This window comes from Cyanobacteriota bacterium (assembly GCA_027618255.1).
GTDB lineage: Bacteria > Cyanobacteriota > Vampirovibrionia > LMEP-6097 > LMEP-6097 > JABHOV01.
In genome coordinates this window covers 1-54,119 of sequence record JAQCFG010000006.1, presented here as the reverse complement: position 1 = coordinate 54,119, position 54,119 = coordinate 1, and the positions used below count along the sequence as shown (strand labels likewise).

At 38.4% G+C, this 54,119-nt stretch carries 48 protein-coding genes; 12 read left to right on the top strand and 36 right to left on the bottom strand.

Translation table 11 applies throughout. From position 1 onward, the window contains the following. The first annotated feature begins 69 nt into the window (after positions 1 to 69). Positions 70 to 1,098, top strand: a complete 1,029-nt coding sequence (locus O3C63_01710) for a methionyl-tRNA formyltransferase (GenBank protein ID MDA0771638.1) — start codon at positions 70 to 72, stop codon at positions 1,096 to 1,098. Here O3C63_01710 and O3C63_01705 read toward each other — a convergent pair. From O3C63_01705 to O3C63_01690, 4 genes are all read right to left on the bottom strand, one after another. After that, positions 1,087 to 1,239: a hypothetical protein gene (locus O3C63_01705; GenBank protein ID MDA0771637.1), complete on the bottom strand. Its 153-nt coding sequence runs from the start codon at positions 1,237 to 1,239 to the stop codon at positions 1,087 to 1,089. The two genes, O3C63_01710 and O3C63_01705, sit on opposite strands and share 12 nt — an antisense overlap. A gap of 162 nt (positions 1,240 to 1,401) precedes the next feature. Further along, entirely contained in the window at positions 1,402 to 1,629 is a 228-nt protein-coding gene (locus O3C63_01700) for a hypothetical protein (GenBank protein ID MDA0771636.1), read from the bottom strand. Between the two features lie 337 nt (positions 1,630 to 1,966). Continuing rightward, positions 1,967 to 3,310, bottom strand: coding sequence for a protoporphyrinogen oxidase (hemG, locus tag O3C63_01695; protein ID MDA0771635.1), 1,344 nt, complete (start codon positions 3,308 to 3,310; stop codon positions 1,967 to 1,969). A 139-nt stretch (positions 3,311 to 3,449) separates the two neighbouring features. Next, positions 3,450 to 5,390: a S8 family peptidase gene (locus O3C63_01690; GenBank protein MDA0771634.1), complete on the bottom strand. Its 1,941-nt coding sequence runs from the start codon at positions 5,388 to 5,390 to the stop codon at positions 3,450 to 3,452. A gap of 312 nt (positions 5,391 to 5,702) precedes the next feature. Here O3C63_01690 and O3C63_01685 point away from each other — a divergent pair, with 312 nt between their 5' ends. Further along, on the top strand, positions 5,703 to 6,023 hold the full coding sequence (locus O3C63_01685) for a co-chaperone GroES (protein MDA0771633.1): 321 nt from the start codon (positions 5,703 to 5,705) through the stop codon (positions 6,021 to 6,023). A gap of 23 nt (positions 6,024 to 6,046) precedes the next feature. Beyond that, a complete protein-coding gene (gene groL, locus O3C63_01680; GenBank protein ID MDA0771632.1) occupies positions 6,047 to 7,681 on the top strand; it encodes a chaperonin GroEL in 1,635 nt (544 codons plus the stop codon). Between the two features lie 130 nt (positions 7,682 to 7,811). Here the strand turns inward: groL and O3C63_01675 are convergent, their stop codons facing one another. The 12 genes from O3C63_01675 to fumC form a co-directional block, all read right to left on the bottom strand. After that, positions 7,812 to 8,672, bottom strand: a complete 861-nt coding sequence (locus O3C63_01675; GenBank protein MDA0771631.1) for a response regulator — start codon at positions 8,670 to 8,672, stop codon at positions 7,812 to 7,814. A gap of 10 nt (positions 8,673 to 8,682) precedes the next feature. Continuing rightward, on the bottom strand, positions 8,683 to 9,036 hold the full coding sequence (locus tag O3C63_01670) for a hypothetical protein (protein ID MDA0771630.1): 354 nt from the start codon (positions 9,034 to 9,036) through the stop codon (positions 8,683 to 8,685). A 190-nt stretch (positions 9,037 to 9,226) separates the two neighbouring features. Then, positions 9,227 to 10,984 carry a hypothetical protein gene (locus O3C63_01665; protein MDA0771629.1) on the bottom strand — a complete coding sequence of 586 codons (1,758 nt, stop codon included), beginning with the start codon at positions 10,982 to 10,984 and terminating at the stop codon, positions 9,227 to 9,229. A gap of 9 nt (positions 10,985 to 10,993) precedes the next feature. After that, on the bottom strand, positions 10,994 to 11,875 hold the full coding sequence (locus O3C63_01660) for a hypothetical protein (protein MDA0771628.1): 882 nt from the start codon (positions 11,873 to 11,875) through the stop codon (positions 10,994 to 10,996). Continuing rightward, the gene (locus O3C63_01655; protein ID MDA0771627.1) at positions 11,860 to 12,771 is read right to left on the bottom strand and encodes a hypothetical protein; all 912 of its coding nucleotides are present in this window, start codon (positions 12,769 to 12,771) and stop codon (positions 11,860 to 11,862) included. The genes O3C63_01660 and O3C63_01655 overlap by 16 nt, the downstream gene beginning before the upstream one ends. Then, positions 12,771 to 14,255, bottom strand: coding sequence for an ATPase, T2SS/T4P/T4SS family (locus O3C63_01650; protein ID MDA0771626.1), 1,485 nt, complete (start codon positions 14,253 to 14,255; stop codon positions 12,771 to 12,773). The genes O3C63_01655 and O3C63_01650 overlap by 1 nt, the downstream gene beginning before the upstream one ends. Further along, a complete protein-coding gene (locus tag O3C63_01645; protein MDA0771625.1) occupies positions 14,248 to 15,570 on the bottom strand; it encodes a hypothetical protein in 1,323 nt (440 codons plus the stop codon). The genes O3C63_01650 and O3C63_01645 overlap by 8 nt, the downstream gene beginning before the upstream one ends. Continuing rightward, complete coding sequence (locus tag O3C63_01640; GenBank protein ID MDA0771624.1) at positions 15,567 to 16,454, bottom strand: hypothetical protein; 888 nt, start codon at positions 16,452 to 16,454, stop codon at positions 15,567 to 15,569. The genes O3C63_01645 and O3C63_01640 overlap by 4 nt, the downstream gene beginning before the upstream one ends. A 60-nt stretch (positions 16,455 to 16,514) precedes the next feature. Next, positions 16,515 to 16,670 carry a hypothetical protein gene (locus O3C63_01635; protein ID MDA0771623.1) on the bottom strand — a complete coding sequence of 52 codons (156 nt, stop codon included), beginning with the start codon at positions 16,668 to 16,670 and terminating at the stop codon, positions 16,515 to 16,517. Continuing rightward, positions 16,667 to 17,497, bottom strand: a complete 831-nt coding sequence (locus tag O3C63_01630) for a hypothetical protein (protein ID MDA0771622.1) — start codon at positions 17,495 to 17,497, stop codon at positions 16,667 to 16,669. Before O3C63_01630 ends, O3C63_01635 begins: the two co-directional genes overlap by 4 nt. 85 nt (positions 17,498 to 17,582) lie before the next feature. Then, positions 17,583 to 18,965: a hypothetical protein gene (locus tag O3C63_01625; protein ID MDA0771621.1), complete on the bottom strand. Its 1,383-nt coding sequence runs from the start codon at positions 18,963 to 18,965 to the stop codon at positions 17,583 to 17,585. A 193-nt stretch (positions 18,966 to 19,158) separates the two neighbouring features. Then, complete coding sequence (gene fumC / locus O3C63_01620) at positions 19,159 to 20,556, bottom strand: class II fumarate hydratase (protein MDA0771620.1); 1,398 nt, start codon at positions 20,554 to 20,556, stop codon at positions 19,159 to 19,161. Positions 20,557 to 20,709: 153 nt separating this feature from the next. Between fumC and O3C63_01615 the strand changes: the two genes are divergently transcribed. Then, positions 20,710 to 21,744, top strand: coding sequence for a hypothetical protein (locus O3C63_01615; protein ID MDA0771619.1), 1,035 nt, complete (start codon positions 20,710 to 20,712; stop codon positions 21,742 to 21,744). Here the strand turns inward: O3C63_01615 and O3C63_01610 are convergent. The 5 genes from O3C63_01610 to O3C63_01590 form a co-directional block, all read right to left on the bottom strand. After that, positions 21,735 to 22,907, bottom strand: a complete 1,173-nt coding sequence (locus tag O3C63_01610) for a Fic family protein (GenBank protein MDA0771618.1) — start codon at positions 22,905 to 22,907, stop codon at positions 21,735 to 21,737. The genes O3C63_01615 and O3C63_01610 overlap by 10 nt on opposite strands. A 68-nt stretch (positions 22,908 to 22,975) precedes the next feature. Continuing rightward, entirely contained in the window at positions 22,976 to 24,562 is a 1,587-nt protein-coding gene (trmFO, locus tag O3C63_01605) for a methylenetetrahydrofolate--tRNA-(uracil(54)-C(5))-methyltransferase (FADH(2)-oxidizing) TrmFO (protein ID MDA0771617.1), read from the bottom strand. Then, positions 24,559 to 25,629 carry a hypothetical protein gene (locus tag O3C63_01600; GenBank protein ID MDA0771616.1) on the bottom strand — a complete coding sequence of 357 codons (1,071 nt, stop codon included), beginning with the start codon at positions 25,627 to 25,629 and terminating at the stop codon, positions 24,559 to 24,561. Before O3C63_01600 ends, trmFO begins: the two co-directional genes overlap by 4 nt. Before the next feature lie 91 nt (positions 25,630 to 25,720). Then, a complete protein-coding gene (locus tag O3C63_01595) occupies positions 25,721 to 29,404 on the bottom strand; it encodes a hydantoinase B/oxoprolinase family protein (protein ID MDA0771615.1) in 3,684 nt (1,227 codons plus the stop codon). A gap of 79 nt (positions 29,405 to 29,483) precedes the next feature. Beyond that, a complete protein-coding gene (locus O3C63_01590; GenBank protein MDA0771614.1) occupies positions 29,484 to 30,677 on the bottom strand; it encodes a glycine C-acetyltransferase in 1,194 nt (397 codons plus the stop codon). A gap of 37 nt (positions 30,678 to 30,714) precedes the next feature. Here O3C63_01590 and tdh point away from each other — a divergent pair, with 37 nt between their 5' ends. Beyond that, on the top strand, positions 30,715 to 31,737 hold the full coding sequence (gene tdh / locus O3C63_01585) for an L-threonine 3-dehydrogenase (GenBank protein ID MDA0771613.1): 1,023 nt from the start codon (positions 30,715 to 30,717) through the stop codon (positions 31,735 to 31,737). On the opposite strand, the gene O3C63_01580 is transcribed toward tdh, so the two are convergent. The 7 genes from O3C63_01580 to fliS all read right to left on the bottom strand — a co-directional run bounded on the left by O3C63_01580 (position 31,738) and on the right by fliS (position 38,364). Next, a complete protein-coding gene (locus O3C63_01580) occupies positions 31,738 to 32,778 on the bottom strand; it encodes a hypothetical protein (GenBank protein ID MDA0771612.1) in 1,041 nt (346 codons plus the stop codon). It lies immediately after the preceding gene. Continuing rightward, the gene (locus O3C63_01575; protein MDA0771611.1) at positions 32,775 to 33,794 is read right to left on the bottom strand and encodes a hypothetical protein; all 1,020 of its coding nucleotides are present in this window, start codon (positions 33,792 to 33,794) and stop codon (positions 32,775 to 32,777) included. The genes O3C63_01580 and O3C63_01575 overlap by 4 nt, the downstream gene beginning before the upstream one ends. A gap of 123 nt (positions 33,795 to 33,917) precedes the next feature. Next, the gene (locus O3C63_01570; GenBank protein ID MDA0771610.1) at positions 33,918 to 34,835 is read right to left on the bottom strand and encodes a hypothetical protein; all 918 of its coding nucleotides are present in this window, start codon (positions 34,833 to 34,835) and stop codon (positions 33,918 to 33,920) included. 151 nt (positions 34,836 to 34,986) lie between these two features. After that, positions 34,987 to 35,982 (bottom strand): tyrosine-type recombinase/integrase, encoded by a 996-nt coding sequence (locus O3C63_01565; GenBank protein MDA0771609.1) that lies wholly within the window; start codon positions 35,980 to 35,982, stop codon positions 34,987 to 34,989. Positions 35,983 to 36,097: 115 nt separating this feature from the next. After that, positions 36,098 to 36,901, bottom strand: coding sequence for a LamB/YcsF family protein (locus O3C63_01560; protein MDA0771608.1), 804 nt, complete (start codon positions 36,899 to 36,901; stop codon positions 36,098 to 36,100). A gap of 77 nt (positions 36,902 to 36,978) precedes the next feature. After that, on the bottom strand, positions 36,979 to 37,968 hold the full coding sequence (locus O3C63_01555) for an ABC transporter ATP-binding protein (GenBank protein ID MDA0771607.1): 990 nt from the start codon (positions 37,966 to 37,968) through the stop codon (positions 36,979 to 36,981). 21 nt (positions 37,969 to 37,989) lie between these two features. Continuing rightward, a complete protein-coding gene (fliS, locus tag O3C63_01550; GenBank protein MDA0771606.1) occupies positions 37,990 to 38,364 on the bottom strand; it encodes a flagellar export chaperone FliS in 375 nt (124 codons plus the stop codon). 324 nt (positions 38,365 to 38,688) lie between these two features. Between fliS and O3C63_01545 the strand changes: the two genes are divergently transcribed. The 3 genes from O3C63_01545 to O3C63_01535 are packed head-to-tail and all read left to right on the top strand — an operon-like array spanning position 38,689 to position 43,415. Further along, positions 38,689 to 39,804: an OmpA family protein gene (locus tag O3C63_01545; GenBank protein MDA0771605.1), complete on the top strand. Its 1,116-nt coding sequence runs from the start codon at positions 38,689 to 38,691 to the stop codon at positions 39,802 to 39,804. Positions 39,805 to 39,808: 4 nt separating this feature from the next. After that, complete coding sequence (locus O3C63_01540) at positions 39,809 to 41,563, top strand: hypothetical protein (GenBank protein ID MDA0771604.1); 1,755 nt, start codon at positions 39,809 to 39,811, stop codon at positions 41,561 to 41,563. Beyond that, on the top strand, positions 41,556 to 43,415 hold the full coding sequence (locus tag O3C63_01535; GenBank protein MDA0771603.1) for a hypothetical protein: 1,860 nt from the start codon (positions 41,556 to 41,558) through the stop codon (positions 43,413 to 43,415). The genes O3C63_01540 and O3C63_01535 overlap by 8 nt, the downstream gene beginning before the upstream one ends. A gap of 36 nt (positions 43,416 to 43,451) precedes the next feature. Here the strand turns inward: O3C63_01535 and O3C63_01530 are convergent, their stop codons facing one another. The 4 genes from O3C63_01530 to O3C63_01515 all read right to left on the bottom strand — a co-directional run bounded on the left by O3C63_01530 (position 43,452) and on the right by O3C63_01515 (position 46,076). Next, positions 43,452 to 44,369 carry a MaoC family dehydratase N-terminal domain-containing protein gene (locus O3C63_01530; GenBank protein MDA0771602.1) on the bottom strand — a complete coding sequence of 306 codons (918 nt, stop codon included), beginning with the start codon at positions 44,367 to 44,369 and terminating at the stop codon, positions 43,452 to 43,454. Positions 44,370 to 44,554: 185 nt separating this feature from the next. Next, the gene (locus O3C63_01525) at positions 44,555 to 45,061 is read right to left on the bottom strand and encodes a CDP-alcohol phosphatidyltransferase family protein (GenBank protein MDA0771601.1); all 507 of its coding nucleotides are present in this window, start codon (positions 45,059 to 45,061) and stop codon (positions 44,555 to 44,557) included. Between the two features lie 14 nt (positions 45,062 to 45,075). Then, positions 45,076 to 45,453 carry a chorismate mutase gene (aroH, locus tag O3C63_01520; protein ID MDA0771600.1) on the bottom strand — a complete coding sequence of 126 codons (378 nt, stop codon included), beginning with the start codon at positions 45,451 to 45,453 and terminating at the stop codon, positions 45,076 to 45,078. Between the two features lie 59 nt (positions 45,454 to 45,512). Beyond that, positions 45,513 to 46,076, bottom strand: a complete 564-nt coding sequence (locus O3C63_01515; protein MDA0771599.1) for a hypothetical protein — start codon at positions 46,074 to 46,076, stop codon at positions 45,513 to 45,515. Positions 46,077 to 46,229: 153 nt separating this feature from the next. Between O3C63_01515 and hemH the strand changes: the two genes are divergently transcribed. The 4 genes from hemH (at position 46,230) to O3C63_01495 (ending at position 50,070) form a co-directional block, all read left to right on the top strand. After that, positions 46,230 to 47,297, top strand: a complete 1,068-nt coding sequence (hemH, locus tag O3C63_01510) for a ferrochelatase (protein MDA0771598.1) — start codon at positions 46,230 to 46,232, stop codon at positions 47,295 to 47,297. Continuing rightward, a complete protein-coding gene (locus tag O3C63_01505; protein MDA0771597.1) occupies positions 47,248 to 48,261 on the top strand; it encodes an alcohol dehydrogenase catalytic domain-containing protein in 1,014 nt (337 codons plus the stop codon). Before hemH ends, O3C63_01505 begins: the two co-directional genes overlap by 50 nt. Before the next feature lie 52 nt (positions 48,262 to 48,313). After that, on the top strand, positions 48,314 to 49,423 hold the full coding sequence (locus O3C63_01500; GenBank protein ID MDA0771596.1) for an alanine--glyoxylate aminotransferase family protein: 1,110 nt from the start codon (positions 48,314 to 48,316) through the stop codon (positions 49,421 to 49,423). 143 nt (positions 49,424 to 49,566) lie between these two features. Then, on the top strand, positions 49,567 to 50,070 hold the full coding sequence (locus O3C63_01495) for a hypothetical protein (protein ID MDA0771595.1): 504 nt from the start codon (positions 49,567 to 49,569) through the stop codon (positions 50,068 to 50,070). Here the strand turns inward: O3C63_01495 and hemC are convergent. From hemC to O3C63_01475, 4 genes are all read right to left on the bottom strand, one after another. After that, positions 50,067 to 51,014, bottom strand: coding sequence for a hydroxymethylbilane synthase (gene hemC / locus O3C63_01490; protein ID MDA0771594.1), 948 nt, complete (start codon positions 51,012 to 51,014; stop codon positions 50,067 to 50,069). The two genes, O3C63_01495 and hemC, sit on opposite strands and share 4 nt — an antisense overlap. Positions 51,015 to 51,037: 23 nt before the next feature. Continuing rightward, positions 51,038 to 51,754, bottom strand: a complete 717-nt coding sequence (gene pyrH, locus O3C63_01485; protein MDA0771593.1) for a UMP kinase — start codon at positions 51,752 to 51,754, stop codon at positions 51,038 to 51,040. A 125-nt stretch (positions 51,755 to 51,879) separates the two neighbouring features. After that, on the bottom strand, positions 51,880 to 52,833 hold the full coding sequence (locus O3C63_01480) for a sigma-70 family RNA polymerase sigma factor (GenBank protein MDA0771592.1): 954 nt from the start codon (positions 52,831 to 52,833) through the stop codon (positions 51,880 to 51,882). Between the two features lie 478 nt (positions 52,834 to 53,311). Next, on the bottom strand, positions 53,312 to 54,119 hold an 808-nt coding region (locus O3C63_01475; GenBank protein ID MDA0771591.1), incomplete at its 5' end, for an adenosylhomocysteinase.

Here is a 54,119-nt window from a genome sequence, read left to right as displayed (position 1 = left end):
TAACAAAGTAACGTTCGTTACTTTGTTACGACCCGGCGTTGATGGAAACAGGTGATAAACTTCCTATTAGTGTCAAGCAAGCGAGCAAAAAAAATAATCTTTATGGGGACGCCAGATTTTGCGGTTCCGAGCCTCAAAGCACTCATCGAAACTGATGATATTGAAGTGCTTGCCCTCATTACTCAACCTGATAAAGCTGTCGGACGTAAACAGATAATGACCCCACCACCAACTAAACTAGTAGCCGGAGCTGCTGGCATTCAAGTCTGGCAACCAGCCAAGATTTCAGAAGATAAAGATTTAATTCAGAAACTCAAATCATTAAAACCAGATTTCCTAATAACTGTCGCATACGGGCAAATCCTCAAAGACAATATCCTTGAAATTGCGCCAGTAATCAATGTCCACGCTAGCTTGCTACCAGAATTTCGTGGTCCTGCGCCGATAAACTGGATGCTCTTGCATGGAGATAGCAAAGTAGGTATCACAACTATGTTGACAGACAAAGGGGTAGACACTGGTGCAATGCTATTGAAAGACGAGATTCGCATTGATGAAACAATCAACGCCTCCCAACTCACCGCAAGCCTAAGTCAACGAGGAGCTGCTTTATTAATCAAAACAATAAATGAATTTGCAAATATAAAACCGATAGCGCAAGACAAACTAACTTCCGCAAAACAACTTGCACCTTTCATGGATAAAAACCTTGGACAAATTGATTTCAACGCAAAAGAGCTCGTGCTCAAGTCAGCCAACCCTAAACAAGGCGAGTTTGAATTTAGACAAAAAAATAATGCAACAGCGATTCATAATCTAGTACGAGGCACTTATCCTTGGCCTGGAGCTTGGTTTAAAATGAAAGAACAAAAAGTCATAGCGCTTGAAACCAGAGTAAACAAAATGGAGACAAATGAATTAGGTGTTGCTCCAAGCACTATCACTAAAGTCGATAAGGAGATTGGGTCATTTACAGTTGCTTGTCTTGAATCTGAGCTCGAAATTATTAAAGTTAAAGCTCAGGGGAAATCTGAAATGAGAGCTCTTGATTGGCTCAATGGACAAAGGCTTAAGCCTGGGGATAAGTTAACTAGCTAATAATTTAGAGGCGACTCTGCGATTATCCTCGAATCTTGTTCTTCTACTTTCTTGCAATTGCATTGCTGGGCTAAAGTGAGCTGACGCTGCATGTTCTTGAATTCTAACTCTTTGAACTGGATTATGAAAACCTTTTGACATACTTGTGATGGCTAATCTAGTATTCTCAGTATTACGAGCAACTTGATGGGCTCCCTCAGTATGCTCTGAAAAGCTTGGATGCGCAGCAGACTTGAATCCTTTTTCAAGGACTCTGGCTGCTACTAATGATAGTGATGCTACTACGATTTTAATCTCCTTAAATTAAATAGCTAAATTTGGTGTTACTGGATGAGCCATGCTCGTTGCCACGCTTCTTGATTTTTCAGCAAAAGTATTTTCAGCAAAAGTATTTTTATGAAAAAAATTACGACTAATATCTCTTGCTTCCTGCGCAGTCTTTGATGGGTCAACAAATCTCACAGCTGCCGCAACAACTCCGTCAGTGAGAAGGTGTTTTACTGTTGTGCGAATTGATCCTGTTATGCTCATTTGCGTCTCTTGCCTCAATAATTAAAAGTTAATTAAAGCTAAACACAATCTTAACAAATGTATCTCGTCTTTGCAATATGTATTTACGTTAATATCTACGTTTTTTGTAAATATTTTGACTAAAGCTCATAAAATTGTGAAGAAATAGTATAAATTAAGTGAATTCGAGAATTAGAACCAACTTGGATCAGATATATTTACATCTCATCTGGTCTTAATTCATCACCAGGGTCGTCCATTCCAGGCATTATTTTTGAAAATACAGTGAAGAACAATATCCCAATTAGGGTCAGCATACTGAATCCAAAAACTACCCCTTTCCACATGCCTTCAAAGATCATAAGGCCATTCTAGCACTAGAGCTTTTAGCTTGGCCCGCAAGTTCAAAACTTCTTTGAATCGTATCTTTGAATGCCACTCCACCAATATAATTACCCAAGAGCTTGAGGCTAGCAGGAAGTTCATTATTAATCTGGCTGATAATACTCAGGTAACCGATATTGTACTGAGGAATAGCCTGCTTGCATAATTGCTGATCAATTAGTTTGAAATCATCAACTTTAAGTTTGGTATTTATGTATGGCTGAAGTATTCTTGTTAACTCATTTGCAGGAGACTGTGACCTCGCAAAGCGCGAGAAACTAGTAAACAATAACTCATTTGCTAGTCGCCTCTCAGGGAAAAGCTCTGAAGAAAAAATAGTGCCCATCAGACTTGAATCCGCATTCGCGTTAATAAAACCAAAAGCATCAAAAGTCTTGAGTAAGTTTGGATTAAATAAATTGCGACTAAGACTAAAAGCATTTAGCTCAATATCTGCGTAATAGATTCTGTTCAATAGCTCACTGAGCTTGGGATAAACAACTGACAAGAATTCAGCTGCTTGATAAGCCTTGGTCGCAAGTACTAAATGATCACAAGTGATTTGTTGAGAATTAATTTCAAGCAAGTAACGCTCGCCATCATAACTAATTAAACGAGCATCGGCTCCTCGTAGTATTGCCTCTTCACCAATATAGGCGCCAAGAGCCTCACAGAAACTTGACATCCCTTTTATAAAAGAACAAGTTTGTAAAGTCTTGCTATGTTGTTTACTAGACTTGGGTTTTTGTATAAATCCAGCCAAGATTGATCCATAATTTGATTCCAAATCCTTCAATAACGGCAATGCAGCCTGAGCAGAAAGCATCTTAGCGTCACCAGCCCAAATACCCTTGAGCGCGTGACCTAATAAATCAGCCAGCTCTGCATTAAAACGTCTTGAGATGAAGTCATGAATTGACTCATCATCACTCTGTGATTTATTAGATAAAAAAGGCTCACGCAAAACCGAGAGCTTCGCTGGCAAACTCAGCAAATCAGAAAATATCAACGAACCAGGACTCGCCAACTTGAGTTGATCATTCTGACAGAGATAGCGCTTGGATTTTTTAAAATCATGGCTAATCACTTGATCACGAAAACCAATTGTATCAATCATCGCTTCAAGTCCTTCAGAACGGTTCATGAAAGAATTAGGACCAAATTCATAAATGGAATTCTTGTAGTTGCGACTTTGCCAAGAACCGCCAAGCTGAGAAGATTTTTCGATTAATAAAAAATCGCTTGTAGATTTATAGGCGTAGCTAAGACCGGCAATCCCGGCACCAATAATAATTTCTGAGTAGTGTTGTTTGAGCACTACTATATTATAGACTTTTATCTAACTTAAGCATTCACTAAAAATTGCAATGTCTCAACCCTTATCTGGCACGTGCTTTGCACGGACAGAACCTTTCATCATGGACCCGACTAGAAAAACTTCGTTTTACAGCGTGTCCTTAAGAGCCGACGCTAATAACTTTTTGTTTGGCTTCAGACCAATTACCTGCTCTGTCTTGGATTAATAAAGATACTTTGTGAAACCCATTAGTTAGATTATTCAAATTCAGTCCTCGCCTACTACCTACTGTACCATCTACATTAGAGATCCATTTATAAGCCTGAACTTCCCTACGTCTCTCTCTACCACCGAGTCCCGCATACAATGTTCGCTTGCGCTGATTAATCTTAAAACTAAAGGTATCGAAAACGGCTGGACTAATTATACGAGTGTTCGTCACATTTAAGATTCTAAACACTGGTTCAGACCATTCACCTTGGATATTTCTCACTCTGACCGAAATAGCATGAGAGCCTTCTGTTAAATTATTTACAACTATATCTTCTTGATCACCAATGAAATCATCGATATCTGAATTCCATTCATAAGCAACAATATTAGGATCACTCACTTGCGCATGAATGCTAACAGCATCTCCAACAACGGCATTAGCTTGCATTACAATATCATCAACCTCTAATGGGAATTGAATCTCAGCACTAAGTCCACCTATGGTCTCACCTGTCTCGCGGTAACGTCTAAATAAAGTCTCAACACTTGAAGCCAAGATGCGAGCTTTAATTGTTTGACCATCTAGGTCTTGCAATTTGCTTTTGGCTTTGATTAAAGCAGCAACTCCAGCAACCAAAGGAGCTGACATTGAAGTGCCAGATTTGTAATCATATGAATTACCAGGGATAGTACTAAATATCCATGAACCAGGCGCAACTATATCCACCCAATCACCATAATTAGAAAAACTCAATTTACTTGTGTTATTAGCAATTGCACCAACTGAAATCACTTCAGGGAAAGCTGCCGGGTACATTAATTGAGAAGTAGAATTATTACCTGCTGCTGCCACCAGTACAATACCAAGGCTATCAGCGAGTTTGAGCACATCGTGCAAAGCGGATAGTTCACCACCAGCGAAGCTCATATTAATCACATCAGCGTTGTTGTTAATTGCATAAGAAATTGCATCTATAATATCTGATGTTTTCAAGAAGGCAGAACTGCCAGTCGAGTAACCAGCTCTAAGAGGCATGATCTTAACTTCTGGTGCAATTCCACTGATGCCGATTGTATTATTCTGCACAGCACCAATAATTCCTGCAACATGAGTTCCATGACCATTCTTATCACTTGGATCGTTATCGCTTCTACCGCAGTCCTCTCCAAAAGCACAATTGCTTCCACCACTGACTACAAAATCCCAACCTCTAACATCATCAATAAAACCATTATTGTCATCATCAATTCTATTTCCTGGAATCTCATCAGTGTTATTCCAAATATTGGCAGCTAGGTCTTCATGCGTATAATCTACACCTGTATCAATTACTGCGACCGTGATACCATCACCCTTGGTGATTGACCAAAGCTGTTCTGGTTTAATAAAATCATGTGACCATTGATTATGAGACAAAGGATCATTAGAAACTGTTGTTGTTGCTTCATATAAATAGTTTGGGTAAACCGCTTCAATTTCATAATCGGTGTCTGCAAAATGAGATAGATTCAATTTGCGAACTAATTTTCTGAGATCTGATTTTGAAGTGACCTTGTCTAGTTTTAACAAAGCTAATTGAGACCTGAGCTTAAGTTTGTTAAGTTTGCGAAGCTTACGGAATTTGGCATGCTTTTTCTTTTTGAATTGTGCAAATAAACCTTGGGACAAATCATCTTGTAAATTAAACTTGCTAGCAAACTGATCAATAAACTCCGCTTCTGACTCTTTGACAACTTCTTTTTTAAATTTGTATTTAATAATAAGCTCTTTAGTTTCGAATTCCTCTGTCTCTAGCTCTGCTTGAACAGGGTTGATCAAAAAACCAAAGTTAATAAGTAATACAAATACTAAGGATAATCGTTTGAGAATAGTTATCAAGAAGGGCATTCTTAGACAATTGACCCTTAAGGAGGCAAGCAAAAGACCGCATATCTAGGCTATTTATTATTTCTTACATACACCGGTCACTGTAGACAGCGGAACCTTTTGAAGCAATATGCTAGTACTAAAAGTTGATTTATAATTTATTTATTCTAGACCAGCAAAATGATCAATCTCAGCATCATTGTCACAGACGGGATTAAGCAACGATAAGCAGCAAATTGTTATGGATATATAATCATTGACAGGAACATAGCGTGATACATGATAAAATTCATCATTGAACGCGGGGATACAAATATCATATAGGAGTACATTATGGCAACAGCAGAAGCAAAAACATCTAATAGAAAACTCAAGCCCATCAACGATAAAATCGTTGTGCAAAAAGCGGAACCTGAGACAAAAACAGATGGCGGGATATATTTACCGAGCAGTTCACAAGAGAAACCACTAGAGGGAATTGTTATTGCAGTTGGACCTGGTCCTCGCAATGACAAAGGTGAAAGACAAGAATTGCAAATCAAAGAAGGTGAGAGAGTTCTTTATTCTAAGTACTCTGGAACTGAATTTAAACAAAACGGCAAAGAACTTCTGATCATTTCAGAGAAAGATATTCTTGCAATCATCGAAGGTTAATCATTTATTAGGAGATAAACAAAATGGCTAAAAAAATACTTAGAAAAGACGAAGCACGTAGAGCATTAGCAAATGGTGTACAAATTGTCGCTGATATAGTATCAGTAACACTTGGACCAGCTGGTAGAAACGTAGTACTCGAGAAAAAATTTGGTGCACCACAATCAATTCGTGATGGTGTCACTATCGTTAAAGAGATCACAGAACTTGAAGATCCATTTGAAAGTGCTGGAGCAGCTTTACTTAAAGAAGCAGCTACCAAAACTAACGATATCGCAGGTGACGGTACAACAACTTCGACTGTACTTGCTGGTGCAATCGTAGAAGCTGGCATGAGACACCTCGCTGCAAAAGCCAACCCTGTTCTTCTCAAAAGAGGAATGGATAAGGCTTGTGAATTTATTGTTACTGAGTTCAAACAAATGTCAAAAGAAGTTAAGTCTTCTCGTGACATAGAACAAGTAGCTACTATCTCTGCAGCAAACGATTCGCAAATAGGTCAGTTGATTGCTGAAGCGATGGAGAAAGTGGGTAAAGACGGTGTTATAACTATCGAAGAATCTAAATCAATGACTACAGAACTTGAAGTTGTTGAAGGAATGCAATTCGATAAAGGATATATCTCACCCTACTTCGTAAACAACACAGAGAGAATGGAAGCTAATTTAGAAGATCCATATATCCTTGCTGTAGACAAAAAAATCAGTACTGCCCATGACCTTGTTCCTACTCTTGAAGCAGTAGCAAGATCTGGTAGACCATTATTGATCATTGCTGAAGATGTTGAAGGTGAAGCACTTGCTGCACTTGTAATCAATACTCTAAGACAAACAATCAAAGTAGCTGCCGTTAAAGCTCCTGGTTTTGGTGATAGACGTAAAGCAATGCTTGAAGATATCGCAATAATGACTGGTGCCAAAGTAGTTTCTGAAGATCTTGACATGAAACTTGCAGACATAAGCATCGAAGATCTTGGTGTTGCACGCAAGGTAGTTGTCAGCAAAGACAAAACTATCATTGTTGCTACGGAAAACACTAAAGATGAAGTTGCTTCAAGACTTGCTCAAATCGATAAGTTAATAGCTGACAGTGATTCCGACTACGACAAAGAAAAACTTAACGAGCGTAAAGCTAAGTTGAGTGGTGGCGTTGCAGTAATCAAAGTTGGTGCAGCTACCGAGCCTGAACTGAAAGATCGTAAGTTAAGACTTGAAGATGCGCTTAACGCTACTCGCGCAGCTGTTGAAGAAGGGATTATACCTGGTGGTGGAACAACTCAAGTTAAAGCATCTCAAAAATTAGAAGCTAAGCTTTCTGATTATGATGGTGAAGAAAGACTTGGAGCTGAAATCATTGTTCAAGCACTTCGCAAGCCTACTATGCAGATTGCACAAAACGCCGGTTTCTCTGGCGAAGTTGTAATTGAAAGAGTATTGTCCGAAAAAGACAATGTTGGTTTCAATGCTGCTGTTGGACAGTATGTTGATATGTTTGACGCTGGTATTGTTGACCCAGCTAAAGTAGCTCGTACTTCACTGCAAAACGCTGTTTCAGTTGCTGGTCAAATCCTGCTTACTGATGCAATCGTAGTTGAAATCAAAGACTCAAACTCAATGGCTGGAATGCCAGCTGGCGCAGGAATGCACGGCATGATGTAAAAGACTTACAAGACTCTCCTTATTTAGTCATGAGTGGGGTCTTGTTAATTTTTGAATAAAAAGCCTCCGTAAGGGGGCTTTTTTATTCCTAATGTAGTGAGAACACAACAGTGTAATGCTTCTTTAAGAACTATAGCTGCGACAACCTAACCCGACTCAAGTTACCCGACTTGATCTCATCAATCAACGGACTCAAGCAATGTTCTACAACAGCATTGACTGAAATTAGCTCAGAAAGATTATAAAAATGATTGGGATCGACACAATGATTGATTTTCCCCTTAAATATTTCTAGCATCTCATCTTTGCTGGTGTCATCATCGAGATTGAGTTTTTGCTTGACTCTATAAACAGAGTTATTGACACGCTTGCGGGTTGTATCAAACTCTTCAGCTATCTGTAAAGAGCTCTTACCGACAAGAAGTGAAAAGATCACACAAAACTCAAACACTGTTATATTGGCAATCTCGCCAAGTTCAATATCTTCTATGATGTTGGGACTAATCCACTTGGCTCCATAACTTACAGCTGCAACACCAGAACGAATCACATCCTTGTTTTTAAGAAACTTGCCGCCAAGAGCAATTCCGTCAATGCCAATCTCATGAGCGCGATTGAGGATGCCAAGTTCGTTTGAAGCAGTAAATAAAAATATTTTAGTTCGGGGACTATGATTCTTTATCCAAAGAGCCAAATCGATACCACTGTTTTTGACTCCTTGACTTATATCAGAGAATTCACCCAGGTAACAATCTAACCAAACCAAATCAGGCTGATGCTCGCGAAAAGCTATTTCTGCTTCATGCGTATTAGAACAAAAAGCAACTACTTCATAGTATGATTCAAGGCAAGATGCGATATATTCCCATAAGACAGCCTGATCTTCAACGACTATGGCTTTAGCCTTGTCTAGTGGCTTAACAAACTGTTCTTCAACAGTAGATCGAGATGCAAGCTCCTGTAATTTTCCTAAACTAATATTGTTACTCATATAATCTCCTTTATATTAAATCTGACAAGATACTAATCGTCTTGTGCCTTTCAAGACTATCCCGTGATAAAAACTCATTGGCGAAAAGTCCAGTATGATTAAAATCTAATTGATAAATCATATAGTCACCTTGTTCTAGAGCTTGAACACCATTTACTTGAATCCCGTGAATAATAATTTGCTCTAACGAAGCTACCGTATCTGTTCTTGTTAAACGATTACTGTCAATCAACCCTTGAGCTGTTTCCTGCAAAAACTTTTCTTGATTAAGTGCAAGATGCAAATTGACCAAGGGTAGAATCCAAGTGACCGTCAGGGTCAAACCCAATAATGCAACGAAAGCTAAAGACGGCAATGATTGCATTATTGAAGCTCCAGATTAATTAAATCCATATTGGAAAGTTCTCTATTACGATCTTGTAGATATAGAATACTTTGACTTAGTTTAACTATATCGATATTAAGAACGCTCAATAAATGTCTATAATTAACCGCAATAGAGCTAAAGCATAGAATCAGAGTCGTTGCCGCAACTAATATAGTTGAAACTTGCACTAAAAATCAAGCTCCTCCATTTCAAGCGGATCAAGCTCACGATGAATTTGTTTGATTTCATTTGTCCCTTGATTAATTAAAGCAAGATCAACAGTGTCTGTAACTCCATGAGATCTCATCTTCCGGTTCGCTTCAATATAAATATTCTTGCTTGATGACATATCAAGATGGGGAATATCAACAGTTGCACTGACGGTTTGTTTAGAGCTTTGTTCTATTTCTTGCGCCGCTAAGGCAATAAACAAGACGTTTTTACTCCTACGTTTCTTTTTAGATCGTCCCAAGAAAGGAATAATACGGCCAAGAGGACTGGTTGACTTGGCTAATGTCTCTGACTCTGTCATAAAGGCGTTTAGCACTACCTCTTGTCCGTCACCTAATAAAGCTCCACTATTAACATACTCCTCGCTAAAAATAGGGATATTGATTCCTTGAACCGTTGCTACTGTAGCTTCAGCAGCAGACAAACGACTAGCTAGTTGCACATCGATTAAACTATTTTCAAGACCAGTGACTTTTAGTTCACCCTTGAAACCAATTGGAATATATTCAAAAGTAATGGCTGAATTACCGAGACCATTGTTTTGTTTAGGGATAGGAAAACGCGTCCCCTTACCAAGTGAAACCGTCTCTCCGGAATGTGTAATCAAAGAGAATTCATTCACAACTCTCAGCACTCCTTCTTGCAATAAATCATTAAGCCGCACATTAATAAAGGCATTGTCAAAGACCTTTGCACTACCACTAACTAAATTACCACCAGTAATTTGCTCATGAAAGCGGCTCAGACCACCCGTTAGCCCAGAGAAGCTATCTTGAAAGACCGCTGTAACTAGATCGGAAACCTTGCTAACACTCCCAGCGCTAATATCATTAGAACCTAAAGATCCCTTGACATCAGAACCGGTAATAGTTGAATTGATAGTATTAATGAAATCATCTGCAAACTTGGAATCCATTTCCAAGAATCTCACTTTGACAGCATAGCGCTTAGGTTCCTTTATTTGAATATAAGAAATGACTCTCTCATTTTCCGAAGCGAGTATTAAGTCTCGATATAAATTATTTGTGTCAATTAGTTTATTGGTTGACGCATAAGATTCAACGAAACTCGCATCTTCATTGTTTTGTGATGAAGTTCTAGCTTCTGAGTCTACTGAATCAAGATCTTTTAATCTCAGTTGCCCACCAGGATTAGAGAAGATTTTGACACCATGATCGCCAAGAGCATTACCAGCAAAAGCAACAGCCAAAAGAGCTTTCTTTGATGACTCAACTAGTCCACGAAGATATATGTGAGCCGAGTTATCAGAACCTTCTAGCTTGGTATTAACCAAATGGGCTGAAACAACTTTGATTCTCTGCTCCTTACTAGGGTCAGCAAGACCAAATAATTTATTGAGTTGATTTTCAAGAGCTGAATAATCATCTTCTACCAAGACCTTGACTTTAATAATATCGTCACCGGCTTGGAAGGTCAGTTCACCTGTACCAGTCTTCTTCGCTTTGAGCATAAATTTGCGATAGCCATTACGCTCTGGTTGTAATTTCACAAGTTCAATATAGTCCAAAGATTGTTCACTACTACCATAGTGAGCCAAAGATACTGGTTTATCAAACTCCAGAATCTCTACCTCTCCAACTTTTAAGATTTTTTCAAACTTAATTGCATTACGGTTACTAAAATTGAGCACTGGAACAGCCAAAACTGGCAGTTGCAAACTCACTAAAACTAATATCATCACTACTTTCTTCATTTCTTCTCCTTATAAAGACTCCATCATCAAAAACCTTACGGCATCCACCATTGGTAAACTAATGATTATTAACATCACAACAACTGGACCCATTAAATATAATTGAGCATTGTCAGCCTGATTGTTAATTTCATCAATCTTATTAACATCCATTTTGTCCAAGAAATTATCAAAGCTCAACTTGAGTGCATGCTTACTAGCACCATCATTGACTGAAATCAAGAGCCCAATAAAATCTCGAAACTTGGGTAAATCTGTCGTCCATTCAATCAAGGTTTGGCGCATCCCTGACTTAGTTGACTTAGCAATTAATTTACTAAGCTCCCGCTTGGTTGCCTTGAATTCTATAGGCAAATCCTTGATTATTGTTTCAAGCGCATTAATAATAGGGGTTTCAGTTTTGATCACTAATACCTTAAGACAACGCACTAAGTGTTCAACACTAGATTCAAGTTCTTTTTTATATTGGTACAAAGCCAAATTGATTTCTAGGGCAATCAAGGCTGGTAATACAAAGCTGAGTAATAAAAATATCCAATTATGATTGACCAAATAAACTAACAAAAGCACAGTAAATACCAAAAACGCTTCGCCAATCATTTGCAACATCTCATCAAGGGTCCGATCTAAGTTAAAATAGTCTAATTCAAGTTGTTCCAAAACTCGCCTGGTTAAAACTTGTGATATTAAAGTACCAAATTTAATCATTAGTATTTTATATAAACCAATGTTGGCTTGGTTGCTTGCACCCTTATTGTTCAGCAGTGATTGACTTTGATAACTAGAATTAAGCCAAAGATACTTGCTATTGGCAATAACAAGCACGTAAGTAATTGACAAGCTAATTAACAGAACTAAACAATAAACCAAAAGCATTAGCCTTGCCTCCATAGTGTAATCAATACAGTCAGTAAATAAGCTGACCATATAACTAATGAAGAAATAAATACGACAAAGACTCTTGACTCAGAATCCCACCAAGATAAATTAGGATTAAAGCTAATTCCAGGAATCACAAAAAATAAAACAGCGAGAAAAGCAATCACCATAAAATCCATCGTAAAAAATGTAATCATAATGATATTTTTTTGTTTTTGATTCAATGAAATTCGTTCCGCGATATTAGCTGCTGCATTAATAAAAGCCTCTTCCTGATTACTTGTATGAGTCAATTCCAGCTTTAACAACTGCGAGGCTCGAGCAAGCTCCCTGAGTCTAAAGTTTTGTTCGAGTGATTTTAACCAAAGAGGAAAATTCTCTATAAAGTTGGTCTCCGACACCTTGATAAACTTGGCTAGTTTAGGTCCAAGTGGATATTCATTATTAAATTTGAGAGTATTAGCAACAGCATAATCAAGTACCATTCCTGTACTAAGATTATTACGGATAGACATCAAAACTCTTTCAAGTTGACTGAGTAGTTTTGATCTAAAACTAGAACTATTGTGATAAAACAATCTTGCTAAATATGCAGCAGCAATAATCAAACCAAGTAATAATCCCAAGCCAGGGTTGGTAAGAAGAGGACCAATAAAAACGATAGAAACAACCGTTATAAATAAAGCAGGCAGTACAAACTTAAGCACTACCCCCTTGCCAATATAATTGCTTAAATGAGGTAAAGAACTAAAAAGCTCTTGTTCTAGCTCAGCTAATTTATTGCTTTGAGTCTTTGCTGATTCAATAATCAAAGCCTGTCTATAAGCGAAAGAATAATCACGAGCCTCTCTTAAACTAATATAAACTAAGCAGATTGCGGCAATAGAAATTAAAGCGATATACAACATTAGAACTTGTAAGCAACTCCTTTAAGGCTCAAATAGTCCTCCAACTCACTACAAACATTGACCTTGTGAAATCCCTTTCCTTCATCAAATGAGAATAATTCAACAGATTTAAAATGTCCGCCATTCAGAGAATCAAAACCGGTAACGTAATAAATCTTAATCAGACGTCTCAAGTTGTCTAATGGGCTTTGTTCAACCAGAATTAAGATCTGTACCATATCTGCTATTAAGTACTTAATATCATCTCCGCTAGGGGCAAGTGGGTGTTGTTTACAAAGTGCGACTAATGTATTAAGGGCTTGATCAACAAGATACTTATTAGAACGTAAAGTATAATGAAAAGTCAAAAGTGTTCCTAAAATAGCTTGAGACAATTGCAATATTTCCCAAGCTGAACCATCGCGAGCTTCTGACAGAACCACATAGCGTACACTATGTCTCTTACATGCCTTAGTCAATCGAGTTACATCTATATTTTTAAGATCATCACGCTCATACTCAATAGTGCGCATCTTAACCAAATCAGCAATTCTTGGTCTTAGTTCTGGAGTATCTTCAATTGTCGCCTTGCGTCCACCAGCACTAGGCCAGTGTTCTGACAAAGCGCTTAATAAAGTAGTCTTGCCTGATCCCATTGTGCCTGCAATTGCAATGGTGGTGCCCGCTTGCTGAATTGCAAGAAGGAATTCCTTCATCTCAACAGACAACATAGCAAAGTTAAGCAAATTATCAAGGGTATAGGGTTCACCAGGGTGAATTCTCAAAGTCAAGAACGCTGCTTCAGCAGCAGGAGGCACTAAGGCAGAGGCACGAATATAACCACATGGGTGTTCAAAATCTGCAATCGGACTTGAATTATTGATACTAACACTTGCGTTATTGAGCATATTATTCTCACTAACAATTCTCTCTATAATGCTGACCAAATGTGCATTAGAAAGAAAAGGAATCGGCCAGCTAAATATCTTATTTTCCGCTTCATAATATATATCTTGGAAATTATTTACTCTTATTTCAGTTATCTTATTAGCATCAACGTTTTGTTTAAGCAAAAGATATAAAGGATTGGAATCAAGATTTTCAAACTGTTTAAGGATCGAACAAATAGATAGTATAGTGGTTGGACCATAATAAATAAAATCATGAATCAATAGAATCTTGGTCCAAACCTTGTCATTGACTGAAGGTGCTTGGTCAAAGCTTAAACCATAAACCAAAGGTGTTTTAAATAATTCATCAATAAAGCTGTCAAGTATCTTAGCTTTTATTGCCTTAGCTTGATATAAATTTGATTCAAAGATCTGTTCTAATTGTTTTTGTAAACGTTGTGCAATCAGACTTTGATTTTGTGGACTCAAGTAACTATCAAGCACAGGATAAATTATTGACCTATAATTCAAGGCACGATCCAGATGTCCTATTTTAAGATCTTGCTTAAAATCTGAACCATAAATATCCGCCTTCTCAATCATTGTACTAAGCATGAGAACCTACCAGTAATTTCAAAAAACCTGAACGAGAACGAGCTAATCCAGAATCAAGCTTAATACCTAATCTCTGCAATAATTGTTTTGCAAATCGATACAATGGTTCAGACTTTGCAATATTATTGCCCTCAAAAATAAAATTGGTGACAAGTTCAGGACTATATGGGTAGATCAAAGGTAATTCACCAAGGATTTCCAACCAATCAGCTTCTTTGAGTTTTGCATATTTTTCATAATGGTAATAACCAGGTGCAATTACCGGAATAATATTAACTTTGTATTGTTCCAAAAGCAGTTGATGCTCCTGAAACTCTTGTTTCATAGACTGAGTATCACGGAAAACTACAACTATATTTTTTGACAAACGCAATAGCTGTTTATTCAAGGGGGAGGAGATATCACTTGATAAATCAAAAAGCATGTTTTTTGAGATCTTAGAACCAAGTTGTAAGATCTCATCAAATAATGAAAAAGAATCTCCATCAAATTCTTTAGTCAATAAGCGTAATGAATTAGCTATATTCAATAATTTACTGCGGTGTTCACTGGCAGTATCCAAGCTAAGATCCGTTGCTGCAACAGCTTCTAGTTTGTCCGCAAGACTAGCTCCAAAACCTATTAATTGATCCGAATATTGTGATCTCTCTTTAATAGTCCCAAACAAATTCAAATACGACATCTGTGGGATCAAAGCTGGTTTTGTAATAAAACCGCTGAACCAATCAAAATCTCGAGCTTGATTAATTTCCTTAGAACGATCTCTGCTTAAAAGTGCGAGTCTCGCTTGAATCCTCAGGCTCTGTTTAATAGCAAAATTGTTTGAGCTTTCTAATACCAAAGATTCATGAGAGTTTTGTCCTAATACATAAGCAAGCAATATTGTAATGAAACTAGAACCAACTCCACCATTGAGCGAATAAAAAGAGGTGATGTTTTCTTCCAATACATAATCACGCGTTTTTCTTGGTGCAAGCTTGTTAACAATAGACTGGATACTAGTCTCATCTTCAACTTCAGCATTGACCAAGCCAAAACGACTACCTTCATTTGGACTAGAGTTGGGTAAATAAACAAAAGTCTTGATTGCTCCTCTAAAGCTATCTTTAATTTCTCTAGCTAAATCATAAGCTTCCATTTTCTTAGAATCAGCATTAATCAATACTATATTAATAGAACTATGTTTAAGTATTTCAACAGCTCGAGCAAACTTTACTTCCTGGCTTAGGCTATAAGCTCTATGATTAATCTCTGCCTGAGCGAGTTTAAGCTCAGAACTAATTACCGATTCTGAAACAAAAAGGATATCTGTCATTGTGCGTAAACCTCCTTTTGGGGCCCGTGAATCATCAACAATGACTGAAACAATGACTTAGATTTAAAAGATTGATCGATTCTTGCCACCTGTACTTCTTCTCGCTCTTTATTTTTATAGGTCACTATCAAACTCTTGTCTTTTTTAGCTTTGACAACCGTAGAAAAATATTCTTCCGGGATAGAGACGGTAAGCTCTCGTCTTGACTTACTACTCACGGGCACACTCAAGGGCGCCTTGCCTAGTGGCATTGAATCAACCAAGATCACCTTGACCTTACTAGCTATTAATTTAGATCTAGATTCTTGTACTTGATAAAGATCGACAAAATCATTTGGCTTAATAAAAACATTAAAGCCAAGTTGCGGGACTGATAGATCAATCAAACTATGATTTTCATCTAGTAAATTAATTAGTCCTGGCAATGTACCTTGAGCAGCAAGTTGTTCTCGCTGTAAAATTGAATTAGTGGGTATTGGAATACTTGCAACACGTCCTAAAATATCAGCAAAGCCAGTCAATCTCTGAGTCTCAGGATCAAAATCACAACTGATAAAAGATGGCTCAAGCACTTGTGTCTCTGGGTTCTTCCAAGTCATTTTGTGAAATTCTTCCTTATAAAATACGACTGGTTTTAGATCACTTATTGAAATCACCTCGCCAATATTAATATCACGCTTAACAGCAAGAACATAAATTGGCTCATAACGACTTAACTTACTGAGTTGCATATCCATTGCAATATATTTTTGCAATAAGAATATTGCAGCAATAATTATTATCGCTATTAAAACCGGTATCAAAATCTTTCGATTTTTATACGAAAAGCCCCAGAGGAAGCGGTTTAACTGACCGCTTCCAAGCTCCGAATGAATTGTACTCATTGATATTATTCCTTAGTAATTATATTTTTTGGCTTGTTAAGACTGATCGCCACTTTGTCATTACAAAATAGTCAACAATTGACCCATTCTCAGATTAACTGATGTGTTGATTGCATTTGCTGCTGTTGTAGCATTATTTGCCATATTGGTGATTACCGGTACTGATGCACCAAGAATCGCTGCTACAAGTGCACCATAAATTAGTACTTCCTTCATTGTTTTTCTCCTTTTGTTAACCCCTCTGTTCTCACTTTATCTCCCCGTGATAAATTAAATGATAAAAGCTGCTGCTTTGACTTGATCATACTACTAGTCATTGAAGCCACTGCCAAAGTAGCTGGTACTATACCATAACTCATTGTTGAACTTAAAATACCAGCACTCAATGCTGATGCCATTGTTGAACCAATAATAGTTGCCACCAGCTCTTGTTTATCTTTGATCGGTCTCGCTATACGCAAAAATACATCATCAAACTCTTTGTTAGATCCCTCTTCAAGACTAACTAATTTTAGTAACAATGATTTAGAGTCTATTGCAGCGACTGTAGCTTTTAAGTATTGATCTTGCTTTAATTTAAAAACTAATAATTCACCTATCTCTGGATAATCTACATAGCTTGGCTCTATCAACTCAAGCTCCATTTCTGACGATAAGCTGGTTATTAAATCTGGCGCTACCACTCTTACTGCTGCTGTATCAGTTCGTCTCACCAACTTACGATCAACAAACAACAAACTAGTATCCAAACGAAAAACTGTAGCCGTATCGATTTTCTTAGGTAGCTGTCCAGCGTGAATAGTTAACAACTTTGCTATCAAAGAACTAAAATCATCTAAATTGCCACTAACAGAATTTAGATTGGCAAGAGTTATAGCACTAATATAACCTGCTCTGTCAAAGTTCAACAGTAAGCTAGCATCATAAGTACCAAACTTGCTTGGATCTAATTCCCTATCTAATTGATTCAACCAAGCTATCGATTCTTGATCCAAATCAAGTTGATTAAACTCAGGTGACAAACCAGATACAGGATTTACCAACTTAGATAAATATTCCAAGTGTTCGCTATAAGAAGCACTGACTGGTTGTAGACAAAGCACGAGTATCAGAATTAATCGTCTCAGATTAGTCAATCGCTGAGCCTCCTAAATAAGCCAGTTCCAGTTTAAATGGATTACGATTAGCTTCGATTTCTTTCATAATGGCAAGAATCGCTTTACCATTTTGAAATTTTTTGAAGCCTAGATTAAGATAGGAATTGCAATACTTAGCAGCCACTGGAAAATCTCCACGCAAACTATGTATATGAATCAAAGCTTCAGTAGAATCTCTCAATAACAATTCGGTAGAATCCAAACCTGCCAAATATTGTTTCTTGGCTAAAGCAGCCGCTTCAAGATAGCGCTTAGCTGCTTGATCATAAAAAACTGGTCCAGATTGCTCTAGGGCTCTGGCATAATCAAAACGATATTGAGCCCGTTTTGGATTTTTCAAAACTGCAAATTGGTAAGCGACCAGCCCTTTGGCAATAGATTTAAGATCATGTGACTCTTGTCCTTGCTTGAACCAATTCTGCGAAATTGCCATCAAAGCATCATCATCAACGCTTGCCAAATAACTATTAAGTTTCTCTGCCTGGTCAGTACTGGCATTAGCTAAAGCCAGGTGAGCATCATGGTTCTCGGGGTTTAACTTCAATGCCTCTCTATAAGCCCTAAGACCATCAGCAAGATGTCCCTTGATTACCAAAGTATCTGCCAAATGCAATAAAGCACTAGAATCTTGTTTTTCTTGACTCTCATTTTGATAGTTTTGATCTTCTTGTAATGATTTAACAAATGGACTATCAAGCTTGTCGATAAACTTGTCTAACCTACCCTTATTGGTTTTGTGATTTTTGCCTATATCAATCTTGGCTGATAAATGATGAATCGTTTCTGTTTCAACTTTCTTTAAGCCTAAACTAGTAACTAAATCATCAGCTAAACTATCTTCAAAAACTTCTTCATCTTGAACTTCATTCAATACAAGACTCGAATCATCCAGCTCGACTATATTAAATTCATAAGCAAGACCTTCTAAAACAGTTCTTGTTTGAATTTCGTAGCGACTCTGTTTTTTGGGTTTAATTCTCAACTCCACCAAATTATTAAAAGACCAAAAATTCTTATTTGCTGATTTAGTTTTAATTAATTCAATTTCAAACTGTTCGGTAGATATTTGTTTTGTAATATCGTTTGCTAATTTAGAATCATTAATAGCCACAATATACGTATCACCAATTAGTTTTGGTAAAGACATTTCTAATTTAGATTCTGTTTCAATAATTAGAGATGAGTCGCTATTAAAATAAACTGACTCTAATCTTGTTCTCTCTGCATTCGCTGCTAAAGAAGTAAAATTTAATATTAGGGCCAGCAGTACAAGTCCTCTGGTCAAAAGCTGTCTCTGAAAAGCTTTGTGATATTGTTGTTTCCCTATAATTCCTGGCGTTATTATTATTTGCATGATAATTCCCTCAACAAATCAATTAACTATTAAGTTAATATAAATGCTTAAGAAATTATAGTAGCAGGCGAGGAAGGAAATTACATGAAATTAAGTGTCTGCCACATGAAGTTTTCAAACCATGTGTCAATACAATGCTCTGTTTCGGTAACCATAAAGGACTCAATTTTCTAACAGCGACTCAACAAATGACTTAAACCCTAGGACCAGTCATCTCTTCAGCCTTAACCCAATTACTAAATTGTTCATCATTCAAATGACCAAGTGCAATAGCAGACTCACGCAAAGTCAGTCCTTTGACATGGGCATTCTTTGCTATTGCGGCTGCTTTATCGTAACCAATATGAGTGTTGAGTGCTGTTACCAACATCAAAGAGTTTTCTAAGTTCTTTTTACAATTAGCTTCATTAGCTTCAATTCCAATTACACAGTTCTCGGTAAATGACTCACAAGCGTCACTAAGCAAGCGAGCTGAGTTGAGGTAATTAAAAATCATCATCGGCTTAAAGACATTAAGCTGGAAATGACCTGTCGCGCCACCAAAATTAATTGCAACATCATTACCCATCACCTGAGCACAGACCATAGTCATAGCCTCACATTGAGTAGGATTGACTTTGCCTGGCATAATTGACGAACCCGGCTCATTCTCTGGTAAATTTAATTCACCAATGCCGCAACGAGGACCTGAACCAAGTAAACGAATATCATTTGCTATTTTCATCAAAGAAACAGCAATTGTTTTCAGTGCACCATGACCCATTACAAGCGCGTCGTGTGCTGCAAGTGCTTCAAACTTGTTTGGAGCTGTGATGAATTTAAAACCAGTAATATCAGAAATAGATTTGGCAACAGCTACAGCAAAATCAGGATGACTATTTAAACCAGTGCCAACAGCTGTTCCGCCAAGTGCCAGTTCCATCATATCTGGCAATACCGCATCAATACGCTCAAGTGATTTTGTTAATTGCTGAACATAGCCAGAAAATTCTTGTCCCAAAGTCAGTGGAGTTGCATCCATCAAATGAGTTCTACCAATCTTGACTATATCTTCAAAAGCAACTGACTTGGCGTTCAAGGCGTCACGTAATTTAGAAATAGCAGGAGCCAAGCGAGTCAACGTGAAAGTTGCTGCTGCAATATGCATCGCTGCTGGAAAAGTATCATTAGAGGATTGCGATTTATTGACATCATCGTTTGGATGAACCGGTGTCTTAGAGCCAATCACGCCACCAGCTATTTCAATTCCACGATTAGAAATCACTTCGTTGACGTTCATATTAGATTGAGTACCAGAACCTGTTTGCCAAACTACAAGAGGAAAATGCTCATCGAGCTTGCCATCAATCACCTCATCAGCCGCTTGGGAAATTAAATCTGCTGTGCTTTGATCAAGAATTCCTAGCTTGCAATTAGTTAGGGCTGCTGCTTTTTTGAGAACACCAAAAGCACGAATAACTTCTATTGGCATTTTGTCCTTGCCAATTTTGAAATTAACCAAAGATCTGGCTGTTTGGGCTCCATAATAACTAGATACCGGGACTTGAATTTCACCCATAGTATCTTTCTCAACTCTAAAATCACTTGTCATAACCCTAGTCTACTATGCCCGAGAGGCGAAACACCTATTGGCCCAAAATCCTTATATCGAGCCATATTTGATCGACTATCTGAAAGAAACAAATGTATTTCGCCCAAATGGCATAATACCTATCCCCATCTATTATATACTTACATATATTGAGTGATGCAAAGTAATCCGCTTAATTTGGCTATCTTAACTGACCGACCAAGTATGGTTGGCTCAGCCGGCCTTGCCCCTGCTCAAGACTACCTCTCCAAAGAACTAGAAAACGAAAAAGTCATTCAAGCACTTAATAGTGCAGAAGGACTACCTGATCTTAGCTCAATACCAGAAGCACCAAAGCAAACAAACACCAATCAAGAAAAAGCCAAATCAATTGTGCCAGATCGTGTTTGGCAAATACTTGTTGGAATTGCCTCACACTTCCATTTATTAGTTGGACTCAACGGTAGCTTTAATTTTTTCCCTAAGTCCTTTAGTAAAACGATCGACTCGCTAGCGCCCAAAGTCTCTAAGGTGGTCAACCTCTTTAATTACACAGACAAAGGGCAGCTCTCCTTGCGAGACAACAACTCACTTGACGGTCTTTCCAAGTTCTTATTCCCTGCAATTGTTACATGGTTCCCTGTCGATGACATGTTTCTAGCCCAAGGACTTAGTAGCGGCACGACTATGATGGCAAGTGCACACAATCCACGCATCAATGACAAAACTAGTTTTATGGCTAACCTAAAACAACACTGGAACAGTTACAAAGAAATGATTAGTGAGATCTTTAGCAAGGGTGGTCTCCAGAGACTTGTCAGTAAAGATGATTTTCACTTAATGCATCTTGGCGGTAACATGAATTTCTTTGGCGGGCTTGGTGGGCTCGTTGCCGATGGAATACATCCAAGAATCAAAACCGGATTCTCTCTAGTAAGAAATCTAGGAGGAGTGATTTGCGACGTTGCCAAAATCTTGCATGGCGATATTAATTACATGATTTCTGGATCGCTTTATATCGCAGCTCATGGGCTTGATGTCTGGCAGTCAGCAATTTCAAGCAAGAACAATAATAAATCACGAGTAATTAGTCACTATGTACAATGGCTCTCTACTATTGCTAATTACTTCTACATTAAGCCCTCTGAAACCATGGCAAATAATGAGTTTAAGGATAGGATCAAAGACAAACGTATGGCTTATGCATAAAGTCGCGGGAACCAATACTCAAGCACCTTAACGGGAAAGCATAAGCGCACAGCTCCTCTTGGACTTGAAGAAGTTAAGATGCCATATTCAAGTAATTTTGATAAAATCGTTCTTGCTTGGCGAGGACTATAATCAACAATCTCAGCTACTGTGCCACGCTCGACCTCACCTCGCAAAATTACTTCTTTAATCAAAGCTAAAGAACCTCTTGGTAAAGCTCCTTTCGTTATTTCCATCTGGATGTGCTGGCTTACTCTTTCTCTAAATGATATTGGTTCCAAAAGAGAATCCATAAATTCAACTTGATCGATAGCAGCACCTAAAAAAAATACACAAAAATCCTTCAATGCCTTTTCAGAAAGATTACCTCTGCCATCATAATCCCCCTGTCTTGGTCCATCTGCTGCCATCAACAAAGTTTTGTATTCTTGAACATTGCGAGCAAGAGCCCTAGAGACAGACCAGATACTACTACCTATACCTAATTGTTTTAAATATGCATGTGACAACAAGCGCACAACTCTACCATTGCCGTCATAAAATGGATGTATCCAAACAAAACGATGATGAGCAGCAGCAACAGCAATGATTGACCTAAGTTTGGACAAAGAAGTAAAATCATAAACCTCTTGATAACGAAGCAACAAAGACTCTAAATCACTAGCAGCAGGAGCAATATGTTGCCCTACTTGTACATCGCCATCACGTAATTTACCTGCTTCAACTTTTTTCCGCTTGCTGGCACTAGAGCTGCCAACCCATTTTAATTCATCAGGCAATAAATCATAAAACTTTTTGTGGATACTACAAATAAATTGCAAGGAAGAAATTTCATCACTTATTTCTGCTTGGTCAATGTATGCTTGTACCTCAATATGTGCACGAGCCTCTAATTGTAGATTTCTCTTTTCAGGATTAATAGAATAATTATCATTCAAAGCTTGTTCTATTTCTATTGGATGAGTATGATGACCTTCAATTAAATTACTGTAATAGCAATTCATAGACCTAACTAAATCACCTATAGATTTTTCTAACTGTGGATTTAATCTAACAGCAAGTGCTTGAGACTTTGCAACCAAATCAAGAGCCAAATTCTCAAGTTCTTTATCACCTTCTCTAGGTAACATAGGTTCCATAGAATAAGTTGTTGTTTTAGCCATAATTACCCTCTAGATTGCCACTATTTTTGCCACTAATGCTTGTATGTATGTATGATTATACCACAATTTCATAGTATTTCTAATAGTTTTTTACCAGTATATTTGCCACTATATTTGCCACTATCCCTGATCAATCCAAGTGCTCTATTAGCCAAAAACTCTTGCCTTAGCTTCTTATTCTTACGATATTGTTTTTCTAAATTCTCAGGTTGAGTATTAATCAAGCCCCAATTAGAATTAATGGGTTGAAAATGTTTTGCTTCGGCATGAGAAATATAGTGAGAAAGAGCTCCCATCATGGTTTCTTGAGGCAGAGGCTGCGCGTCAGGCTCAAGAATTGATCTAGCTGCAATGATTCCAGTTGCTGCTGACTCAGTATAACCTTCCACTCCAGTCAATTGCCCTGCAAAAAATATCCCTTTTCCCTTTTCCCTGTTCCCCATTCCCCTCATAGACATATCCGCATTCAAAAACAAAGGCGAGTTAATAAAAATATTTTGATGCATCACTCCGTAGCGCAAGATCTCTAAGTTCTTCAATCCAGGAATCATAGAAAATACTCTTGCTTGTTCTCCCCACTTAAGATTAGTCTGAAAGCCAACTATGTTATAAAGTGACGCTGCTACATTATCCTGACGCAACTGCACAACTGCAACAGCTCTGCGATCTGGATAACGAGGATCCGTTAGACCAACTGGCTTGAGTGGACCGAAACACATTGTTTGACTGCCGCGTTCAGCGATTGCCTCAATTGGCATACAGCCCTCAAAGAACTTAACAGCTTTGCCCTTTTGTCCAAGTTCTGCGTTTCGCTCATCTTGTGAAGTCATCATTGACGGCTCAGTCAACTCAGCCTTCACACTCTTCGCAGGCCTTGAATTTGAACAAAATTGCGGCAGCTGTTGCTTAGCCATAGATTCTAGTTCAAAGTCTTTGAGTGGCGCTCTTTCAGCAGACATTAAGGCATCATAAAATTTTTGAAACTCTTCTTCGGAGTAGAAGGGGCAATTTATGTAATCCCCTTTCCCTTCTCCCTCATCCCCTTTCCCGTAACGCGAAGCGCGGAAAGCAATATCCATATCAATTGAATCAGCACTGACTATTGGGCTAGCAGCATCGAAGAAATGTAGAAAAGGTGATTCTGAGAATTCAATGTCATTGCGAGCAGAGCGAAGCAATCCTGTTATATTCTCAGCAAGATGCGGCGAAGTAAGCGGACCAGAAGCAACAATCACAATCCCCTCTTCCTTAGTTAAATCATCACAATACTCCTCGCGAATCAATTCTATACAAGGATGATTAGTAATAGCTTCCGTGATTACTTTTGCAAAAAGATCTCTGTCAACAGCCAGTGCTTGCCCAGCTGGTACCTTAGCTTCTTTGGCAGCGCGAATAATCAAACTATCAAACTCTTGCATCTCATGAATCAAAACTCCTCGAGCCGTCGTGAGGAACTCAGAACCCAATGAATTAGAACAAACCAATTCAGCCAAGTTATCAGTATGATGCGCTGGAGTCTTGACCTTTGGGCGCATTTCATAGAGCTTAATTCTCCAATCAAGTCCTCTCGCTTGGATTCCTTGCGCTAATTGCCAAGCAGCTTCTGTGCCTGCAAGTCCTGCGCCAATGATTTTGATTTCTTTAAGCATATTCATAATTTCTTTTTTAATAGCTCTATTAGTTTAGCTTTTTTACCCTCATAAAAAATATTAATTGCGTTAGCTATTTTAATAAGAATTGGTTCTGTTGCTTCTTGAGCTAAATCCATAATATGCCTAATAGCTTTACGAGGATATTTAATCACATTCACGATATCATGAGCTTCAAAATTCTCTGGGATATTCTTATCAGCTACGTATGCAAAGGTTTCCAGCTTTTCAATTACCTTAGCTGTTGCAGCTGCAAAACCAACCCCATCTTCTACAGCATCATAGAACACCATTAATCGATCTCTAATTTGCATTGCATCATCTGTAATCACAAGAGGTTTACTGGTAAAGTTTAATAAAAATCTAGAAGCCTTAATCAAAGCATCACGTCCTTTACTCGGTGATATTAAGTTACGTCCCTCCGTTACAAATTTATCAAATTGATTTGAGTCATTTCTGATTATCGAATCAATCTTCAAAACCAATGCCAAGCTAGCAATTCTTCTTTCAATTCTTGCACGAAAGGCTTTTTGCTCAAAACCTCTTTCCGCTTGTCTTTCACTCTCTGTACTAAACTCACCAAGAATCTCACCAGCATCATGCATACGAATCATCCACTCCAGTATTTCACCAAAACGACTCTCTGATTTAATTCCTGCATCAGCCAATATCTTCCAAGCAATCTTAATAGACTTATCAATATGTTCACCAAGAGCTGGCTTAGGATTTATAAATGAACAGCCACGATAACGTAATGCTGATTCAAACTCAACATATAATTCTTTTAAAGCCCTCGAAAGATCCTTAGCAGTGAAACCCTCTTTATCAGAACAAACTTTGTTTAGTAACCAATGTGGTCTGTAAGGCAATAAATCTTCTTTCAAGTCTACAAGTGATTGAGCTGAATCCAAACGAAAACGCCCTAGACCGAGACTTGGTTGTGCCAAGTCTTGTGCTATAGGTCTATAGTCAATTACTTCTTGTAAATTAGCACCAAGATCTATCCAATTTGGTATCACCAACCCATCACTAGGTCCTGTTAATTGATGCAAAACCGATTTAACCGCCATCATTAAAACCAAGTCCTTATATTAAAATCAACAATGCTCATGCGAGTAGGCAATCTGTCACAAACCCCATATGTATTATTTTACCGCATTTACTTTAGCTCTCACCATATCCACCAGCACCAGGGGTTAAAACCCTCAATCTATCAGTCTTGGCAAGATCTATAGAACACTTGCCCTCAAGTTGAATACTAGATCCATCTGCCTTATCAAGCCTATTCTCCCCCCTCGCTCCATCCTCTCCACCTGCCATCCCATAAGGCGCGTAGACTCTTCTCTCAGTTAAAATCGAGACTTGCAAGTTATCAAGAAATTCAAAGACACGAACTAAACCATCACCACCCTTGAATTTCCCTTGGCCGCCAGAGCCCTTGCGAATAGAAAACTCTCTAAGAATTACCGGGTATCTTGTTTCCAAAATCTCAGGATCAGTGATGCGAGTATTAGTCATGTGAGTGTGCACTCCAGACGCTCCATGCCAAGTCGGTCCAGCCCCAGCTCCGCCACCGATGGTTTCGTAATAGCCAAAGTGGTCATTGCCAAAACTAATATTGTTCATGCAACCTTGCGAAGCAGCACAAGTTCCAAAAGCTTTGAAAATCACATCAACGATTCTTTGACTGGTAAGCACATTACCTGCAACCACCGCTGCATCTTCTGGCGGCTTCAATAAAGACCCTTCTGGAATAACAATCGTGATTGGTTTTAGACAACCTTGATTAAGCGGGATCTCTTTATTGATCATGGCTCTAAGCGCATAGAGAATAGCCGAGCTAGTAACAGCTTCAGGAGTATTGAGGTTGTTTTTTAATCTTGCAGCAGTACCAGTGAAATCAAAAATCGCTGAACCTGTTTTTTGGTTTATTTCTACTTTAAGCTTAATCACAGAACCGTCATCAAGATAGTCACGAGCCTCTAGACTGGATTGCTTCGCTGACGCTCGCAATGACGAACGCACAGCTTCTTCAGCATTCGCTTGAATTTCTTTCATATAAAAGGCAACCGGCTCTTGTCCAAACTCAGCAATAAGCGCTTCAATCAACTCTATACCTTTTTTATTTGCGGCGACTTGTGCTCTTAAATCAGAAATATTGTCTTCAAGTGTTCTTGAAGAACTCAAAAGCTCACGCAAACTTTGTTCTTGAAACTCACCAGCGTCAACTAATTTAAAACTCTTGATTGCCACTCCTTCTTGATCCAAACTAGTTGAAAAACTAGGCATCGAACCAGGACTAATACCACCAATATCAGCATGGTGAGCGCGATTAGCGACATAGAAAATTGGAGCACTTGCCGCGTCATAACGTAGTGAAGACGGGAATACTGGCGTGATTACAGTAAGGTCAGGCAAGTGAGAACCGCCCATAGCAGGGTGGTTAGTCAAGAAACTATCTCCAGACTGCACTTTATCAACCTGAATCTCAGAGCCTTGAACTTGCTTAGAGACTGCATGCCCCATTGATCCTAGATGCACCGGTTGGTGAGGCGCATTAGCAACTAAGCCAGCATCCTGATCAAAAATCGCACAAGAAAAATCTAAACGCTCTTTGATATTAGTAGAGATAGAAGTCTTTTGCAAAGAGCGTCCCATTTGCTCAGCTATAGACATAAAGCGGTTGGCAAAGATGGTTAAACTGACAGGATCAATTTGATGGGAATAGGGAATAGGAGATAGGGAATAGGGCTTGACTTGGATCTCCAAGTTGCCATCAGAATTTAATGAAGCAGTTGATTCAGGTTCAATCACAAGCGTTGCCGTATCCTGCATAATAATTGCTGGTCCCATAATCTCTTGTTCAAAACCCAAGTTACCAAACAAATATACTGGTACTTCATACCACTTATCGAAATAAACTTGTGCACTGAAAGCAAGATCCTTGCTCCCTAGTCCCTTCTCCCTATTCCCTATTCCCTGCTGAGCTAAAGCCGAAGACTTAACAACTCGCACCCTCACATCATCAACAAGAATCTCTCTATCAGTTAAATCAAAACCAAACTCCCTAAGATATTGTTCTTTAAATGCTCTACTATAATCCCCATCCTCAGGCTCTTTGATCATAAACTGTGTATCAGTACCTTGATAGCGCAGATTGAGATATTTAATAATTATACACTGTTTAATTATTTCAATCCCTTCTATTAAAGATGAAAACTCTGCTTCTAGCTCTAGAATGCCGCGTCGCAGCTCCGTTGCTCCTGGCAATGATGCCGGCTTTTGTCTTTCTACCACTTCATCAGCAAGCGCCAAACCATAAGCAGAAAGTATCCCAGAATATTTATGAATAATGACCTTGTTAATTCCAAGGTCTCTAGCAATGGCACAAGCATGCTGCCCGCCAGCCCCGCCAAAACAAGCAAGACTATGAGTTTTAATGTCATGTCCTTTCATAATTGAAATCTCACGTATTGGTCTTGCCATTATTTCATTAGCTACTTTAATAAAACCACTGGCAATTTCTTCAATAGTCAAATCCAGATTATTTTCTTCGCGTAATTCTTCAAATGCTCTAATGGCTGCTGCTTTATCAAGTGGTTGATCTGCGTTCCTGCCAAAGACTTGCGGAAAATACTCTGGTATCAATCGCCCCAGAACCAAGTTAGCATCTGTGATTGCAAGATGCCCGCCTTTGCCATAAGAGACTGGACCAGGATCAGCACCAGCACTTTCTGGTCCCACCCTAAACATTCCATTGTCATAGAACAATCTTGAACCGCCGCCAGCAGCTACTGTTTTGATATCAAGTTGAGGCGCTTGAATTCGATGACCATTGATCTCTGATTCAAAACTCATTTCAAACTCACCAGCATAACGCGAGACGTCAGTTGAGGTGCCGCCCATATCAAAACCGATAACTGGATTGCCGCACTCCTCTGGGCCTCGCAATGACGAAAGCGCCACCACTCCCCCCGCAGGACCTGACAAAATAGAATTGTAACCAGCAAAACTTTCAGCCTTGGTCAAGCCAGCATCTGACTTCATAAACATCAACTGAGTCTTAGCTAAACCATCACTAAAACCATTCTTGAAATTATTTACATACTGCTTTAAGACAGGACTTAAATAAGCATCGATACAAGTAGTATCGGCACGCGGCACGATTTTGATCATTGGACTAATCTCCGATGAGATAGAGACTTGCTTAAAACCCATTGACTGAGCGAGATCCTTAAGTCTCAACTCATGCTGCGGATTAGCATAAGAATGCATCAAAGCTATAGCCAAATTATCAATACCAGCATCAAGCAGCTCTTGTAATTGCTTGCAAACTTGATCTAGATCTAATTCTTTTTCAACTCCACTAACTAAAATCCTTTCATCAAGTTCTATCACACGAGAATAAAGCTGCTTAACTTTTATAATTTCAAGATCAAAAATCTTGGGACGATTCTGATAGGCAATTTCTAATAAATCAGCAAAACCGCTAGTAGTTATGAATGCAAATTTGGCTCCTTGATGTTCAAGCAAAGCATTAGTTGCAACAGTAGTCCCCATCCTAATAGTTTCAATATGATAATGATCACAAGAAGTTGGAAAGGGTTTATACGGATCTTTTAAAATAGCCAAGTCATGATCCTGCAACAAGACTCTACGAATCGCTTCACGAGGTGCATCAGCATAATTCATAGGATCAACAGACAATAACTTAATAATCCTAGAACCTTTATCAGTAACGGCATAGCAATCGGTGAAGGTGCCGCCCCTATCTATAAAAAACTGATAGTTAGAACCTATCCGCAAAGTCCCATCTGCTGCGTTACGCTCCTTAAGTAGTGTCATCATTGACAGCTCAGTCAACTCAGCCACCTCTTTCGTCGCAAGCCTTGCATCTGGAAGCTTTTCAAATAGGTTCTGACTCTCTTCACAAATATTTCTTCAAAGCTGCTACCAATCTATCCAAATCCTCTCTGCGATGAATGGCTGAAACTTGTACTCTAATGCGAGCCTTGCCTAATGGTACAACTGGATAACAAAACCCAACAACATAGATTCCTTCTTGATAAAGTTTCTCAGCCACTGCAATAGCTTTGACCTCATCATAAATCATCACCGGAATAATAGGATGCTCACCTGGCACAATATCAATTCCAGCTTCTGTTAGTTTCTCTCTAAGGTATTTGCTATTTGCTTGTACTTGAGCTATCAGTTCAGAACCCTTGTTGAGCATCTCCAAAACCTTGATCTCTGTCCAGACAATCGCCGGAGCTAGTGAGTTAGAAAAAAGATAAGGTCTAGATCTTTGTCTCAGAAGATCAGCAATGCTACTATGACAAGCAGTAAAACCTCCAGAAGCCCCTCCCAGAGCCTTGCCAAAGGTACCAGTAATAATATCTATTTTACCAAAAACATCGCAATGCTCTGCAGTCCCGCGACCAGTTTTACCAACAAAACCAGTTGCATGAGAATCATCAACCATCACAAGGGCATTATATTTTTCAGCTAATTCAACTATCTTAGAGAGATTAGCAATAACTCCATCCATACTAAAAACACCATCAGTCACAATCAAGCGTATGCGACTCGTTTCACTCTCTTGCAGCAAAGTCTCAAGCTGCTCCATATCATTATTGTCATAGAGCTTACGCTCAGCCTTGCAAAGCCGAATGCCATCAATGATACTTGCGTGATTGAGCTTGTCACTAATAATCACATCTTCTTTATTCAACAATGTTTCAAACAAACCACCATTGGCATCAAAACAAGACGAATAAAGCACCGCATCCTGGCAACCAACAAATTCAGCTACCTTCTGCTCAAGCTCACGATGAATAGTCTGAGTACCACAAATAAATCTAACTGAATTAAGACCAAAACCATAACGATCAAGTCCCTCTTTTGCAAAATCAATCAATTCCTGTGAGCCACCAAGACCAAGATAGTTATTAGCACAGAGATTAAGAAAAGTCTTCTGGCTTTGATCTGCAGCAATAGTTTCTATCTCACGTCCCTGAGCTGAACTAATCAAACGCTCGGTTTTATAAATACCCTTGGCTTTAATCGCCTCAAGCTCTTGATTTACTATGGAAATAGCTTCTTTTTCTATCTTGTTGACCATAATAAAAGTATAGCTTATAGAGCTATAATGATAACTAATGAAAGCCCTCGTCAAAAAATCAGCCCAGAAAGGTATTTGGATGGAAGATGTCCCACTACCTAGTCTTGGACTTAATGATGTTCTAATTAAAGTCATCAAAACAGCGATATGCGGGACTGACTTGCATATTTACAAATGGGATGAATGGTCACAAAAAAATATCGCTGTACCAAGAGTAATAGGGCACGAGTTTTCTGGAATTATCACTGAGCTTGGCGAAGCGGTAGAACATTTTAAGATTGGCGATAGAGTAACTGCCGAGGGGCATATTGTTTGTGGTATTTGCAGAAATTGCAAGAGAGGTATAACTCATCTTTGTGCAAATACAATTGGCATCGGTATCCAACGTGATGGCGCCTTTGCTGAATACATTAGCGTTCCAGCTGGCAACCTAGTAAAGCTAGACGCTGCGATCTCTGACGATATTGCAGCAATCTTTGATCCCTTTGGCAATGCGGTACATGCCGTGCTGTCTTTCCCAATGGTAGGCGAGGATGTGCTTATTACCGGTGCTGGTTTAATCGGCAATATGGCCGTCGCCGTCTGCAAAGCGGTAGGTGCTCGCAATATAGTGGTTACCGACGTCAATGACTATAGATTAGAGATAGCCAAGAAGATGGGTGCAACCAGAACTATCAATCCTCAAAGAGAAAAACTCGACAAAGTAATGAGTGAATTATCCATGACTAATGGTTTTGATATTGGATTAGAAATGTCTGGTTCTGCTGATGCCTTTAACTCTATGCTCAAATATATGTTCCATGGCGGCAAAGTCGCTCTACTGGGGCTATTGCCAAGCTCAACACAAATAGACTGGGATAATGTGATCTTCAAAGGTCTACAACTCAAAGGTATTTATGGTAGAGAAATGTTTGAGACTTGGTACAAAATGGCACAGCTCATCAAAGGCGGCATCGATATTTCACCTATCATTACTCATATTTATCCAATTGAAGAATTTCAACAAGGTTTTGAAATTATGGAATCAGGCAATTGCGGCAAAATCATTCTTGAGTGGTAGTTAGACTGCAAGCGAGTTAAGTTCCGGTTTCTTTTTAGCCTCATTAAATAAATAAGTTCCGTCAACTTGTCTGCGAGTCATCAAACCAAAACAATACAAACCACCGTTATAGAACGGCATAATCATATTATCGATAAGATCCTGCGTTTCATTAGCAACAAAACGCTTAATAGTATCACCAACAGCATGTAATAAATAAAATACCCCAACGCCTCTTGCAGAGGGATCCTTCTCAAACAATAAACCAATATCTGCAAGTACTCCAGCTGCATTTCTAAATATACCTAATATCCTATTTAATAAGTTACGTTTAGTACCATTCAAAAGTGCTAAACCACTAATGAGCATTTGAGCATGTGAAGCTATTGCCAAAGTATGTCCTCGATCATTTTCTCCACCAAAAAGATCTTTTTTAAAGCCCGACAAATCACCTTTAAATAATTTACTAATACCTCCATTAATCCAAGCCTCTTTAAAAAATTCAATACTGACATCGATATTGGCAAGAAAGTTGTCTTTAAGATTAAGTCCCTTCTTAACCCGAGGTAAATTAATTGAATGTAATTGGTTGAAGGCTGAACTTAAACCTCTAAACAAATGGTAATGATTTAAATCAACAAAAGTATTCATTATCGGCTCAGCAATCCTACCAATAAAATCAAAAGTGAAATTATTTTTGTAGGCTTCATAAGCTAAGCTCATATAGACAGAAGAATTGATCAACTTAGTAAACCGTGTTGAATTAGCAGCCCAAGCTTTGCCCTTACTTGCATGCGCCTTGGATTTAGAAAGCATAGCTGCAGTAGCCAAATGCCAAAGAGATGATATACCATAAGCCCAAGGTGGCATTTTGTTTCTAATAAAATCCTGCCAAGAGTTTTTTACAAGCAGCTTAGCTGGCTCTTGTTTAATTGACTCTTGATGAAGCTTCGCGTCTACTGCCTCTATAGGTTGCTCAACAAAAGCAATTCCAACCTTGGTATCAAGATCATTTGATGCTGGTGTTGATGCTGTTTGTAAGTTAAGCTGTGCTAAAGTCATGCTACCTGCTGAGCCAAAAGCTCAGACCCCCTTCTAGCAACCAATGGCATGTCTTCCTTTTGAGCAAGCTTGACGGCTGGAAGCTTTTCAAGCTGCTTCTCATCGTCTCTCTTGTCACCCATCTCATGCTCATTTTGATGCAATCTCAACCAATGCTTTCCAATACCATCAAAAATAAATGTCAATGGCACAAAAGCATCTTTGTATTGAGGCATCAACTTTGATAACCAATCTGCAACAGTACCAACGACCAGTGCCAAGCCAGACTTAAACAAATCCTTACGTCCAGCTTTATAATGACCAAAATTGAGCTGCTCAATATCCATAACGATTCCAGCAAGATCTCTAATGAAGGTAGGTATCTGTACCTTGCCTGTAAACATCCAAGATAAAGCACCGACATTGGCAAACAGCCCACCAATAGTAGCCCACATACCATTTTCACTCTTTATAAAGTTCTTCGCAACATCTGCCGAGAATAGATTCTTAAAGAACTTGCCAAAGCCCTTAACCAAATGCTGCAAGTGATCTTCGAAACTATCAAAACCAGTACGATCATTAGCAATATTAAGTGAATTTGCCATATTGTAAGTACCAGAAGCAATACCACGTGCTAAGTAAGTATTGTCCTGATCAACAGTACCTGCAATAACAATGTCATTAAAGTAACCCAATGCAGAGAAATAATTTTTTGTGTGAAGTCGTTCAACAACATTAATGACACTAGTTGCAACAAGAAAAGATTTTGTCGCAAGCGATCCAACAGTCTTGGCAAATTTTTTGGATGCATCATTAAAACCAAAAGCCCAAGAAGAAAAAGAAAAAATATTACCAGCAATATTTGTCAAATTCATCAAATGTGGCACAATATCTCTAACCATTTTATTGTTAATGAACGCATTCATATAGTCGTCCGTATCAGTTTGAACTGGCTTAGCAATAATAGAACTACTTGGTTCAGTAAAATAACTTTCTTCTCTTGTAATTTGAGACGCGCCATCCTGTAAATCAGCCATGGTTGATCCCAAATTAGTATTGATATTATTTGCGCCATTAATCACGACGAATTTAGGCCTTTTGTAAAAATACAAAATACCTGGCATAATTATACAATACGTATTTAGGTGTCCTTCTTAACCTTACAGCGACGTCTCAATTAACCGATTAATAGCGCCTTGATGCCAAAAGCAATGCTGAGGGCTATGAAAACCATAATTCAAGCTCTTGCTATTAGCACCCAATCGATTAGCAAACTCTTTTGTTAAACCTGGATCACAGAAAAAATCAGTGAAACAGTGAGTAAAATAGTAATTACTGACATTAGAACGATCAAACTTATCCATGGTATTTTCAGTGGCACCGATCATTGCTTTATCAAAAGCTGTACCATCTTGCTCTTTGGCAAAAAAACCATCAAGTGCAAAATCTTGCCATTGTTTATAAAACTTGATGACATTAAAAAATTCTCTAGGCTTTGTACCCCAAAAAGTATTAATCACTAAAAGCATATTTAGAGACAAAGCAATCGGTTTGAATATCAGCATCGCTGGATATTTTATAAATCCAACTGCAATTAACTTCTCAAGAATTACCATCAAGGTTTTAAGCATCAACAAAATAAAATCAATCACCGGGAAAACTAACAAGTTATAAACGAAGAGGAAGGGATAGAAGAAGTACTTGAGAATATCCAAAATCCCAAGAGCTACAGCATTGACATGTAAAGGCACTTGCAAAAAGATCAACTTGGAATTAACAATATTGCGATAAAGCTCGGGATTCTCACTGGCATAGAACTTGGGCTCTGAAAGGATTTTAAGTAATAGCATAGAGCCCATTGAATGGCTTAGGATTATTGTCTTTTGTTTTACTCTGTGCTTAAGCTTAGAGAATAATTTACTGGAAGCTTCCAGTAAACTGTTAGCAGCCCCAGCATCAACTTCCAAAAACTCAACTTGATAACCCTGATTCTTGTAATAATTGATTTGATCAAACCAATTTGATTTTCCTGAGCAAGACCCTGCGATGATAATTAACTGTTTTTCTTGTTCAAACACTGGTATTCATATTATAGATGCTAAAAGTCATTAGACCTATTCCGAAAAACAAAGTTTTGCTAGTGATGTTGACACAAAAAAGTAGAGACGATGCGAAGCAGAAATTTCTCTAACTGAGAAAATCGTAAGTACGCAAAGCGATCAACAAACTTTATATTAAAGCTGTTGCTTTTTCAAAATCTTCTTGAGTAGGAAGCTTGAATTCACCTGAATCGTTGAAACCAGCATTTCTTTCTCTGTCATATTTATCAAATTGCTCTCTAGCCACTATATCAGCGACTTTGGCATATCTCAAAGTAGTTCTAATATCACTGTGGCCAGCTAATTTCTGAAGAACTCTAATATCAATATGGCCTACTCTTTCAGTACAGAAAGTATGTCTAAGTTGGTGAATAGTCAACGGCGTGCTATCTGGATTCTTAATTCCTTTAGAAGCCTGTTTGAATAATTGATTAGCTCTATGGTAACCAAGACGAGTACCATTGTTTGTTGTAAACAAAGCACCTTCATTTCTCAAAGCTTGAGCTTCTTCAATTGTTGTCGCCTGGAATAAAACTGAACGATCAGGAACTCTCTTCTCTAAGTACTTTCTAAAAAGTTTTTCTGTCTGCTTAGACATGTAAGTTACTCTTGCTCTGTTACCTTTGCCAGCACGAACTTGAATAACACCATTGCGGATATCCTGAACATTAAGTGCTAATGCTTCAGAGATTCTCAAACCACTTGAATAAAGTAAGTCAAATAAGAACTCCTCTCTGATTGACTTTGACTCAGTCATTATCTTTCCAACAATTTCTCTGTCTAAATAACGAATGATATCTTTTGAGTTAGTCTCACCTAGATCTTTGTTTGGTTTGCGTCTCTCAACATTCTTAATTGGATTTTCAATCAATTTAGATTGTTTGATTAGCCAATTGAAAAAACAACTAATAGTTGCATAATGCCTGTTCTGTGTTGAAACACTGACTCTCTTGCCGGTTCTTGTTGTTAGTCCATCCAAATAAACCTTGATTTCGGGCGACTTGATTGCTAGCGGTTTGGTTTCACCATAAGCAGCTGTAAACTTCTCAAGGTCAAGCCTATAAGCTTTAATGGTATCGTTATCTTTCTCTAACGACTCTACATATTGTTCTACTAAATCTTTCACTTGTTCATCTTTCACTTATGTGTCCCTCTTATTTTATCTTTTTTTGTTTTCCCCGTTAGGTGTTTTCCCTGGTCCCCATTTATGTTATTTTATTCTAGCATCTTTTTTTAAAAGATCAAATAAATTCTGATAAGTAAGGCTCATAATCTACTGTCTTAAGGGACAGAGGCTTAAGGACCATTCCTCTCACTAACTTAGCAATCTCCACAGCGTTTCTAATTCTGGATGGAAGATGAATAGTCTGAAAATTAAGTTCAATTTCACTACCATTTTCTATCTTGGCTACGGATTTATATACTAAATCTCTTGCTCTTTGAGCAATAGTCTCAGTATCTAAATTAGAATCATGTTCCATATCAAAAGGGATTACGGACCCATCCGCCTTATAGCGAAGATCTACCCTTCCTTCAAAAGCAACGCGCACATTAGTCCAAGAACCAACTTCTTGAAGAGCTGGGCTCACAGGTCCAATTAAAGTTAACCACTTACTAAATTCTTGGATTGACTTTGCAACCGTCTCAGCGACTGAATAATTGCTTGCCATTTGCTGATATAAATAACCATGAGTTCTCACTTGTTGCAACTCAAGATTGTGAGTTTTTGCAAGAGCAGCAAGACCACCGAGCTGAACTAATATAGTAGCTCTTAGTTCTTCATTCGATAATTGGATCTTGCGCTCACCATAACCAATCAAGTCCGGGTAAGAAACTAAAGCACCTAATGCAAGTTGGCCGTTTTCTTTGACTGTTTCAAGTGACTTATTAATTAAAGCTGGTTCACCGGCATGAGCGCCAGTAGAAACATTGACTGATGTAGCATAAGGCATAATTTCCTGTTCAGTTAAGAACTGTGTAACACCTTGGCCTATATCTAGGTTAAGATCGATTTGACGAGAGATAAATGGGTCTGTTTGTGTCATGCCTTTACTATATTACGAATTATGTAAGAAGGAAAGTAAACTACCTCACCCTTGTCATAATTCTCTCCATTGAGTCACTAAAAATAATATATCACATTTGGATCATAAAATAAAGGTAATACACTATTATTTTTAGTCATTAAGCGTGTTTTCAGTGAATTAGTGTCTAAATTGGCTCTTGTGAGCTTGACTATAACTTGTTGATCCTTATATTGACAATAAATGAGGACTTCACTAGCTAGGATTTCGATATTAGATACCATAACTTCAATAGATTCTTGCTGCATGGCTGATTCTTCTAAAGCAAAAAACTCGGGCCGAATACCGACCTGCTGCCCATTAAGCATAAAGATATTCGTTGCAGGAGCACCAATAAAACCTGCGACAAACATATTCGCTGGATTTGAATAGATTTCTTCTGGGCTAGCAATCTGTTGAATCTCACCATCATTTAGCACAACTATCTTATCGGCCAAACTCAGGGCTTCAATTTGATCATGGGTTACATATATAAATGTTGCCGATGATTCTTTGTGCAAATTAAAAAGTTCATGACGCATCTGAGTGCGTAACTTAGCGTCTAAGTTACTCAAAGGCTCATCTAGTAAAAATATTTTTGGTTTCTTTGCCATTGCCCGTGCCAGTGCGACCCTTTGTCTTTGACCACCAGAAAGTTCTTTGGGTTTACGTTCCAAGTACTCAAGCAACCCTAATTTTGCAGCGAGTCTTTTGACAGTTGCATCGATCTCTGACTTGGCAGCTCCTGCAATTTGCAAAGGAAAGGCAAGATTGTCATAAACTGATTTGTGCGGGTAGAGCGCGTAGTTTTGAAAAACCATAGACAAGTCTCTATCCTTGGGAGCAAGTTGCTGAATCTCTCTATCACCATGTTTGATCAGACCAGAATCTGCTTCTTCTAAGCCAGCAATAATGCGAACTAGTGTTGTCTTACCGCAACCACTCGGACCCAAAAAAACTATAAACTCACCATCTTCTATCTCAAGATTGATATCTTTGAGTATTAGATTGTCACCAAAACTTTTACGGATGTTTTTTAATTGCAGCATACAGGTAGCACCTGTATTTTATCAGCTAATTGAAACATCTTGCTTTATGGCTTGTTTCCACGTGTCCTTAAGATCTTTCACAAGATCAACAACCTCATCTATCACCTTGGGATCTTTCGCGATGTTCGCCTTAAACAATCTCATCTTCATAAAAGTATAAAGCTCTGACATTGGGATTGCAAAATCCTTACTCGCTTCAACGTCCAAGGTATCATGCATATAATTCAAAATATCAATAGCCATAGCCATATAATTTGCATAGTCTGACCAATTAGCTAATTTATTATTCTTGTTCTTGCGAATCTCTTCTTTGGACATATGTAACCATTGAAGACAACCCTCATATAGCAAAATCACTAATTGAATTGGACTTGAAGTCTCAACAACGTTTTTCAAAAATTTTTTCTTGATACCTGATAATTTATTGACCTTTTTACTAAGCTCCAAATTTGCCTCTCTTATTTTGACCCACCTCTGGGTGCTTTATATAATCGGCCTTTTATCAGTGAAACACAAGCAAAATCAACAAAAATCATCTTTTTGAACTAGGGGATCGAGCATATAACCGAGAGCTTTACAGGAATAACTATATTAGACATCCTGCAAAACGAAGTTTTGCTAGTGATGTCGACACAAAAAAGGTCGGAACGGTGAGAAGCACTAGTTCCGTTAGTGAAGATAAAGAGGACTTTCGCAGGAAGTCTATTAGAAGGGAAAAAAATGGCTGCAGCACAAATTAAAAAAGACGAACCAATAATTATCAAAAAGATAATTAAGAAAGTAGCAGGACATGGACATCATGGTGGTGCCTGGAAAGTTGCCTATGCCGATTTTGTTACGGCGATGATGTGTTTGTTTTTACTTCTATGGTTAGTCAATGTCGACCCAAGTGCAAAATCAGCCGTTGCCAATTTCTTTAAACAACCAACTCAAACTGGTCCTATGCAAGGCAATGTTTTCATTTTTGGCGGTGCCAAAAGACCTGGTAACCCAGGGAGAATGGAAGGTGGTGCTAGCTTCCTTGAATTCCAAAAACTCGTACTCACTGGGCAAAACAAAAAAGAAGTACAAAGTAAAATGAAAAATGATTTACAGAAGCAATTAGAAATTAGCTCTGATGAAGGCTTACTCGACAAAGTTGAATTTAATTTAGTTGAACAAGGTATCCTAATTGAAATTAAAGACGATGAGAACATGGAGGTCTTCCCCTCTGGCTCAGCGGCATTGACTGGAGAAGCAAGATCACTAATAGACAAAGTCGCTAATGTAATCAAGAATAAAATCAGCTCCATAGTTGTTGCAGGGCATACAGACGGTAAGGATTTTTCTTATGGAAATTACGATAACTGGAATCTATCAACGGATAGAGCAATTGCAATCAAAACTCGCTTGATCTACGATGGAGTAAACAAAACCAGATTTGCTAGAGTCGAAGGTTACGCAGATAGCCAACTTAAAGATCCTGAGCTTCCACTAGCTGCAGCAAATAGAAGAATTACAATTCTGTTACTGCAAGATGGTGAAGAAAAAAACTTGAAACCAAAATATCTTGATGAACAAGCAAGCTTGGGTAAAGAAGTTAGAGCAGCAAGACAAAAAGAATCTGAGCAGAAACAAAGTGGCAACCTCAGTATAAAAGAATACGGTGCATCAGCTGGCAAATCTGACAAACCTCTTAGTCTAGATGAATTAAAACGCCAAAAAGCACGCCAATCTTTCAGAAAAAGACACCCTGAAGGAACGGGATCTGTGCCTGCGGCCGGTGGGCACGGTGAAGAAGCGAGTGGCGGTAACGAAGCTGCTCCAGCACCAAGTGGTGGTGGAGGCGGTCACTAACTAAATGTCAGTTAGCTTAACTATAATTTCAATAACGATTGTCCTTGTAGTCATCTTTATTGCTGGCTTTCACAAGATAGCTAGTGCATTAAAGTTTATTGCTAAAATTTTCAATCTTGGTCATTTGTTTGATTTTAATCCAGCGAATTCATTGAGTTCAATTTTTTACCTCTTTGACCATAATGACATCAAAGGTTGGAAACAATGGATCAGTAAACAAGACAAAGCAACTCAAGAAACAGCAATTGCATTACTCATTACTCACTTAGAACAAGATCCTGGCGCATGGGGACTAATCAGTCCTGAAGCAATAAGAGCCTTAGCTGTCTTTGTTGAAGATCAAAATGATCCACATGCAAAGCAGCTAGTTAAAGAAATCAAAACAGTAATCAATACCTGTAAAAAAATATGGGACAAATATATTATCACAGAAAAAATCTATCAAGCTTGCTGGGAAGTACTTATTGAGATAGATACAGAGTCAGCTCAAACATTAATACTCAAAGAACTTGAGAATCATAAAAATCATTATGAGATCAATACAAGCATGGTTAAGTCTTTTGCGCTGTTTGAACAAGATTTTGATATCAGTACAATCCTTTGCAAAATACTAACTGACCCCATCGAAGCTTTCAAAGTTAAAAAACAAGTGTTAGAAATCATGGCAGAAGGAAGAAATGAAGAAGAAACAAACAAAACCATCATTGCTACTCTTAAGAACATAACTCAAATCGAGTATGCAAATGCAAATGATGACACAGGCAAACTCTTAACTGGGCTTTTAAGTCTACTTGGAGACAATCTTGACGATAGTGTGATTCAACTGATCATGCAAGTCTGCCAACATAAACATCTTGGCAAATATGCTATCCGTTCATTAGCCAATGTGATCACAGAAAAACCTGATCTATTTAATCCTGAAACATTATATGTACTAACTGCAATCGAAAATGTCATCCACGCTATTGCTAAAAACTTTGGTCTCAACACCGCTGAAATCCAACTCTGCCTCAATGATCACCTACCAATCAATATACCATTCAAAGCAGAGCTACTAGCTCATGAAAACATTAAAAAACTACCTATTACAGCTGCAATGAACGAACTTTATGAACAAACCAAAACTGCAGTTGCAGAAGCAGAGAGACAAACTGTTCCATTAATTAGTGGTTCTTCGGAATTAGATAAACTACATTTTGCTCGAGCTATAGCCGCAGAGAATCAGTGGACGTTTCTCTATGCACAATATCAAGACTTACAAAGTTCTGACATTGTGTTTAATGACTTTCACGACAAGATACTAGCGAATAGACCGATACTGGTTTATATCAGTGAAATAGATTCAATGCTGCAATCAAACAACATAGATTTCATGAATAGAATCAAAAATCTAGCTAATGATTCACGTACAAAATTCATTATGACAAGCAATAAAGAAGAAGCTGAATTAGTAATTCCAGAAAAACTAAAACCATACTTTAGTACAAGCACCTGTGATATTCCAGAACTTAGACCAATAGGCAAAGCCACCATCTTTAAACATAAACTTGACAAAATACAACAGAAAAATAAGTCTGGTAGTTTCAATATGGAAAATATTATTGGTTCAATAAGCGCTAATTCCCGATTGGAATATGATGATGCATTAGTTAAATACTTCAAAGCAGGCTTACTTACGGAAGGAAAAGTAATTGAATTAAAACGATTCGAAGAACTAGAATCAATTGCTACAAAAATGAGGGGGGTAGAGAATGCTTGATGTGATCCTCCATGATCAACTAAGCCTTCTGGCAGTCTTTATAGTTTTTGTTGCATTAGTAGCCTATTTGATCTTAGACAATATCCCTGAATTCTCCTTTGAAGGTAAATCTACTGGGTCAACCGAAATAAACAAAGTCCATACATTAAATAATATTTTTTATAAATACAATCACCAGTCCGAACAAGACTGGATGCAATGGATCCAACAAGAAAATAAAAACACTAAAAGCCAAGCACTAATATTATTAAACGATCATTTTAATGAGCCAGCCAAGCATTGGGGCCCAATTACACTAGAAGCCCTCAATGCACTGCCGATCTTTACAGAGGAAGGTGCCGGGCATATAGTTGCAAAATTCTTTCTGCGCTCAGGCAAACTCTGGAATGAATACAGAAGCATACCTAATTACTATAAAAAATCTGCAACGATACTTACAATAATTAATCCTCAACTTGCTCTCAAAACCCTAAGTGAAGAGTTTGACCGCAAATCAAACATCCAATCCGAACTAGAACGCAAAAAAATAATTATCGACATACTGCCTAAATTAGAATCCTTTGGTTCAGGCTTAACAATATCAATTATTACAAACCACCTAGAGGTCTTCACCATTAGGACACACGCTCTTAGGTCGATCAAGAAGTTTGACTCAGCAATCCAAGATAGTATAGTGCTTGAAACCTTAAGAGCAGAACTCAAACACTTTAACAATATTGCTAAAGCACCTGATGAAAATGACAAGGAAATTTTGGAAGACTTATTTAACGATGCCGCATTAAATATAGCGAAAAAAGAATTTCTTGAAGTCTTCCAACTAGCCTGCAATTCTAATTTACATATCCACAAATTAGCAATTGAACCATTAATGAAAAGAGCGCGACAAGAAAAAGACAATTTAAGGATTGCTGAGATCTACGCTATGACTTTACTTACAGACGACTCGCAAAACCACTTACGCAGAGCAATAGCTAGTATTCATGGGCTAGAGTCCGATGAAATTGAAAGTATTTGTATAGCCAAACAGAGGGAGAATTCAATTTCCAAAGAAATTCTTCGAGCAGAAAATCCTCTTGAGGTTCGTTCTCCTATTCCTCGACCTTTTTATCAAGCCTATGAAAGTTTCAAAAAACTTTTTGCTGCTCCAACTGTCATAGCACAAATATCCTGTCAAAAGATCTATGGGGGGGTTCTGTTAACTGGCAACGATGAAATTACAAAACTATATTTTGCAAAAGCATTTGCTAGAGAATCGGGTCTCAATTTTGGCTATCTCAATATTGCAAATATCAATGGCAAAGAGGATTACAATAAATCAAATGCTATATTGGCAGACATACGTAAACCATATCTTCTTTATATTGATCATCCTGAACTTATGTATCCTTCCGATAAAAGTCAGGCTGCAAATTATAGAAGCAAGTTTGCTCAAACACTTTATATACAAGCCCTAGATACAAAGTCATATTTAATAGGATCAATCAACCAAAGTGCTGAAGAAATACAAAGTGAGACTACAATGATGGCAATCAGCCAATTACGCAGCAATTTCTTCTCTCAAATATTAGAAATAAACCCAAAGGAAGAAAATTTCAAATCAAAAATAATTAATGACTATTTCAGCTCAATCAGTCCTCATAGATTAGTAAATAAGCCGGAACTTGGTAATCAATTACTTGAAAAGTCCAAGGGTCAACATCCGCTTATTTTTTGCTTTGAAGCTCTTAAGTTACTAAGCATTATGTTACTAGTTCATGGGCAAGATATTGCAGTATCTGAAGTCGAAAAATTAATAACAAGATTTGCTGTTGAAAGCAAACAAGACAGAATTAAAACTGAGCAACCTGAATAGACCTGCTTGTCAGAGTTGTTCAGAAAGGGTTTGTCCTTAAACAAATTCAGCAATACCTGCACTAAGGACATCTTTCCCTAGATGATTCTTGCCCTTGAATTCAAAACTAGTGCCTTGCCATTTACCTTGATAGGTCAGTGTATCCATCGGTTTAACAATATCTGAGAAACGTACTCGATAACGCTTGATAGAACCTGGCTCCTTATCACGCATAAATAAATTGGCACCAAGTGCCATAGTTGCCATACCGTGAAGTATATTACCGCCCAATCCTACCTTGCGTCCAAAATCTACATCTAAATGAATAATATTGAAGTCTCCACTTGCACCGGCATAGACTTGAGGCATATATTTATCGATAAAAACTTTGTACTGGTCTCCAGTATTATAATGAGCATCTTGCACTGCTCTATCTAAAGCAATATTTGTGCCAGAAAGTTCTTGCAGTTCAGCCAATGCCTTCATTTGCTTAGCTTTAGCACGCGGACAAGGAGGAGCCATGCTCATTAATTTCACCATGAGCTTTTCTTTGAAACTAAAATCCTTATCATTACCACCGCGAATAACAAAAGTCCAAATACTAGTACAAACATCTTCACCAGCTTGGTTAGTAGAATCAGAAACCATTACCACAAAATCATGAGGGCCTTTTTGGAAGATCTTGTCTATTCTTGCTTTGGTGGTGATGGTATCACCAACTCGTACTGGCTTATGATAAATAAACTCTTGTTCACCGTGAACAAGCTTGGCTAAATTGAGCTTGAGGTCTTGATCAAATAAAACAGACCACAATAATTCATGTGCATAAACTACCGGAAAAGTAGGTGGAACGATTTCCTTGAATTTCTCCTGATCAGTCTTGGTGGCAATCAAAAACTCAAGTAGTTTTTCTTTGCCTACTGTGTAGACAAGGTCTGGATATTTTTTACCGATGAATTTTTCTGAGATTGCCATAAATTCATTATATAGCAGTATCATATTGGTTTTGAGCTATAGCCCCGAAGTCTTATACAAAACATTGTTCAATAGACTTACTGCAAAAGTCGGAATTATCCTCAAAGCAAACGCAACATTCGTTGCGGTTGCTACCTTTTTTAAAGCGACATCACTAGCAAAACGGGGTTTTGCAGGATGTCTAATCAACGGTCGAGCAATACAGGCACAGCCCTAAGTCCGCAAACAAAAACCGTAAGATAGACAATGATAGTCGTCAAGCTAGCTGCAGGTAGCATAATTATTAAAGCAAAACTAGCAAGCTTGAGACTACCATAACTAGCCCTCATGATTCTACTAGAGCGTAACCAAGAATTGCCTAGTGGTTTAGTTTGTGTCATTGATAAGTAATCAACAACCACACCTCTTAGCAGAAAAAATCCGAAAACCCAATAGGGTAACAAATTCATCATCGCAAAAAACAGCCAATAAGCTAATTCAATCACGCGATCAGCTAGGATATCTAATTTAGCTCCAAACTCTGTACATTGATTGAGCTTGCGAGCAATTATTCCATCAAGCCCATCTAAACCAATGACAATGATAGTTAGTATCAAAAAATTCAATTGATTTGCTGCAACCGAAAATTGATAAAAAGCATAGAATGCTAATAAAATACGGAAATAACAAATTGTGTTGGGGATGTTGAGCATGACATTCATGATATCTAGCTTTGCTTGCCTAAATTAAGATCTGGTCTCAAACTCGCTGCACCGCCCAAATAAACATGCTTAACCTCAGATCTATGTTTATCACTTTGCACTTGAATTAAAATTCGAATACATTTAGCTAAGCCACCGTCTATATCAGGTTCTTGAGAAGTAAAGAAAGGTACATCTGCCCAATTCATCCCAAGCCGAATAGCTGCAGATGCATTATAAGCAGTAAGGTCTGAAGTCATAGTCAAAAAAACCATAGTAATTTGTTCTGGGTCTATATTGTTTTCTTTGACAATCTGTTGAACCATAGCAACACTCGCTGATTTAATCTCATCGGCGTTATTAGTTGCTACTGTTGTTGCTCCACGTATGGCAATTGCTTGCATGGATCACATTATAGCTTATGGTCAGGTCACTACATAAACAGCTCTGTCTAAGAAATTCATTAACTGAGGGCAATAGCCATCTGAACAGGGGGAGATGAAAAAGCCATGTCTCCCGGCTGCACTTTAGCTTTCATCACACTAGGCTTCACAGCTAAATCCAATCCTGTAGTCTCCGCAATTAGAGGTAGCACATCTGTATTAAGAATCTTAGTTAACTGAGCCATAGCTACCCTGAGAACGCTTCTTGATTTAACTAATAAATCATGATGTTTCGCTTGATCAAACGTGGTCCCATTTTTAGTAAACCTTGTTGACTTACCAATTAAGCTAACTAAAGTATCCATAAAATTGTAAGCTGATCTAAAAGTAGAACTAAAATCACCAAGCATTGAGCTATAGCCATGTAATAATTCAAGCGTATCTGTTCTAGTTGCTGGGGATAAACCAGCTTTATTTCTCCAACTTAGATCAGTAAGCCTGTCTCCAATTGTATTAGATACAACGTGCAGCCCATCCATCATCTTCAATCTGCGATGATGCATCGTATCTCTAACTGCCCTTGCATCAAAAGAGCCTCCTGCTATTGCAGAGCTTGGCACAAATCCGGGGAATCTAATAGTCATAAGCAAGCATCTTAAAACAGCTAAAGCGCCTTTACTTATTCCCTAATGCATTTTTAATATATTATGATATATTTATTGTTCATAATATCTTTATACACACGCAAGGTTATAATAGAGTTGTCTGAAAGGTTCAAGAAATCACTGGACAACTCTATGATGGCAAAAGGCATACTACTACTACAAATGGGCGGACCTGCTTCAACATACGGAGTTGAAAAATTCCTCAATAATTTGTTTAACGATCCTTATATCATTCAACTACCTAGCTTTATCAAGCCTTTTCAAAAAAACCTCGCTGCATATATAGCTAGAGAAAGATCGCCTAATGTAGCTAAGAACTATGACATGATTGGTGGCAAATCACCGATACTTTTTGAGACTCAATGTCAAGCCAAGGCTCTTGAAAAAAGACTCGGCGGCAAATACCAATGCTATATTGCCATGCGTTATTCTTCTCCCTTCCTCAAAGAAACTTTGCCACAAATCGAAGCCGATGGAATTGATGAGCTTACTGTCATTCCACTCTACCCACATTATTCAACAGCCACTTCCGGCTCAAGTATCATCGAATGCTTAGAGATGTTCTCAGAGACTGGCTTTGACCAAAGAGCCAAAATAAACTATATAGAATCTTGGCACGACAATCCATTTTTTATTGAGCTGTTAACAAGGCGACTAGAAGATGCCATTGGTGATCTTAAAGAAGCTCATATTCTTTTTTCTGCTCATGGTTTGCCAGTTAAATACATCAGCAATGGCGACCCTTACCAAAAACAAATCCAAGATAGTGTTGCTTTGATTTGTCAAAGACTGGCTGACTCGCTCAATCTCAAGATTTATCCAGATAAATTAGTCTCTGATCACTTGACTCTGAATTATTCAATTAGTTATCAAAGCCGAGTAGGACCTGTTCAATGGCTAGAACCCAATACCGAAGACAAGATCAAAGAACTAGGTGATAACGGCGTCAAAACGCTCATCATACTACCTGTGAGTTTTGTTGGTGATCACATCGAAACCCTGCATGAGCTTGGTATTGAATATAAAGAAGTCGCTGCCCAAAGTGGTATCATTGACTACCGGATCACTAGATTACCCAAAGCTAATCCCTTATTGATTGAGGCATTGGCAAGTGTCATTGCAAAAAGTGAAACGACGAAGCAATCCAGACATGAAAGCACTAATATACCAACCCAATTCTCCTCAAACCTCATTCCTTGAGCTAAGTGAAGTAGAAAAACCTCTACTTAAAGACAATAACGCTATTGTCAAAGTCACGGGTGTTGGTGTTTGTGGTTCTGATTTGCTTAAACTCAACCGCGCACTTATCAAACCCGGTACTATACTCGGTCACGAGATGGTAGGAATTATTGATGAGATTTCTGAAACTATGTCTCTGCAATATGGTTTTAAAAAAGGCGATAGGATCCTGAGTTCTCATCATGTACCTTGCCTAGAGTGTGATTACTGTCTGCGCGGCAAAGAGAGTCTTTGTACTAAATTCAAATCAACTAATTTTAATCCTGGTGCTTTTTGCGAGTACCTTGAACTTAGTGAAGATCATCTGAAGCATACTGTGCAAAAGATTCCTGAGGGGATGACAGATGAGGTGGCAAGTTTTACTGAGCCGGTGGCGTGTTGTATCAAGGCGGTCCGTCATTGCGAGCGCAGTGAAGCAATCCAGACAAAGGTCTTAGTTATAGGGCTTGGATCCATCGGGCTTATTATGGGACAAGTGATTCGACATAATTTTCCAAATTCACAAATTACAGGACTAGACTTACAAGAAACTAGACTCAAGCTTGCCTTGGAATTAGGTTTTGACCAGAGTCTCTCTGCATTACAAACCGATAACATCTTTGACATCATCTTTCTTTGTGCTGGCGCCAACACCACAGTCGAGCTAGCTAGCAAACATGCAGCTAATGGGGCAACGATAGTAGTTTTCTCTTCAACACCAGCAGAGACTAGTTTTGCAAACAACGATATTTATTACAAAGAACTAACTGTCAGAGCTAGCTACTCACCCAATCTTGATAATCTCAAAGAAGCTCTTAATTTACTAGCTAAGGGTGTTATTAAAGTAGATAATTTAATTACAAACAAATCTAAATTAAGTGAACTTGGAACAAAAATCCAAAATTGTAAAAGTGAACAAGGGATTAAAACTTACTTAAAACCCTAATGCTCTATAGAGCTCAAAGACCTTATACTGAACCGTGCTAACATTAATTGCCATGGCACAACTAACAAAACAAAAACACCCTTACCTCATGATCCCTGGACCTACTCCAGTCCCTCAAGAGATTTTAAGCGCGCTCGCAGAGCACCCACTGGGACACCGCTCGAAAGAATTTTCTGCGATCTTTATGTCAGCAACTGAAAAGCTTCAGTGGTTAGGACAAACCAACAACGATGTCTTTATTTACACAGCATCTGGTACTGGTGCGATGGAAGGAGCAATTTCTAATACCATCAACCCTGGTGACAAAGTGCTCTGTCTTGCCATTGGTGTTTTCGGTCAGCGTTTTGCTGATATCGCCAAGATCTATGGCGCTGACGTTACAGTACTCAAAGCAGAATCTGGCAAGTGTATTAGTCCTCAAGAATTAAAAGAAGCGCTCACTAAAGACAAATACAAAGTAGTTACGCTAACTCACTCAGAGACCAGTACTGGAACGGCAAACGATATCAAAGCACTAGTGCCGCTTATCAAAGAGCATGGCGCACTCAGCATCGTTGACGTGGTTACTTCACTTGGCTGCATGGATGTACGCATGGATGAGTGGGGCATAGACGTGATGCTTAGTGGTTCACAGAAGGGTTTTATGATTCCTCCGGGACTTAGCTTTATTTATGTTTCAGAAAATGCTTACAAAGCTAAAGCAAGTTGTACTAGTCCAAGTTATTATTTCTGCTGGACTCAAGCCAAAAAAGCACTTGCTGACAGCACTACACCGTGGACTCCCAATGTCTCTCACATAGTGGCTTTGGAACTTGCGCTGCAGATGATGGTTGAAGAAGGATTACAGAATATCCTCGATCGTCACACTAGAGTGCGAGACAAACTACGCAACGGTCTTAGAGACCTTGGTCTTAAATTACTTACTGAAGATAGTTCAGCTTCTGCCGCGATTACAGCAATCTATCCGCCAGAAGGAGTTGCAGTGCCAGATATCCGCAAAGCCTTCCAGCAAGATCACAATATAGTAGTTGCCAACGGCCAAAAAGAACTCAAGGACAAGATCTTCCGTATGGGTCATCTTGGATTTGTAAGTGATGAAAATATAGATATGGGGCTCAATGCGCTGAGAGATGTTCTCAATAAGCTAAAATTGGTCATTTAATAAAATATCGGGCATAAAAAGTAGCAACCGCAACGAATGTTGCGTTTGCTTTAAGGATAATTCCGACTTTTGCAATAAGTCTAATGGAAGCTTCACTTGACTTAAAGGAGCTTCTGTTGATATTCTTATCTCAAGCAAGGCGTATGAATAAAATATTACCAGCATTAACATTGGCAGCAGCTAGCTTATTACCATCAGGCGGTCAAGATCTTGAGGCAGCAGAGCCTGCAGCAAAACCAAATTCTATTTATTCTGAGACTGAACAAACCACTCCAGTTGTTCCATACCAAAGACCAGCAGCAGAGTCACGTAAGCAGGTAAAAAGATTAGCACACAAAATTACTTCAGACTCAACTCAACAAAAAAAACACTGGATCTTCCAACCAAGTTATGCGCCACCAGGAGCTAATGGAATTCCAGGATTGCAAAATCTTGAGCCAGATGGCTATCCTAAAAGTCGATCCAGAGTGGAACCTGCAACAAGAGGCAACTGGATTCTTGCACCCAACGGCAGAGTCTACCGTCCAGGTGAAACAATCTACCCTCGATCTTATAATAAAAGGAACTATTGGCATAGCAGATCACTACCAGGAAGCGACCCTCGCTTTGACCCAAGCATAAACAGAAGATATTCTTTTTGGAACTAAGTCCTCAAACCCGCCAAAATCTCTTTCGCTTCAGTCGCTAAAAACTGTTCGGCTAATTCTTGACCAAGCCGTTCTGGCTGAGTCACTGAGCCGCTATGTTCTAAACGAATAATTTGAGAACCATCAAGACTAGCAACAATGCCAACAATTTCAATTAATGCATTCTCGCCAAAGCCACGCAAAGTCGAGTAAACACCAATCGGCACCTGGCAACCGCCCTCAAGCCTACGCAAAAATGCTCTCTCTGCTTTAACTATCGCTTCATCAACTGGAGAGTTGAGACTTTTGCGCAAAAACTCAGTCAAGTCATCACGACCAGACTTGATTTCTATAGCAAGAGCACCTTGTCCAACAGCTGGTAAAATCTCTAATGGATTCAAGTACTCACCAATCGAGTCTTGCATACCAAGACGATTGAGTCCTGCTGCCGCAAGTACAATACCATCAAAACCATTGGCTGGATTATTGAGTTTTTTAAAACGAGTTTGCAAGTTGCCACGAATATCAACGAAATTGATTTGCGGATATTTATTTTGGAGCTGAGCGATTCTTCTTAAACTAGAAGTGCCGATTGTTTTGGCTTGTTTGAGCGATACAACCCCGCTATAACCAGAAAAACAAACGACATCCCGAATATCTTCCCTAGTGCTAGTTACACAAATCTCTAGTCCCTTAGGCAATTGTGTTGGCAGATCCTTCATTGAATGGACCGCAAGATCAATAGTACCCAGTAATAATTCATTTTCAAGTTCTTTGGTAAATAATGCTTTATCGCCAATTTTGGACAGTGCTATATCAAGAATCTTGTCACCCTGAGTTTTGATTTCAATAATCTCAATTGCAAGATCAGGATATTGTAAAAGCAGGATGTCTCTAACCCAACGAGTCTGCACCAAGGCAAGCTTGCTATCTCTGGTTCCAATTCTTAGTTGCGAAAATACCAGACCACTTACTCCTTGTTAAAGCACTACTGTACCAAAGTCCCTACATCAAGCCCAGTAACGATATCTCTTACAGCTCCAGGGCGAGCAAAATCAAAAACAGATATAGGGATATGCTTATCACGACAAAGTGCAATAGCAGATGTATCCAAGACCTTCAGGTTGCGAGTAATTAAATCTTGATGCGTTAGAGTATTGATCTTCTTGGCATTGGGATTCTCTCTTGGATCAGAATCATATATACCATCAACACCATTCTTGGCTGTCATCATCAAATCACAATCCATCTCAGAAGCTCTTAAAGCTGCCGCAGTATCTGTTGTAAAGAAAGGGTTGCCAATACCACCACCAAAAATCACCACTCTTCCTTTGGAAAGATGTCGTTGTGCTCTTCTACGAATATATGGTTCAGCAATAGAATTCATCGTAATTGCCGTTTGTACTCGAGTTGCGACTCCGCGTTTTTCAAGTACACCCTGTAGCACCAAAGCATTCATGATAGTTGCAAGCATCCCAACATAGTCAGCTGCCGCTCTATCCATTCCTAGCTCGGTAGATTTTTGTAAACCTCTAAAAATATTGCCACCACCGACAACAACACAAACCTGAACTCCAAGTGTAGTCACCATAGCTACCTCTTCAGCAATGCGATCAACAATCTCTGTAGAAATTCCAAGTGTTCCATCCCCGCACAAAGCTTCTCCGCTTAATTTAAGTAGTATACGTTTGTATTTGACATTCATCGTTGAATTCTATTATAGCAACTGGGCTTCTTTGAAGTGATATATGCTACTCACAAAGTGAGTATTTTATTCCGAATCTAGTGAAAACTCGAGAGCTTGCTCTCGGAGGATTGACCGGCAAAACTTTATACTTGACTCAAATACCCTTCAAGTTTCTCAAATTTGGTCGGCTCACGCAATTTTTTCATTGCTTTAAATTCAATCTGACGAACACGTTCGCGAGTGATATTAAAAATACGCCCAACTTGTTCAAGAGTGCGAGCTTGTCCATCCTCAAGACCATATCTGAGCTTGAGCACTTCTGCTTCTCGAGGAAGCAAATCAACTAACAACTCTTTGATATGCGTTTTGAGCATTCTATCAGTACTAGTAGTATCTGGACGAGATCCATTGTCATCAGCGATAAAATCAGATAAAGTACTATCTTCCTCTTTACCAAGTGGTGTTTCTAATGAAACAGGTGTCTTGTTAGCATTCATGATCTCTTTGAGTTTTTTCTGAGTAACTCCAAGAGCCAAACCTAATTCTTGATCACTCGGCTTACGCCCAAGCTCTAATGATAATTGTCTAGATACACGTTTGTAACGATTAATAGTCTCAACCATGTGCACAGGCACCCTAATTGTACGACTCTTATCGGCAAGTGATCTTGTGATACCTTGTCTAATCCACCAAGTTGCATAAGTAGAGAACTTATAACCCTTTTCGTGGTCAAATTTTTCAGCTGCTCGAATCAAACCAAGATTGCCTTCCTGGATCAAATCCAAAAATGATAAACCACGATTGAGGTATTTCTTAGCGATACTAACTACCAAACGTAAGTTAGCTTGTACTAATTGACGCTTAGCTTCATCACCAAGGCTTCCACCCTTTTCAATTTCTCGAGCTAGTTTAATTTCTTGCTCTGCTGTCAAGAGCGAAATACGCCCTATCTCTTTCAAATAAAGCTTGATAGAGTCTTCAGCACCATCAGATCTAACACTGTAAACCTTCTCTACTTCTCTCTCTTCTAACTTATCAGCATCGTCTTGCGTATGCTTTCTAATTAATTCTTCGCCAATAAAAGTACCTTTAGCCATTGCTTAGCACCTTTCCTTTTTTTTCTTAAATTGTATTAACTTTGCGACCAATGTTTTACTGTCCTTCGTAAAACTCTCAACTTCCCAACTATAGAAGATTAGACTGGAATAATTCTCTTAATTTTTTTTAAGATAGGCCAGGGCCGTAAAGTTTTTGACTTGTTACAAAGACTCTCATTCTTGCAAACTTGTTCCCTGAGTGGTTTTTATTTTTGCAAGAAGAATTCTTACTCCAAAAGCTATTTTTTGAATTGTTAAACTATGAACGAGAATTAATTTACAAAACACAAATCTATGTTTTTGAATTAATTCTCGTCATCTAGTTTGCTATAGGAGCGTGTAACCCAGCCCATATTGATTAACTGAGATCTTTATATTTAGTAATTTGGGCTGGATGACAAGCTCCTAGATAAATTAGTCAACTCATCAGCAACTCCCAAGGAACAAAGTCTTGATAAACCTACTTGAAGCTCTATTTTTAAGTACCAACCGTCCATGAATTCATGTACTCGACCATACCTGGAGTCAATTTATCAATTGAAATCCCCATTGCTGCTAATTTCAAACTAGCAATCTCTTGGTCGATTTCTGGCGGAAGTACTTGTAAAGTATTTTCTAACTTGCCTTTGTTTTTCACTAAATGCTCAACAGCTAAAGCTTGATTTGCAAAACTCATATCCATTACTGCCGCCGGATGACCTTCAGCTGCAGCTAAATTAATCAATCTTCCTTCACCAAGCACGATTACTGAGCCTTGAACCTTAGTTTTCTTAGGATCACGTACAAATTCTTCGGCAAAAGGTCGAACTGAAGCTCTATTAGAACTCATCTCAGCAAGCGCTTTTAAATTAAGCTCAAGATCAAAGTGACCAGAATTACAAACCATCGCACCATCTTTCATCACTTCAAAATGTTCTTTGTCAATTACATGCCTATTGCCAGTAACAGTAATGAAAATATCACCAATCTTGGCTGCTTCATTCATAGGTAATACTTTAAAACCATCAAGTCTTGCTTCAAGAGCTCTAATAGGATTGATTTCAGTAATATAAACATCAGATCCAAGACCAGAAGCACGCATCGCAGCACCTCTACCACACCAACCGTAACCAACAACTACTACGTTTTTACCAGCAAGCAAAACATTAGTGGCGCGAATGATTCCGTCAAGCGTGGATTGACCTGTACCATAACGATTATCAAAAAGATGTTTGGTCTGAGAATCATTTACTGCAATTGCAGGAAAAGTCAAAACACCATCTCTTTCCATCGCTCTAAGTCTGACG

Coding starts and splice junctions, on each gene's coding strand:
- O3C63_01705 (MDA0771637.1), bottom strand. CDS start 1,239: ATGTCAAAAGGTTTTCATAATCCAGTTCAAAGAGTTAGAATTCAAGAA.
- O3C63_01700 (MDA0771636.1), bottom strand. CDS start 1,629: ATGAGCATAACAGGATCAATTCGCACAACAGTAAAACACCTTCTCACT.
- O3C63_01690 (MDA0771634.1), bottom strand. CDS start 5,390: ATGCCCTTCTTGATAACTATTCTCAAACGATTATCCTTAGTATTTGTA.
- O3C63_01685 (MDA0771633.1), top strand. CDS start 5,703: ATGGCAACAGCAGAAGCAAAAACATCTAATAGAAAACTCAAGCCCATC.
- groL (MDA0771632.1), top strand. CDS start 6,047: ATGGCTAAAAAAATACTTAGAAAAGACGAAGCACGTAGAGCATTAGCA.
- O3C63_01675 (MDA0771631.1), bottom strand. CDS start 8,672: ATGAGTAACAATATTAGTTTAGGAAAATTACAGGAGCTTGCATCTCGA.
- O3C63_01670 (MDA0771630.1), bottom strand. CDS start 9,036: ATGCAATCATTGCCGTCTTTAGCTTTCGTTGCATTATTGGGTTTGACC.
- O3C63_01665 (MDA0771629.1), bottom strand. CDS start 10,984: ATGAAGAAAGTAGTGATGATATTAGTTTTAGTGAGTTTGCAACTGCCA.
- O3C63_01660 (MDA0771628.1), bottom strand. CDS start 11,875: ATGGAGGCAAGGCTAATGCTTTTGGTTTATTGTTTAGTTCTGTTAATT.
- O3C63_01655 (MDA0771627.1), bottom strand. CDS start 12,771: ATGTTGTATATCGCTTTAATTTCTATTGCCGCAATCTGCTTAGTTTAT.
- O3C63_01650 (MDA0771626.1), bottom strand. CDS start 14,255: ATGCTTAGTACAATGATTGAGAAGGCGGATATTTATGGTTCAGATTTT.
- O3C63_01645 (MDA0771625.1), bottom strand. CDS start 15,570: ATGACAGATATCCTTTTTGTTTCAGAATCGGTAATTAGTTCTGAGCTT.
- O3C63_01640 (MDA0771624.1), bottom strand. CDS start 16,454: ATGAGTACAATTCATTCGGAGCTTGGAAGCGGTCAGTTAAACCGCTTC.
- O3C63_01635 (MDA0771623.1), bottom strand. CDS start 16,670: ATGAAGGAAGTACTAATTTATGGTGCACTTGTAGCAGCGATTCTTGGT.
- O3C63_01625 (MDA0771621.1), bottom strand. CDS start 18,965: ATGCAAATAATAATAACGCCAGGAATTATAGGGAAACAACAATATCAC.
- fumC (MDA0771620.1), bottom strand. CDS start 20,556: ATGACAAGTGATTTTAGAGTTGAGAAAGATACTATGGGTGAAATTCAA.
- O3C63_01610 (MDA0771618.1), bottom strand. CDS start 22,907: ATGGCTAAAACAACAACTTATTCTATGGAACCTATGTTACCTAGAGAA.
- trmFO (MDA0771617.1), bottom strand. CDS start 24,562: ATGAATATGCTTAAAGAAATCAAAATCATTGGCGCAGGACTTGCAGGC.
- O3C63_01600 (MDA0771616.1), bottom strand. CDS start 25,629: ATGATGGCGGTTAAATCGGTTTTGCATCAATTAACAGGACCTAGTGAT.
- O3C63_01595 (MDA0771615.1), bottom strand. CDS start 29,404: ATGATGACACTACTTAAGGAGCGTAACGCAGCAGATGGGACTTTGCGG.
- O3C63_01590 (MDA0771614.1), bottom strand. CDS start 30,677: ATGGTCAACAAGATAGAAAAAGAAGCTATTTCCATAGTAAATCAAGAG.
- tdh (MDA0771613.1), top strand. CDS start 30,715: ATGAAAGCCCTCGTCAAAAAATCAGCCCAGAAAGGTATTTGGATGGAA.
- O3C63_01580 (MDA0771612.1), bottom strand. CDS start 32,778: ATGACTTTAGCACAGCTTAACTTACAAACAGCATCAACACCAGCATCA.
- O3C63_01575 (MDA0771611.1), bottom strand. CDS start 33,794: ATGGCTGATTTACAGGATGGCGCGTCTCAAATTACAAGAGAAGAAAGT.
- O3C63_01560 (MDA0771608.1), bottom strand. CDS start 36,901: ATGACACAAACAGACCCATTTATCTCTCGTCAAATCGATCTTAACCTA.
- O3C63_01555 (MDA0771607.1), bottom strand. CDS start 37,968: ATGCTGCAATTAAAAAACATCCGTAAAAGTTTTGGTGACAATCTAATA.
- O3C63_01545 (MDA0771605.1), top strand. CDS start 38,689: ATGGCTGCAGCACAAATTAAAAAAGACGAACCAATAATTATCAAAAAG.
- O3C63_01540 (MDA0771604.1), top strand. CDS start 39,809: ATGTCAGTTAGCTTAACTATAATTTCAATAACGATTGTCCTTGTAGTC.
- O3C63_01535 (MDA0771603.1), top strand. CDS start 41,556: ATGCTTGATGTGATCCTCCATGATCAACTAAGCCTTCTGGCAGTCTTT.
- O3C63_01530 (MDA0771602.1), bottom strand. CDS start 44,369: ATGGCAATCTCAGAAAAATTCATCGGTAAAAAATATCCAGACCTTGTC.
- O3C63_01525 (MDA0771601.1), bottom strand. CDS start 45,061: ATGCTCAACATCCCCAACACAATTTGTTATTTCCGTATTTTATTAGCA.
- aroH (MDA0771600.1), bottom strand. CDS start 45,453: ATGCAAGCAATTGCCATACGTGGAGCAACAACAGTAGCAACTAATAAC.
- O3C63_01515 (MDA0771599.1), bottom strand. CDS start 46,076: ATGACTATTAGATTCCCCGGATTTGTGCCAAGCTCTGCAATAGCAGGA.
- hemH (MDA0771598.1), top strand. CDS start 46,230: ATGATGGCAAAAGGCATACTACTACTACAAATGGGCGGACCTGCTTCA.
- O3C63_01505 (MDA0771597.1), top strand. CDS start 47,248: ATGAAAGCACTAATATACCAACCCAATTCTCCTCAAACCTCATTCCTT.
- O3C63_01500 (MDA0771596.1), top strand. CDS start 48,314: ATGGCACAACTAACAAAACAAAAACACCCTTACCTCATGATCCCTGGA.
- O3C63_01495 (MDA0771595.1), top strand. CDS start 49,567: ATGAATAAAATATTACCAGCATTAACATTGGCAGCAGCTAGCTTATTA.
- pyrH (MDA0771593.1), bottom strand. CDS start 51,754: ATGAATGTCAAATACAAACGTATACTACTTAAATTAAGCGGAGAAGCT.
- O3C63_01480 (MDA0771592.1), bottom strand. CDS start 52,833: ATGGCTAAAGGTACTTTTATTGGCGAAGAATTAATTAGAAAGCATACG.